This window comes from Zestomonas ipomoeae, from assembly GCF_057128665.1.
On the sequence record NZ_JBSKHQ010000008.1, the window covers coordinates 113,448 to 171,118 of the forward strand.

Annotated in this window: 44 protein-coding genes (2 of these 44 cut by a window edge); 17 read left to right on the plus strand and 27 right to left on the minus strand. The window is 65.9% G+C overall.

What is annotated here, in order from left to right:
- The 21 genes from ACWKV7_RS11350 to ACWKV7_RS11450 form a co-directional block, all read right to left on the minus strand.
- Positions 1 to 1,921, minus strand: the 5' portion of a protein-coding gene (locus ACWKV7_RS11350; protein ID WP_483857774.1) for an acetoacetate--CoA ligase. 35 nt of this gene lie to the left of the window's left edge; the window shows 1,921 of its 1,956 coding nt (coding positions 1-1,921); its start codon is at positions 1,919 to 1,921; the stop codon falls past the left edge of the window.
- A 94-nt stretch (positions 1,922 to 2,015) separates the two neighbouring features.
- Positions 2,016 to 2,786, minus strand: coding sequence for a 3-hydroxybutyrate dehydrogenase (locus ACWKV7_RS11355; RefSeq protein WP_483857775.1), 771 nt, complete (start codon positions 2,784 to 2,786; stop codon positions 2,016 to 2,018).
- Positions 2,787 to 2,833: 47 nt separating this feature from the next.
- A complete protein-coding gene (locus ACWKV7_RS11360) occupies positions 2,834 to 4,225 on the minus strand; it encodes a GntP family permease (RefSeq protein WP_483857776.1) in 1,392 nt (463 codons plus the stop codon).
- 293 nt (positions 4,226 to 4,518) lie between these two features.
- The gene (locus tag ACWKV7_RS11365; protein WP_483857777.1) at positions 4,519 to 5,928 is read right to left on the minus strand and encodes a sigma-54 interaction domain-containing protein; all 1,410 of its coding nucleotides are present in this window, start codon (positions 5,926 to 5,928) and stop codon (positions 4,519 to 4,521) included.
- 96 nt (positions 5,929 to 6,024) lie between these two features.
- The gene (locus tag ACWKV7_RS11370; protein ID WP_483857778.1) at positions 6,025 to 6,927 is read right to left on the minus strand and encodes a hydroxymethylglutaryl-CoA lyase; all 903 of its coding nucleotides are present in this window, start codon (positions 6,925 to 6,927) and stop codon (positions 6,025 to 6,027) included.
- Positions 6,928 to 7,087: 160 nt separating this feature from the next.
- Positions 7,088 to 9,019 (minus strand): acetyl/propionyl/methylcrotonyl-CoA carboxylase subunit alpha, encoded by a 1,932-nt coding sequence (locus tag ACWKV7_RS11375; protein ID WP_483857779.1) that lies wholly within the window; start codon positions 9,017 to 9,019, stop codon positions 7,088 to 7,090.
- A gap of 199 nt (positions 9,020 to 9,218) precedes the next feature.
- The gene (locus ACWKV7_RS11380; protein ID WP_483857780.1) at positions 9,219 to 10,016 is read right to left on the minus strand and encodes a gamma-carboxygeranoyl-CoA hydratase; all 798 of its coding nucleotides are present in this window, start codon (positions 10,014 to 10,016) and stop codon (positions 9,219 to 9,221) included.
- 71 nt (positions 10,017 to 10,087) lie between these two features.
- A complete protein-coding gene (locus tag ACWKV7_RS11385; protein ID WP_483857781.1) occupies positions 10,088 to 11,695 on the minus strand; it encodes a carboxyl transferase domain-containing protein in 1,608 nt (535 codons plus the stop codon).
- Between the two features lie 109 nt (positions 11,696 to 11,804).
- On the minus strand, positions 11,805 to 12,968 hold the full coding sequence (locus tag ACWKV7_RS11390) for an isovaleryl-CoA dehydrogenase (protein ID WP_483857782.1): 1,164 nt from the start codon (positions 12,966 to 12,968) through the stop codon (positions 11,805 to 11,807).
- A 28-nt stretch (positions 12,969 to 12,996) separates the two neighbouring features.
- A complete protein-coding gene (locus ACWKV7_RS11395) occupies positions 12,997 to 13,401 on the minus strand; it encodes a MerR family transcriptional regulator (protein ID WP_483857783.1) in 405 nt (134 codons plus the stop codon).
- 253 nt (positions 13,402 to 13,654) lie between these two features.
- On the minus strand, positions 13,655 to 14,182 hold the full coding sequence (locus ACWKV7_RS11400; protein WP_483857784.1) for a cytidylyltransferase family protein: 528 nt from the start codon (positions 14,180 to 14,182) through the stop codon (positions 13,655 to 13,657).
- Positions 14,175 to 14,807: a CDP-alcohol phosphatidyltransferase family protein gene (locus tag ACWKV7_RS11405; protein WP_483857785.1), complete on the minus strand. Its 633-nt coding sequence runs from the start codon at positions 14,805 to 14,807 to the stop codon at positions 14,175 to 14,177. Before ACWKV7_RS11405 ends, ACWKV7_RS11400 begins: the two co-directional genes overlap by 8 nt.
- Before the next feature lie 10 nt (positions 14,808 to 14,817).
- The gene (locus tag ACWKV7_RS11410; protein ID WP_483857786.1) at positions 14,818 to 16,413 is read right to left on the minus strand and encodes a fatty acid CoA ligase family protein; all 1,596 of its coding nucleotides are present in this window, start codon (positions 16,411 to 16,413) and stop codon (positions 14,818 to 14,820) included.
- Positions 16,410 to 17,546, minus strand: coding sequence for a hypothetical protein (locus tag ACWKV7_RS11415; protein ID WP_483857787.1), 1,137 nt, complete (start codon positions 17,544 to 17,546; stop codon positions 16,410 to 16,412). Before ACWKV7_RS11415 ends, ACWKV7_RS11410 begins: the two co-directional genes overlap by 4 nt.
- Positions 17,539 to 20,292 (minus strand): phosphoenolpyruvate synthase, encoded by a 2,754-nt coding sequence (locus tag ACWKV7_RS11420; protein ID WP_483857788.1) that lies wholly within the window; start codon positions 20,290 to 20,292, stop codon positions 17,539 to 17,541. The genes ACWKV7_RS11415 and ACWKV7_RS11420 overlap by 8 nt, the downstream gene beginning before the upstream one ends.
- Positions 20,289 to 23,021 carry a phosphotransferase gene (locus tag ACWKV7_RS11425; protein ID WP_483857789.1) on the minus strand — a complete coding sequence of 911 codons (2,733 nt, stop codon included), beginning with the start codon at positions 23,019 to 23,021 and terminating at the stop codon, positions 20,289 to 20,291. The genes ACWKV7_RS11420 and ACWKV7_RS11425 overlap by 4 nt, the downstream gene beginning before the upstream one ends.
- Positions 23,022 to 23,031: 10 nt before the next feature.
- A complete protein-coding gene (locus ACWKV7_RS11430; protein ID WP_483857790.1) occupies positions 23,032 to 23,991 on the minus strand; it encodes a UbiA prenyltransferase family protein in 960 nt (319 codons plus the stop codon).
- A 12-nt stretch (positions 23,992 to 24,003) separates the two neighbouring features.
- Positions 24,004 to 25,002, minus strand: a complete 999-nt coding sequence (locus ACWKV7_RS11435; protein ID WP_483857791.1) for a fatty acid desaturase — start codon at positions 25,000 to 25,002, stop codon at positions 24,004 to 24,006.
- Complete coding sequence (locus tag ACWKV7_RS11440) at positions 24,995 to 27,388, minus strand: efflux RND transporter permease subunit (protein WP_483857792.1); 2,394 nt, start codon at positions 27,386 to 27,388, stop codon at positions 24,995 to 24,997. Before ACWKV7_RS11440 ends, ACWKV7_RS11435 begins: the two co-directional genes overlap by 8 nt.
- Positions 27,389 to 27,400: 12 nt before the next feature.
- On the minus strand, positions 27,401 to 28,666 hold the full coding sequence (locus ACWKV7_RS11445; protein WP_483857793.1) for a hypothetical protein: 1,266 nt from the start codon (positions 28,664 to 28,666) through the stop codon (positions 27,401 to 27,403).
- 2 nt (positions 28,667 to 28,668) lie between these two features.
- Positions 28,669 to 29,442, minus strand: coding sequence for an outer membrane lipoprotein-sorting protein (locus ACWKV7_RS11450; protein ID WP_483857794.1), 774 nt, complete (start codon positions 29,440 to 29,442; stop codon positions 28,669 to 28,671).
- Positions 29,443 to 29,970: 528 nt separating this feature from the next.
- On the opposite strand from ACWKV7_RS11450, the gene ACWKV7_RS11455 reads away from it, so the two are divergent.
- From ACWKV7_RS11455 to gntR, 4 genes are all read left to right on the plus strand, one after another.
- Positions 29,971 to 31,098 carry a gluconokinase, GntK/IdnK-type gene (locus ACWKV7_RS11455; RefSeq protein ID WP_483857795.1) on the plus strand — a complete coding sequence of 376 codons (1,128 nt, stop codon included), beginning with the start codon at positions 29,971 to 29,973 and terminating at the stop codon, positions 31,096 to 31,098.
- A 47-nt stretch (positions 31,099 to 31,145) separates the two neighbouring features.
- Positions 31,146 to 32,423 carry a TRAP transporter large permease gene (locus ACWKV7_RS11460; RefSeq protein WP_483857796.1) on the plus strand — a complete coding sequence of 426 codons (1,278 nt, stop codon included), beginning with the start codon at positions 31,146 to 31,148 and terminating at the stop codon, positions 32,421 to 32,423.
- 34 nt (positions 32,424 to 32,457) lie between these two features.
- Positions 32,458 to 33,471 (plus strand): TRAP transporter substrate-binding protein, encoded by a 1,014-nt coding sequence (locus ACWKV7_RS11465; protein WP_483857797.1) that lies wholly within the window; start codon positions 32,458 to 32,460, stop codon positions 33,469 to 33,471.
- 97 nt (positions 33,472 to 33,568) lie between these two features.
- Positions 33,569 to 34,588, plus strand: a complete 1,020-nt coding sequence (gene gntR, locus ACWKV7_RS11470) for an HTH-type transcriptional regulator GntR (protein ID WP_483857798.1) — start codon at positions 33,569 to 33,571, stop codon at positions 34,586 to 34,588.
- Positions 34,589 to 34,594: 6 nt separating this feature from the next.
- Here gntR and ACWKV7_RS11475 read toward each other — a convergent pair whose 3' ends face one another.
- Positions 34,595 to 35,527: a LysR family transcriptional regulator gene (locus ACWKV7_RS11475; RefSeq protein WP_483857799.1), complete on the minus strand. Its 933-nt coding sequence runs from the start codon at positions 35,525 to 35,527 to the stop codon at positions 34,595 to 34,597.
- 147 nt (positions 35,528 to 35,674) lie between these two features.
- Between ACWKV7_RS11475 and ACWKV7_RS11480 the strand changes: the two genes are divergently transcribed.
- Entirely contained in the window at positions 35,675 to 36,883 is a 1,209-nt protein-coding gene (locus ACWKV7_RS11480; protein ID WP_483857800.1) for an acyl-CoA dehydrogenase, read from the plus strand.
- A gap of 60 nt (positions 36,884 to 36,943) precedes the next feature.
- On the opposite strand, the gene ACWKV7_RS11485 is transcribed toward ACWKV7_RS11480, so the two are convergent.
- Positions 36,944 to 37,129, minus strand: coding sequence for a hypothetical protein (locus ACWKV7_RS11485; protein ID WP_483857801.1), 186 nt, complete (start codon positions 37,127 to 37,129; stop codon positions 36,944 to 36,946).
- Positions 37,113 to 38,135 carry a TerC/Alx family metal homeostasis membrane protein gene (locus ACWKV7_RS11490; protein ID WP_483857802.1) on the minus strand — a complete coding sequence of 341 codons (1,023 nt, stop codon included), beginning with the start codon at positions 38,133 to 38,135 and terminating at the stop codon, positions 37,113 to 37,115. Before ACWKV7_RS11490 ends, ACWKV7_RS11485 begins: the two co-directional genes overlap by 17 nt.
- A 198-nt stretch (positions 38,136 to 38,333) precedes the next feature.
- On the opposite strand from ACWKV7_RS11490, the gene ACWKV7_RS11495 reads away from it, so the two are divergent.
- Positions 38,334 to 39,695 (plus strand): UDP-glucose dehydrogenase family protein, encoded by a 1,362-nt coding sequence (locus ACWKV7_RS11495; RefSeq protein ID WP_483857803.1) that lies wholly within the window; start codon positions 38,334 to 38,336, stop codon positions 39,693 to 39,695.
- Between the two features lie 41 nt (positions 39,696 to 39,736).
- Positions 39,737 to 40,576, plus strand: a complete 840-nt coding sequence (gene galU / locus ACWKV7_RS11500) for a UTP--glucose-1-phosphate uridylyltransferase GalU (RefSeq protein WP_483857804.1) — start codon at positions 39,737 to 39,739, stop codon at positions 40,574 to 40,576.
- Between the two features lie 141 nt (positions 40,577 to 40,717).
- Here galU and ACWKV7_RS11505 read toward each other — a convergent pair whose 3' ends face one another.
- Both ACWKV7_RS11505 and ACWKV7_RS11510 read right to left on the minus strand, forming a co-directional pair.
- Entirely contained in the window at positions 40,718 to 41,140 is a 423-nt protein-coding gene (locus ACWKV7_RS11505) for a VOC family protein (protein ID WP_483857805.1), read from the minus strand.
- Positions 41,141 to 41,165: 25 nt separating this feature from the next.
- On the minus strand, positions 41,166 to 43,028 hold the full coding sequence (locus ACWKV7_RS11510) for a cation:proton antiporter (protein ID WP_483857806.1): 1,863 nt from the start codon (positions 43,026 to 43,028) through the stop codon (positions 41,166 to 41,168).
- A gap of 149 nt (positions 43,029 to 43,177) precedes the next feature.
- On the opposite strand from ACWKV7_RS11510, the gene gorA reads away from it, so the two are divergent.
- Both gorA and ACWKV7_RS11520 read left to right on the plus strand, forming a co-directional pair.
- Positions 43,178 to 44,536: a glutathione-disulfide reductase gene (gorA, locus tag ACWKV7_RS11515; protein WP_483857807.1), complete on the plus strand. Its 1,359-nt coding sequence runs from the start codon at positions 43,178 to 43,180 to the stop codon at positions 44,534 to 44,536.
- Positions 44,536 to 45,165 carry a trimeric intracellular cation channel family protein gene (locus tag ACWKV7_RS11520; protein WP_483857808.1) on the plus strand — a complete coding sequence of 210 codons (630 nt, stop codon included), beginning with the start codon at positions 44,536 to 44,538 and terminating at the stop codon, positions 45,163 to 45,165. Before gorA ends, ACWKV7_RS11520 begins: the two co-directional genes overlap by 1 nt.
- Before the next feature lie 87 nt (positions 45,166 to 45,252).
- Here ACWKV7_RS11520 and ACWKV7_RS11525 read toward each other — a convergent pair whose 3' ends face one another.
- Entirely contained in the window at positions 45,253 to 45,720 is a 468-nt protein-coding gene (locus tag ACWKV7_RS11525) for a copper chaperone PCu(A)C (protein WP_483857809.1), read from the minus strand.
- 274 nt (positions 45,721 to 45,994) lie between these two features.
- On the opposite strand from ACWKV7_RS11525, the gene ACWKV7_RS11530 reads away from it, so the two are divergent.
- The 8 genes in view from ACWKV7_RS11530 to ACWKV7_RS11565 are tightly spaced (at most 20 nt apart) and all read left to right on the plus strand, a layout consistent with a single transcriptional unit that may run on beyond the window.
- Positions 45,995 to 46,471, plus strand: a complete 477-nt coding sequence (locus ACWKV7_RS11530) for a chemotaxis protein CheW (protein WP_483857810.1) — start codon at positions 45,995 to 45,997, stop codon at positions 46,469 to 46,471.
- On the plus strand, positions 46,458 to 47,969 hold the full coding sequence (locus ACWKV7_RS11535) for a CheR family methyltransferase (protein WP_483857811.1): 1,512 nt from the start codon (positions 46,458 to 46,460) through the stop codon (positions 47,967 to 47,969). The genes ACWKV7_RS11530 and ACWKV7_RS11535 overlap by 14 nt, the downstream gene beginning before the upstream one ends.
- On the plus strand, positions 47,966 to 48,562 hold the full coding sequence (locus ACWKV7_RS11540) for a chemotaxis protein CheW (protein WP_483857812.1): 597 nt from the start codon (positions 47,966 to 47,968) through the stop codon (positions 48,560 to 48,562). The genes ACWKV7_RS11535 and ACWKV7_RS11540 overlap by 4 nt, the downstream gene beginning before the upstream one ends.
- Positions 48,563 to 48,574: 12 nt before the next feature.
- Positions 48,575 to 50,215 (plus strand): methyl-accepting chemotaxis protein, encoded by a 1,641-nt coding sequence (locus ACWKV7_RS11545; protein ID WP_483857813.1) that lies wholly within the window; start codon positions 48,575 to 48,577, stop codon positions 50,213 to 50,215.
- Between the two features lie 20 nt (positions 50,216 to 50,235).
- Complete coding sequence (locus ACWKV7_RS11550) at positions 50,236 to 52,014, plus strand: methyl-accepting chemotaxis protein (protein WP_483857814.1); 1,779 nt, start codon at positions 50,236 to 50,238, stop codon at positions 52,012 to 52,014.
- A 7-nt stretch (positions 52,015 to 52,021) separates the two neighbouring features.
- Positions 52,022 to 54,220, plus strand: coding sequence for a hybrid sensor histidine kinase/response regulator (locus ACWKV7_RS11555; protein ID WP_483857815.1), 2,199 nt, complete (start codon positions 52,022 to 52,024; stop codon positions 54,218 to 54,220).
- A gap of 15 nt (positions 54,221 to 54,235) precedes the next feature.
- Entirely contained in the window at positions 54,236 to 55,333 is a 1,098-nt protein-coding gene (locus ACWKV7_RS11560) for a chemotaxis protein CheB (RefSeq protein ID WP_483857816.1), read from the plus strand.
- Positions 55,309 to 57,671 carry the 5' portion of an EAL domain-containing protein gene (locus tag ACWKV7_RS11565; RefSeq protein WP_483857817.1) on the plus strand. It continues 1,222 nt past the right edge of the window, so the window shows 2,363 of its 3,585 coding nt (coding positions 1-2,363); its start codon is at positions 55,309 to 55,311; its stop codon lies beyond the right edge, outside the window. The genes ACWKV7_RS11560 and ACWKV7_RS11565 overlap by 25 nt, the downstream gene beginning before the upstream one ends.

The following is a 57,671-nucleotide window of genomic DNA, read 5'->3' on the forward strand; positions in this document are numbered from 1 at the left end:
CCAGCGCCTGGGGGTTGGCCAGGGCATCGGTGTTCTTCACCGGCTTGCCGTGCACCACGTTGCGTACCGCCAGCTCGACGATCTTGCCGCTGATGGTGCGGGGAATGTCGGCGACGGCGACGATCTTCGCTGGGACGTGGCGCGGCGTGGTGTTGGCGCGAATGACCTGGCGGATCTGTTGTTGCAGGTCGTCGGTGAGTGCGATGCCTTCGCGCAGGCGCACGAACAGCACCACGCGCACATCGCCTTGCCAGTCCTGGCCAATGGCGATGGATTCCAGCACCTGCTCGACCTTTTCCACCTGACGGTAGATTTCCGCGGTACCGATGCGCACGCCACCGGGGTTGAGCACGGCGTCGGAGCGTCCGTGGATGACCAGGCCGCCGTGCTCGGTTTCCTCGGCGTAGTCGCCATGGGCCCAGATGCCGGGGAAGGTCTCGAAGTAGGCGGCCTTGAACTTGGCACCGTCGGCGTCGTTCCAGAAGCACACCGGCATGGAGGGGAAATGGCGGGCGCAGACCAGCTCGCCCTTCTCGCCGCGCACTGGTTGGCCGGCATCGTTCCACACCTGCACGTCCATGCCCAGGCCCTTGCATTGCAGCTCGCCGCGCCACACCGGCAGCACCGGATTGCCAAGGGCGAAGCAGGAGACGATGTCGGTGCCGCCGGAGATCGAGGACAGGCACAGGTCGCGCTTGATGTCGCGGTAGACGTACTCGAAGCTCTCGTGGGCCAGCGGCGATCCGGTGGAGAGGATGGCCTTCAGGCGTTCCAGCTTGTGGCTGCTGCCGGGCTTGGCGCCGGCCTTTTCCAGTGCGGCGATGTACTTGGCGCTGGTGCCGAAGATGGAGATGCCTTCGGCGTCGATCATGTCGATCAGCCGCTCCGGGCCGGGGTGGAACGGCGAACCGTCGAACAGCACCAGCGTGGCGCCCAGGGCCAGGCCGGAGACCAGCCAGTTCCACATCATCCAACCGCAGGTGGTGTAGTAGAACAGGGCGTCGTCGGCGTACAGGTCGGTGTGCAGACCGAGTTCCTTCACGTGTTGCAGCAGGGTGCCGCCGACGCCGTGCACGATGCACTTGGGCACGCCGGTGGTGCCGCTGGAATAGAGGATGTACAGCGGCTGCTCGAAAGGCACCGGGGTGAAACGCGGTTCGCCTCCGGGCTGATAGTAGTCGTCCCAGAGCGCGACCTTGGCGTCGGTCTTGAAATCGGCAGCCTGGGCTTGCGGACGGGAGTAGGGCACGACAACCAGCTGTTGCAGCGACGGCAGGCGTTCGAGGATTTCGTTGAGCTTGGTTGAGGTATCGAGGTTTTTTCCGGCGTAGCGGTAGCCGGCGGTGGCGATCAGCACCTTGGGTTCGATCTGGCCGAAGCGGTCGATCACCCCCTGGGTGCCGAAGTCCGGCGAGCAGGACGACCAGGTGGCGCCGAGGCTGGCGGTGGCGAGCATGCCGACCACGGTCTGCCAGGTGTTGGGCATGAACGCGGCAACCCGGTCGCCAATGCCGACGCCAGCGGCCTGCAGGCTCTTCTGCAGGCCGGCGACATGGGCGGCCAGTTGCGCATAGCTCAGTTGCTCGCGGCTGCCGTCTTCGCCGATGGCGATCAGCGCGGGGTGGCCATCGCGGCGGCGCAGCAGGTGTTCGGCGAAGTTCAGTGTGGCGCCGGGGAACCAGTGGGCGCTGGGCATCGCCGGGCCTTCCTGCAGGACGTCCTGCGGTGGCTGGCTGAAGCGCACGTCGAAGAAGTCGACGATGGCTTGCCAGAAGTCGGCGCGGTGCTCCACGCTCCAGCCGTGCAGGGCGGGGTAGTCGTCCAGTTGCAGGCTGTGGCGGTCGTTGATGAAACGGCGGAACGCATCCATGCGGGTAGCGGCGATGCGGTCGGCGGAGGGGCTCCAGAGCGGTTGGGTCATCGGTGAATCCATCAGGTTGAAGGGAGAGCGCCGTCGGCTGCCCGGCGTTCGTGACAGTTCAAAGCTAGCCCATGTTGACCATGGGCTGTGTTGATCATTGCGCGGTCCAGCCACCGTCGATGTTCCAGGCTGCGCCGCGTACTTGTGCGGCTGCCTCGGAGCAGAGGAACAGGGTCAGCTCGCCGAGCTGCTCGGGGGTGACGAACTCCAGCGATGGCTGCTTCTCGGCGAGCAGTTCGCGGCGGGCGCGATCCAGGTCGCCCTCGGCCTGGGCGCGGGCGTCGATCTGCTGCTGCACCAGCGGCGTCAGCACCCAGCCGGGGCAGAGCGCGTTGCAGGTAATGCGGGTGCCGGCGGTTTCCAGCGCGACCACCTTGGTCAGGCCGACCACGCCGTGCTTGGCCGCCACGTAGGCGGCTTTCTGTGCGGAGGCCACCAGGCCGTGCACCGAGGCGACGTTGACGATGCGTCCCCAGCCGCGCGCGCGCATGCCCGGCAGCGCCAGGCGGGTGGCGTGGAACACCGAGGACAGGTTGATGGCAATGATCGCGTCCCAGCGCTCCGCCGGGAATTCTTCGATGGGCGCCACGTGCTGGATACCGGCGTTGTTGACCAGGATGTCGACGCCGCCGAATTCCCGCTCGGCGAAATCGACCATCGCTGCGATCTCGTCCGGCTTTGATACGTCGGCCGGATGGTGACGCACCTGCGCGCCGGTGGCGATAACCGTCTCCCGGGCCGCCTCGACGTCGCCGAAGCCGTTGAGCACCAGGTTGGCGCCGGCCTGGGCCAGCTTGAGCGCGATCCCCAGTCCGATGCCGCTGGTGGAACCGGTGACCAGGGCGGTCTTGCCTTTGATATCCATGTTTCTCTCGCTCCCGGCGGGCTGCTGCGCCCGCCCTACGGAATGGGTCAGACGATGCCAGTGGCGTAGAACACGCCGATGACGACGAACACCGCCAATGTCTTGATCAGGGTGATACCGAAAATATCCTTGTAGGCCTCGCGATGGGTCAGCCCGGTGACTGCCAGCAGGGTGATCACCGCGCCGTTGTGCGGCAGGGTGTCCATGCCGCCCGAGGCCATCGATGCCACCCGGTGCAGGACTTCCAGCGGAATGTTCGCGGCGTTGGCGGCGGCGATGAAGGTATCGGACATCGCGGCCAGGGCGATGCTCATGCCGCCCGAGGCCGAGCCGGTGATGCCGGCCAGCAGGGTGACGGTGACCGCCTCGTTGACCAGTGGGTTGGGAATGCTCTTGAGCGCATCGGCCAGCACCAGGAAGCCCGGCAGCGAGGCGATTACCGCGCCGAAGCCGTATTCCGACGCGGTATTCATCGATGCCAGCAGCGAGCCGCCGACGGCGCTGCGGGTGCCCTCGGCGAGCTTGCCGCGGATGACCCGAAAGCCACACACCAGTACCAGCAGGATGCCCAGCAGCAGCGCCGCCTGCACCGCCCAGATGGCGGTCAGCTTGGTCACGTCGGTCTGCAGCGGCGCGGCCATGCCGGCCAGTTGCAGGCTGTGGGTGGCGCCGTACAGTTCGGGAATCCAGCGGGTGAACAGCAGGTTGGAAACGCCCACCAGTACCAGTGGCGAGAGCGCCAGCCAGGGGTTCGGCAGCTTGATGTCGGCCGGGGTTTCCGGCTCGTTGCGCAGCTCGGTGCCGTAGCCCTCGCCGGTGCGCCTGGCCTTCTTCAACTGGCGGCCGAGGTAGAACATGCCGGCGCTGAACACGAACAGCGTGCCGATCAGCCCCAGCCAGGGCGCGGCCCAGGCGTTGGTATGGAAAAAGGTGGTGGGAATGATGTTCTGGATCTGCGGCGTGCCGGGCATCGCGTCCATGGTGAAAGAGAACGCGCCGAGGGCGATGGTGGCCGGGATCAGGCGCTTGGGAATGTCGCTCTGGCGGAACATCTCGGCGGCGAACGGGTAGACCGCGAACACCACGACGAACAGCGACACACCGCCGTAGGTGAGCAGGGCGCAGACCAGCACGATCACCAGCATCGCCTGGCGAGTGCCGAGCAGGCGAATGGCGGCGGCGACGATGGAGCGCGAGAAGCCGGACAGCTCGATCAGCTTGCCGAACACGGCACCGAGCAGGAACACCGGAAAGTACAGCTTGATGAAGCCGACCATTTTCTCCATGAACACCCCGGTGAAGGTGGGTGCGACAGCGGAAGGTTCGGTGAACAGCACGGCGCCGAGGGCGGCGATGGGGGCGAAGAGGATGACGCTATAGCCGCGGTAGGCGGCCAGCATCAGCAAGGCCAGTGCGGCGAGGGCGACGAGCACGCTCATGGAAGATCTCCTTGGCCTGCGGCGATGCGCGTGTCAGGCGCTGCCGGGGCGCCCTGCGGTGTTCGCTGCATCGTTGCAGGTTCTATTGTTTTTGTTTTCGGCTGCGGAAAGGCCGCCGGAGGCCTATAGCGAGTTCTGTGCCAGTTGCTTAACTAATTGATATTAAAGGGTTTATTGGTTTTGACCGATGCCGGATGCGCAGTGCCTGTCTCTCTTTTGAGACGGTATCTCCCATAGCGCCCCGGGGAGTGCGGACTGGGTGGCGATTCTCCATCTGGAGAAAAGTCTCCATTTCAAGACTCAAGGCCCAGGGCGGCCATCTTCTTGTACAGCGTGGAGCGCCCGAGTCCCAGGCTGCGCGCGGCCTCGCCGACATTGCCGCCCTGCGCGGCCAGGGCGTTGCGGATGAGCTGGCGCTCGAAGTCTTCCCGGGCCTGGTAGAAGTTACCCGTCGGCAGGGCGACGGTGGACTCCGCCACTCGGCTTGCCGGCGCCCGCAGGGTGCCGATGGCTGCGCGCAGCACTTGCTGGTGCAGTACCGGGTCGTCGCTGGCCAGGGTGGCGCGTTCCAGCACGCTGCGCAGCTCCCGTACGTTGCCGGGCCAGGCATGCCGGGCGAGCAGGGCGAGGGCGTCCGGGTGCAGTTCGTACTGGCCCGGCAGCTCGCTCAGCATCGCTTCGCAGAGGGCCGGCAGATCCTCCAGGCGCTCGCGCAGCGCCGGCACCTGGATCGGCAGCACGTTGAGGCGGTAATACAGGTCGGCACGGAACGCGCCGCGCTGCACGGCGGCCTCCAGGTCGGTGGAGGTGGCGGCGATCAGGCGCACGTCGCTGCGCAGCATCTCGTTGGAGCCCACCGGCTCGAATTCCTTCTCCTGCAGCACACGTAGCAGCTTGCTTTGCAGTTGCAGCGGCATGTCGCCGATTTCGTCGAGGAACAGCGTGCCGCCCTTGGCGATCTGCAGCTTGCCGGGGCGTCCCTTGCGGTCGGCGCCGGTGAAGGCGCCCGGTGCGGTGCCGAAGAACTCCGCCTCCAGCAGGGTCTCCGGAATCGCCGCGGCGTTCACGCTGACGAAGGGCTTGTGCGCGCGCGGCGAGGCACTGTGGATGGCATGGGCCAGCAGCTCCTTGCCGGTGCCGGTTTCGCCCAGCAGCAGCACCGGGGATTCGGTGGTCGCGCAGCGGCGGGCGCGACGTTTGACTTCCAGGCTGGCGGCGCAGGTGCCGATGAAATGGGCGAAGCTGTACTTGGCCTGGCGCGCCTGCAGCAGCGAACGGGTCGAGGCCAGTTCTTCCTGGATGTTCTGGTAGCGCGTCAGCAGTGGCGACAGGCTGCGCAGTTCATCGAACAGCGCGAAACCGATGGCACCGATGGTCGCCCCGGCATCGTCGTGGATCGGCAGGCGCATGACCACCAGCGGGTCGTTCGGCGTGTCGAGCATGTCCAGCAGGATCGGCTGGCCGGTGCGCACCACCTCGCGCAGCAGGCTGCCGGGAATCACGCTCTCGCAGGGACGGCCGATGGCTTCTTCTGCGCTGGCCAGGCCGAAGCGGCGGGCGTAGCGCTCGTTCATCCAGACGATACGGGCGTCGCGGTCGACGATGATGGTGCCTTCGCTGGACTGCTCGACGATCTCGAACAGCGAGCGGATCGCCAGCTGGCGCACGTGCTGGTAATCGCGGAGGTTGGCGGCGTCTTTCATCGGGGTCTCGATGGTCGGGAGGGGCAAGCTTAGTCCGGCTATGTCGAACGGGCAGGCTTGGTGGGTTGCACCCGCTCTACGGCTCGTGTCGGGGCACTACAGGGTGGCCAGCCGTGCTCGGGCGACGCGCGAGCCGTTGGTTTTGCCCAATACCTCGCAGATGCGTGCGCCGGCCTGGATCAGCTTGTCCAGGTCGATGCCGGTTTCGATGCCCAGGCCGTTGAGCAGGTAGAGCACGTCCTCGGTGGCCACGTTGCCGGTGGCGCCCTTGGCGTAGGGGCAGCCGCCGAGGCCGGCGACCGAGCTGTCGAACACGGCGATGCCTTCCAGGAGGCTGGCATAGATGTTTGCCAGGGCCTGGCCGTAGGTGTCGTGGAAATGGCCGGCGAGCTTGTCTCGCGGGATGTCCTTGCCGACTTCCTCGAACAGGCGGCGGGTGGCGCCGGCAGTGCCGGTGCCGATGGTGTCGCCAAGGGAAACTTCGTAGCAGCCCATGGCGAACAGCTCACGGGCGACGCCGGCTACCTGCTCCGGCGGAACCTCGCCCTCGTAGGGGCAGCCGAGCACGCAGGAGACATAGCCGCGCACGCGGATGCCGTGCTGCTTGGCGGCATTCATCACTGGTACGAAGCGCTCCAGGCTCTCGGCGATGGAGCAATTGATGTTCTTCTGCGAGAAGGACTCCGAGGCGGCGGCGAACACCGCGACTTCCTGCACACGGCTTTCCAGCGCGGCCTCGAGCCCCTTGAGATTGGGCGTCAGCGCAGCGTAGGTGACGCCGGGCTTCTGCTGGATGTCGGCGAACACCTCGGCGCTGCCGGCCATCTGCGGCACCCACTTGGGCGAGACGAAGCTGCCGACTTCGATGTAGGAGAGCCCGGCGGCGGAGAGGTCGTCCACCAGGCGCACCTTGTCCGCCACGCTGATGGGTTGCTTCTCGTTCTGCAGACCGTCACGGGGGCCGACTTCGACCAGTCGGACGTGTTGGGGGAGGGTCATGGCGTCTCTCTCGTGTCTGGGTTGCCGGTTTGCCAGGGTAATCGATGTTGCCGGTCAGTCTGTTTCGTTGGGTATCGTTCCTCAACCCAACCTACGGTGTTCCGGTCGGGGAGGCCTGTAGGGGCGAATGAATTCGCCCCTACAGGAGCGCGGCGCTCGCTTACGCTTCGTCCAGTTCCACCAGGGCGGCGCCTTCGCTGACCATTTCGCCTTCGCTGCAGTACAGCGCCTTCACCGTGCCGGCCTGGGGCGCGCGAATGCTGTGTTCCATCTTCATCGCCTCCAGCACCACCAGGGCGGCGCCGGCTTCGACGGCCTGGCCGGCTTCCACCAGCACCCGCACGATGCTGCCGTTCATGGGCGCGGTGAGACCGCCGTGGTGATGATGGCTGGCCTCGACTTCGGCAATCGGATCGAAGCGGGTGATGGCATGCAGCTCGCCAGCCCATTCCAGGTAGAGGGTATCGCCCTGGCGAATCGCATGCTGGCCGGCACGCAGTTCGCCGCTGGTGCTTACCAGGGTATCGCCCTTAAGCACAGCGACGCGCTGCGGCCGTACCTTGCGTTCATTGCCATTGCAGACAAGGTGCAGCTCGATTTCCGCCGGCAGGCCCAGGCGCAGGCCGCTATTGGCCGACCACGGGGAGTGGGCATCGTCGCCGCGCACCTGGCAGGGCTCGCTCTGCAGCCAGGCGTCTGCGGCCAGCTGCCAGAACTCGTCGGACAGCTCGGCCGGTGGCGCCAACAGCTGTGCCTCGTGACGCGGGATGAAGCCGGTGTCCAGCTCGGCGGCGGCGAAGGCCGGATGGGCCAGCACGCGGCGCAGGAAGGCGAGGTTGGTCTTCACCCCGCCGACCAGCGTCTCGTCGAGCATGGCCAGCAGGCGCTGGCGCGCTTCTTCGCGGTTGTCGCCCCAGGCGATCAGCTTGCCGAGCATGGGGTCATAGAACGGCGACACCGTATCGCCCTGGCGCACGCCGCTGTCGGTGCGGCGGCCGGCACCAGCGGCGGCCTCGCGGTACAGGTTCAGCGTGCCGGTGGCGGGCAGGAAGTCGTTGTCCGGGTCCTCCGCGTAGAGGCGCACTTCGATGGCGTGGCCAATCAGCGGCACCTGCTCCTGGGTGATCGGCAGCGGCTCGCCACGGGCGACACGGATCTGCCAGGCCACCAGGTCGAGGCCGGTGATGGCTTCGGTAACCGGGTGCTCCACCTGCAGGCGGGTATTCATCTCCATGAAGAAGAAGTCGCCGCGCTCGTCCAGTAGGAATTCCACGGTGCCGGCACCGACGTAGCCGATGGCTTGCGCGGCCTTGACCGCCGCCTCGCCCATGGCCTTGCGCCGCGCCGGCGTCAGGCCCGGTGCCGGGGCTTCTTCCACCACCTTCTGGTGACGGCGCTGGATCGAGCAGTCGCGTTCGTTGAGGTACAGGCAGTTACCGTGCTGGTCGGCGAAGACCTGGATTTCCACGTGACGCGGCTTGAGCACGTATTTTTCCACCAGCATGCGCGAGTCGCCGAACGACGACTGGGCTTCCCGCTGGGCCGAGGCCAGGGCTTCGGCGAGCTGGCTTTCCCGCTCGACTACTTTCATGCCTTTGCCGCCACCGCCGGCGGCGGCCTTGAGCAGCACCGGGTAACCGATGCGGTTGGCGGCTTCGCGGAAGGTCTCCAGGTCCTGGGCTTCGCCGTGGTAGCCGGGGACCAGCGGCACGCCGGCGGCCTCCATCAGCGCCTTGGCGGCGGATTTGCTGCCCATGGCGTCGATGGCAGAGGCGGGCGGGCCGAGGAAGGTCAGCCCGGCGGCCTCGATGGCGCGGGCGAAACCGGCGTTCTCCGAGAGAAAGCCATAGCCGGGATGGATGGCTTGGGCACCACTGGCTTTGGCGGCGGCGATCAGCTTGTCCACCAGCAGGTAGCTTTCCGCCGGCTTGGCGCCGCCGAGGTCGATGGCGAGGTCCGCTTCCTGGGTGTGGCGGGCCTCGCGGTCGATGGCGCTGTGCACGGCCACGGTCCTGATGCCCATGGCCTTGGCGGTGCGCATGACCCGGCAGGCGATTTCGCCGCGGTTGGCGACCAGCAGGGTGGTGATCATGGTTGAAGCTCCTGCACGGAATGCTGTCGTGGATTGGGGTTGGCCAGCGGCAGCCGGCGGGTGGCGCCCGGTGTTGTGGATGCCTCGCAGGCCAGGCCTGCGGCCCGGATGTTGGGCTGCGCTGCGCTCAGCGCCAACCTACGGGTGAGGTTCTGTAGGTTGGGTTGAGCTTGCGAAGCCCAACGAGCGGTGGTGCGGCTCATAGTTCTTCCTGCCAGGCCGGTTTGCGCTTTTCCAGGAAGGCGCGCAGGCCTTCCTGGCCTTCGGCGCTCACGCGGATGCGCGCGATGGCGTTTTCGGTGTAGCGGCGCAGGGCGGGGCTGAGGGCGCCGCTGCCGACTTCCTTCATCAGGTCCTTGCTGGCCTGCATGGCCTGCGGGCTGTTCTGCAACAGGTTATCGATCCAGCCGTTCAGTGCCTGTTCCAGTTCGGCGCCGGAGTAGCACTCGGCGAACAGGCCAAGCTCGCGGGCGCGTTCGCCGCTGAAGCGCTCGGCAGTCAGCGCGTAACGGCGTGCCGCGCGTTCGCCGAGGGCCTGGACCACGAAGGGGCTGATCACCGCCGGGGCCAGGCCGATGCGTACCTCGGAGAGCGACAACTGGGCGTCCGCAGCGCCGATCGCCATGTCGCAGCAGGCGATCAAACCCACCGCTCCGCCGAAGGCTGCCCCCTGCACCACGGCGAGGGTCGGAATCTTCAGGTAATGCAGGTTGTACATCAGCTCCGCCAGTTCACGGGCGTCGTTGAGGTTGGCGTTGTAGTCCAGCGCAGCCGACTGCTGCATCCAGGCCAGGTCGGCGCCGGCGGAGAAATGCTTGCCGCGCCCGCGCAGCAGCAAAAAGCGCAGCGAGCGATCCGCCTGGATGTCGTCGAGGGCGAGGATCAGCTCGCGAATCATCTCGGCGTTGAAGGCGTTGTTCTTTTCCGGACGGTTCAGCCAGAGAGTGGCGAAGCCGCGCGGGTCCTTTTCCAGGTGGAGAGTGGTGAAGTCGTTCATCTGAACTCCAGCGTAGGGCGGGTGGAACCCGCAGGTCATTGGCGGGTTGCACCCGCCCTACGGTTACAGCTCTACATACGAAATACGCCGAAGCGGGTCTTTTCGATCGGTGCGTTGAGACTGGCGGAAATGGCCAGGCCGAGCACGTCGCGGGTCTGGGCCGGGTCGATCACACCGTCGTCCCACAGCCGGGCGCTGGAGTAGAAGGCATGGGCCTGGCGCTCGTACTGCTCGACGATGGGTTGCTTGAGCCTGGCCTCGTCCTCGTCGGAGAACGCCTGGCCGCCGCGCTCGGCCTGTTCGCGCTTGACCTGTACCAGCACGCCGGCGGCCTGCTGGGCGCCCATCACGCCGATGCGCGCGTTCGGCCACATCCACAGGAAGCGCGGGTCGTAGGCGCGGCCGCACATGCCGTAGTTACCGGCGCCGAAGCTGCCGCCGATGATCACGGTGAACTTCGGCACCTTGGCGCAGGCTACCGCAGTGACCAGCTTGGCGCCGTGCTTGGCGATGCCGCCTTCCTCGTACTTTTTACCGACCATGAAGCCGGTGATGTTCTGCAGGAACAACAGCGGGATGCCACGCTGGCAGGCCAGTTCGATGAAGTGCGCGCCCTTCTGAGCGGCTTCGGCGAAGAGGATGCCGTTGTTCGCCAGGATCGCCACCGGATAGCCGTGGAGGTGGGCGAAGCCGCAGACCAGGGTGGTGCCGAAGAGGGCCTTGAATTCATCGAAGCTGGAGTCGTCGACGATGCGCGCGATCACCTCGCGCACGTCGAACGGCTGCTTGCTGTCGGTCGGGATCAGCCCGTACAGCTCCTCGGCGGCGTAGCGCGGCGGCAGCGGCTGTTGTGTCTGCAATTCGCCGAGCTTGCGCCAGTTGAGGTTGGCCACGCAGCGACGGGCCAGGGCCAGGGCGTGTTCGTCGTTCTCGGCATAGTGGTCGGCCACGCCGCTGGTCTTGCAGTGCACGTCGGCGCCGCCCAGTTCTTCGGCGGTCACCACCTCGCCGGTCGCCGCCTTCACCAGCGGCGGGCCGGCGAGGAAGATGGTCGCCTGGTTGCGCACCATGATGGTTTCGTCGGCCATGGCCGGCACGTAGGCGCCACCGGCGGTGCAGGAGCCCATCACCACGGCGATCTGTGGGATGCCCATGGCGCTCATGTTGGCCTGGTTGAAGAAGATGCGGCCGAAGTGCTCGCGGTCGGGGAATACCTCGTCCTGGCGCGGCAGGTTGGCGCCACCGGAGTCCACCAGATAGAGGCACGGCAGGCGGTTGTCCTGGGCGATGGCCTGGGCGCGCAGGTGTTTCTTCACGGTGAGCGGGTAGTAGCTGCCGCCTTTCACCGTGGCGTCGTTGGCGATGATCATGCATTCGACGCCTTCGACCCGGCCGATGCCGGCGACCACGCCGGCGGCCGGCACGTCCTCGCCGTAGACCTCATGGGCGGCCAACTGGCCCACCTCGAGGAACGGCGAGCCCGGATCGAGCAGACGGTTGATGCGCTCGCGCGGCAGCAACTTGCCGCGCGAGGTGTGACGCAGCTGCGCCTTCTCGCCGCCGCCTTCGTGCACGCGGCCGAGCAGGGCGCGCAGTTCCTCGACCTGGCCGAGCATGGCATCGCGGTTGGCGGCGAACTCCGGCGAGCGGGGGTTGATCTGGGTGTGCAGGATGGCCATTCGGCTCGCTCCATTCGTAGCCCGGATGCAATCCGGGACATTGCGTCGTACCCGCCATTCCCGGATTGCGCCGAGGCTTATCCGGGCTACGGCTCTTGGCGGCTAATTGCTATTTGGTCTCGTTGAACAACTCGCGGCCGATCAGCATGCGGCGGATTTCGCTGGTGCCGGCGCCGATCTCGTAGAGCTTGGCGTCGCGCAGCAGGCGGCCGGTGGGGAATTCGTTGATGTAGCCGTTGCCACCGAGGATCTGGATCGCCTCCAGGGCCATCTGGGTGGCGCGCTCGGCGGTGTAGAGGATCACCCCGGCGGCATCCTTGCGCGTGGTCTCGCCACGGTCGCAGGCCTGAGCCACGGCATAGAGGTAGGCGCGGCTGGCGTTGAGCTGGGTGTACATGTCCGCCACCTTGCCCTGGATCAGCTGGAACTCGCCGATGCTCTGGCCGAACTGCTTGCGGTCGTGGATGTAGGGCACGATCACGTCCATGCACGCCTGCATGATGCCCACCGGGCCACCGGAGAGCACCACGCGTTCATAGTCCAGGCCGCTCATCAGCACGCGCACGCCGCCGTTTTCCAGGCCCAGCACGTTTTCTTCCGGCACTTCGACGTCATCGAAGAACAGCTCGCAGGTGTTGGAGCCGCGCATGCCCAGCTTGTCGAACTTGTTGCCGCGGGAGAAGCCCTTCCAGTCGCGCTCGACGATGAACGCGGTGATGCCATGGGGGCCCTTGTCCAGGTCGGTCTTGGCGTAGATCACGTAGGTGTTGGCGTCCGGGCCGTTTGTGATCCAGGTCTTGCTGCCGTTGAGCACGTAGCGGTCGCCTTTCTTGTCGGCGCGCAGCTTCATCGACACCACGTCGGAGCCGGCATTCGGCTCGCTCATCGCCAGGGCGCCGATGTGTTCGCCGGAGACCAGTTTGGGCAGGTATTTGGCTTTCTGCTCGGCGTTACCGTTGCGCTTGATCTGGTTGACGCACAGGTTGGAATGGGCGCCGTAGGAGAGGGCGACCGAGGCCGATCCACGGCTGATCTCCTCCATGGCGATCACATGGGCCAGGTAGCCGAGGCCGGAGCCGCCGTATTGCTCGTCGACGGTGATGCCGAGCAGGCCCATTTCGCCGAACTTCTTCCACATGTCCATGGGGAACTGGTTGCTGCTGTCGATCTCGGCGGCGCGCGGGGCCAGTTCGCTGGCGACGAAGTGCTGCACCTGTTCGCGCAGCATGTCGATGGTCTCGCCGAGGGCGAAGTTGAGGCTCGGGTAGCTCATGGTTCCACCTGTAACATGTATTTGAGGTTTAGAAGGCAATGCCTTGTTTTTTATTGGTTTCTTCAAGCGCTGAAAGGCAGCGCTCTTCGGCTGTATCCAATTCCAGCTGCATTTGTTGGATATCCAGGAGCTGCTGTTCCAGCTGGGCACGGCGTTCCGCGATCTTGCCCATGAAGGTTTCCAGCTGCTTGCGATTGCCGCTTTCCGGGTCGTACAGCTCGATCAGTTCCTTGCACTCGGCCAGCGAGAAGCCGATGCGTTTGCCGCGCAGGATCAGCTTGAGGGTGACCTTGTCCTTCGGCGAGTAGATTCGCTCTTGCCCGCGGCGCTCGGGACGCAGCATGCCTTGCTCCTCATAGAAGCGAATGGCACGGGTGGTGATGTCCAGCTCGCGGGCGAGATCGGAAATGGAGTAGGTGGGACTGCTGCTCATGGAAGCGCTCGGCTTTGACCTTTACGTTAACGTAAGGCAGCTTTACGTTAACGTCAAGCGAGGGGTGTGGGGGACTTGAAGTGGATTGTTATGTTTCTGAAATAAATGTAATCAAAACAATTAGATAAGATCAGTTTATAAAGTGATGGGTGAGGCTGGGTGGCGCGAGAAAGCCGCTGTGTAGGGGCGAATTTATTCGCCTGGCGGGGCTCGGCAAGGCGAATAAATTCGCCCCTACAGGTACTGGTCTGCTTTACACCGCCGATTGCTTGAGCTGCGCCCAATACAGCAGGCGCTTCACCAACAGCGCGGTGAGCGGGAAGGTCAGCACGTAGAGCAGGCAGACCATCGCGGGTGTGCCCAGGTAGAGCCAGTAGGCCAGGGCCACGCCGAGGGCGGAGTCGAGCTGGTCGCCGAGGATGAACCAGCGCGACGGCGCCACGCCGGGGGCGATGCCCAGGCGGCGCTTGAGGAAGGAGTTGGGCAGTTCCGCCAGGACGTAGCCGATTCCGGCCGCCAACCCGGCCAGCCACAACGGCTCGCCGAATACCGCTCGCTCCCCTAGCCAGTACTCGGACGGCCACAGGCAGAGCGCGCCAAAGGCGGTGAGCAGCGGTACCAGCAGCACGCCGCGCCAGGTCTTGTTGGCGCCGAACAGGTCGGCGTGGATCGGGACGCGCAGCGCCGGCAGATCGTCGCGGGTTACCGCCAGCATGTGCAGCACGCCGCCGATGACCACCGGCACTTGCAGGTAAAGGGCGATCAGCAGGGCATCAAACATGGCCGGGCGCACCTCCGATCAGCAGTTGCAATAGGACCAGCAGGACGCAGCCGCCCAGCGTCAGGCCGAGGATGTGCGACAGCTTCTTGAACTTGAAGAACGGCCGGCGCAGCAGCATGGCCCGGCAGAACGCCGCCAGGGCCGCCGCCAGCAGCACATGCAGTAGACCCTGCGGCAGCCAGGGGGCAAGCAACTGGAAGGCACCGAGCAGGAAGACGCTCCAGAACACCGGCATGCCCAGGTAGGCCAGGCCGTCGCTTTCCTGCAGGTTGCCCACCTCGTTGAACACTGCCAGGCGGGTGCAGCCGCAGCCGATCAGCGCCAGCAGGAACAGCGACCAGAGGCCGTCGAAGCCCTGCAGGTAAAGGATGATCGCCGGAGCCAGCAGGTAGATCTGCAGGTCCATGAATCCGTCCAGATAGCGGCCGAAGGCGCGCTCCAGGCCGAGCTTGCGCGCCAGCATGCCGTCCAGGGCGTCGCCGAGCATGGCCAGGAACAGCCAGGCGGTGGCCAGCGCGAACAGCCCGTGCAGGGCGCTGACGACGGCCAGCCAGGAGGTCGCCACGCCGGACAGCGTCAGCAGGTCGACCCGGTTCAATTGCACGATGTAGCGGCTCTGGTGCATCGGCGGTTCCTCAGTCGAGTTCTTGCAGGGTCAGGCGGCGGCGGGCCAGGGCTTCGCGTAGCACCGGTCGGTCGATCTTGCTGTTGTGGCGGCCGTCCACCGGCATGCGCTCGATGTGCGCCAGGCGCACGCCGGTCAGCCCGAGGCGTTCCAGCAAGGCGCGGGCGTCGCAAGGTGTCTGGCCTTCCACCACCAGTACCGGGCGGCCGTCGTCGCCACTGATCAGCGCGCTACGGCGCACGCCGGGCAGGGCATCCAGCTGTTTTTCCAGCGGAAAGCTGTAGAGCACGCGGTCTTCCTGGCGCAGGGCGTCCTTGAGCCGTCCGCACAGCCAGAGCCGGCCGTGCTCGTCGAGATGGCCGACGTCGCCGGTGCGGTGCCAGACCAGGCCGTCGTCGCGGACGATCTTGGTCTCGGCGGTGGCCTGCGGGTTATCGACGTAGCCCCGCAGCACATGGGCGCCGGCCACCAGGATTTCGCCGGTCTGGCCGTTGACCACGCGGGCTCGCTGCACAGCGGCGGCGTCGGTCAGCGGTTGCCGCGGGTCGACGATGCAGACCTCGGTGGTCGCCGCCGGACGACCGACCAGATGGCCGGGCTGGCGGTGCCAGTCGCGCAGCAGCTCGTCCATGTCCACGTCGGCAATGGGTTCTGCCTCGGTGGAGCCATAGACCACCCGCGCATGGGCGTTGGGGAACACCTCGAGGCAGCCGCGCACCAGCGCCTCGGTGAGGGTCGAGCCGCCGACCACCAGCGAGCGCACGCGGGGGAAGCGCAAGCCCTTGCCCTGTGCATGTTCCACCAGCCGTTGCAGGTAGGCCGGGGCGCCAGCGATACGGGTGATGCCGTCATGCTGGACTTGCGCGAGCACCGGGCCCGGCTCGACCTGGCCCGGCTGGGACAGGTCGGTGGCCGGCAGCACCGTGCTGATGCCGCAGCACAGGTTATGCAGCACCAGTACCGGAAAGCACGGCAGGTCGATGTCGTCGTCCTGGTCCGGCCAGTCCTGGCGGATCGCCAGGTGTTGGGCGATCAGGCTGGCGTGGCTGCGGTCGGCGCCCTTGGGCAGGCCGGTGCTGCCGGAGGTGAAGCTGATCAGGCCGTGGGCATGGGCCGCCACCGGCTCGCAGCGATAGCGCTGTGCCGTGGCCTGGGCACCATCGCCGAGAGCCCGCACGCCAAGGCAGCCGCCGTCCAGGCCCAGCCGCTTGAGCCGCCAGAGCTGCGGCAGCAGCCACCAGCGACGGATCAGCCGCACCTCACCGAGCAGTGCGCAGGCGCCGCTGTGGCGGATCGATGCCAGCAGCCGCCCACGGCTCATGCCGCGGTCCAGCAGGACCGGCACCAGCCCCAGGCCGAGCAGCGCGAGTATCGCGGCGTAGAGGTCGGCGCTCGGCTGGGCCACCAGCAGCACGCGGTCGCCCATGGCCAGCCCGGCCTTGAGCAATCCCTCTTGCAGTTGAGCGGCGCGGCCGAGCAGATCGGCATAGGTGTGACTGTCGGCGCTGCGGTAGCCATCGGCAGCGCGCGGCACCCGCAGGGCCAGGCGCTGCGGATGGCGCCGGGCAGCCGCGACGATGGGCGTGCAGAAGTTCGAGCCGTTCATAGTGCGCTCTGGTACAGGCCGTATTGGTGGGTCTTGCCGCCGCCGTGGCGCTGGGCGAATCGGCGCGAGTTGTTGTCCTCGCGCACCAGGGTCGCGGCGATCAGTTCGTAGTGCTCTTCGGCGCGCAGCGACAGTTCGCAGCCCATGGCGGTGAACAGGCCGAGCTCGCGGAAGTCTGGGTGCACGCCGCCGGTCTTGGCCAGCGCCCGGCGCGGTTGCTGCAACTGCGGGTAGTGCTCGGCGTAGTTGATCTTCCCGGTCGGCACGCGTTGCGGGTTGCTTTGCTCCAGCAGCGGGCCGTAGTCCGGGTAGACCAGAAAGAAGCCGGCGATGCGGCCGTCGTGGCTGCGCGCCAAGACCGAGCTTTGTGGGCACAGGCGCTCGGCGAAGGGCGCGCCGCACTGGCTGCGGAACGCTTCCAGCGAGAGCTTGTTGTAGGCGAAGTTGCTGCCGAAGACCTGGTCGACGAAGCCGTACAGCTCATCCAGGTTGTCCATCCAGAAGTCGCCACTCAGCGCTTCCAGGCTGACCTTGCGTTCCAGCGCCGGCTTGGTGCGCAGGTAGTCTTCGCGCACGCTGGCGGCCACTTGGCGGGTGTCGTTGAACGTCGACAGGTAGCGATAGCGCAGGTTGAAGCCCAGCTCTTCCAGCAGTTGCGGATAGTAGGCCGGGTTCCAGGGCTCGCCGGGGAAGGCGCTGGCATCGAAGGCGTTCAGCCGCACCCGATAGGCGCCGAAGGTGGTGAAGTTGATCGGCCCGTAGAGGCGTTGGGCGCCTTGCTTGCGCGCCCATTCGGACAGCGCCTGGAACAACTGCTGGTTGGGTCGCAGGCGGTTGGCGCTTTCCCAGAAGCCGAAGAAGGCGACCTTCTCGCCCTCCACCGGCTGCTCGCTGACGAAACCCGCCAGCCGCGCCTGTTCGGGAATCACTCCCAGCCAGGCACGCCCCTTGTCGAACCAGGGATTGGCGCGGGAGAACTGGCGGTGCAGGGCGGCGCTGTCCTCGCCCAGCCAGTGCGGGTGGCTGCCGTGCAGCAGCCAGGGCAGCTCGACGAAGGCCTCCGGCAGCGGCTGTTCCGGCAGCCATTCGCCCATCCAGGTGTGTTGCTCGGGTAGCAGCTTCAACTCAGGCATATTCGACCTCCGCTTCCTGGCTGGTGGCGATTGCGGGCTCGGCGGCTTGCCGGTCCAGGCATTCAATGGTGCCGGCGGCGCCGTCCATGCGAACGCGCTCGCCGTCCCGCAGCAGGCTGGTGATGCCGGGGATGCCGACGATGGCCGGAATGCCCAGCTCGCGGGCGACCACGGCCGAGTGGGAGAGGGTCGAACCGCGCTCCACCAGGATGCCGCCGGCAGTGGGGAACAGCGGCGCCCAGCCCGGATCGGTGCGCACGGTGCAGAGAATCTGGCCGTTGAGCGACAGCTCGTCCTCCGGCGAGAAGATCAGCCGCACCTTCTCTTCGACGATGCCCGGATAGCAGCCGATGCCGCGCAGGTCGCCCTCGCTCTGCACCACTTGCTCGTGGGGATAGGCGTAGGCGTTGTGACGGCTGACCATGCCCCAGGTCCAGAAGTGGTGCGGCAGATCCTGGCTCTGGTAGCCGGCGTACTCGGCCTGGCGCGCGGCGACCAGGGTCTTCAGCTCGGTCTGCACGGCGCGGCCGTCGTTCAGCGCGTAGAGCTCGTCGAGGCTGAGATAGAAGATGTCGCGCGGCTGGGCCAGGGTGCCGTCCATGGCCAGTTGCTCGCCGATTTCGAGGAACAGCTCGCGGTACAGGCCGAACATGCGGGTGCGGGCCAGACGCATGTTCTCGCGGTTGCGAATGGCGTCGCGCAGTTGGCCGAGCTGCTTCTTGAAGGTACGCAGCTTGCGCGCGCCGAGCTTACTGGCGATGGCGCCGAAGGCTTCGCGCTCGGCGTCCTGGCGGAAGCGCGCCTCATTGGCGGCGAGGGTTTCCAGGGACAGCTTGGAGTTGCCCAGGTAGTTCTTGAGGATCGCGAAGAGAAAGCTCGGGTCCTGGCGCAGGGTGATGGATTCCAGCTTCAGCTCGCCCATGGTGCGGTCGCCGTAGCGCTCGATGTAGTCCAGGCACTGGGCATGGAACGCCTCGTCCCACACCTGCACGCGGCCCAGCAGGCTGGCGTTGTCGGCGGTTTCGATCAGCTCGCGCAGCTCCGGGCGGGTGCGCACGTAGGCGCACATGCGCAGCAGGAACTTGGTCGGCTCGGTGCTCTCGATGCCTTCCTCGCCGGAGAGCAGGTTGTTCTGCAGCACTTCGGGGTGTTCGAAGCCGGCGGCCACCAGGGTGCGGTGCACGCGGCCGTTCATCATCATCACGTAGAAGTCGTTGATGATCGGCGTGGTCCAGCGGTTCAACAGCTCGCGGTCGAGGCGGCGGATCTGCTCGATCAGCTCGCCGCAGCTCAGGGTGTGCAGCTCGGTGCGCGGCACGCTGCGGTAGCTCGTCTCGAACATCTGGCGGAACTCGCCGACCAGGCCGTCCATGCGACGGAAGCCGCGCAGCAGGTGGTACAGCGCACGCAGCACTTGGGGCAGCTTGCGCAGCTTGTCGGCGGTGGAGAGGTCTTGATCCTGCACCAGGTCGACCGGGTCGGTCAGGCCCATCATGCGTTCCAGGTCGGCCTTGTTGGTCTTGAACGAGGGCAGTAGGAGCAGGCCGCGGTACCAGTTGTTGATGTTGTAGTAGACCCGCCCGTGGATCAGTCCGAGCATGTTGTCGAGCATGTCGCGGTGATCCTGGATGCCCTGCTCGGAGACGCCGAGCACGCGCATGGTCTGCTCATAGACGGTGGCGTAGGCGCGGTTGGCGAAGGAGAAGGTCAGCGGCGTGGTCACTCCGCAGTAGGACTCCTGGATGTTCGAGTTGTCGAACACCACGCGCTTGCCCACCGGCTCGGCCGGTGCCGGCAGGCGGGTGATCGGCCGGGTCTGCAGCAGGTAGAAGCGGCCCTCGCGCAGGGTCCATTCGATGTCCTGGGGAAAGCGCATCAGGGTGGCGACGCGGCGGCCGAGGTCGCGCAGGGCGAGCACCTGGGCGTCGTCCAGGGCGCTGGCATGGCGCAGGTGCTCGTCCACCTCGCGCTCGCAGGTACCACGCCCGGCCTGGCGGTCGAAGCGCACGGCAATGTCCTTGTCCGCCAGCTTGGCCTGGATCTGCTCGTCGAACAGGCCGACGCTGTACTCGTCGGTGTTGCAGATACCGGCGACCACGCCCTCGCCGATGCCCCAGGCGGCGGAGATCAGCGCATGCCTGCGGCTACCGGTGACCGGGTGGGCGGTGAACATGACGCCGGACACGTCGCCCTCGACCATTTCCTGCACGATCACCGCGGCGCGGATCTCATCCAGGGCGATGCCCTTGGCCAGCCGGTACTGCAGGGCGCGGGCGTTGAACGCCGAGGCGGCTACCTGCAGCAGGCTTTCGCAGATGGCGTCGAAGCCGCGCTGGAACAGGTAGCTGTCCATCTGCCCGGCGAACGAGGCCCCCTGGGCGTCCTCGCCGAGCACCGAGGAACGCACGGCGAACTGGACCTCTTCCTGGCCGGCCAGCGCTTCTTCGAGCTGCTCGCGCAGTACGGCGGGCAGGCGGGCGGCCAGCACCTTCTGCTGGATCTCGGCGGCAATCGGCTCGACCACCGCGGTGTCTCCGTTGCCGCCGATGCGCGCCAGGCACTCGGCGACGCACGCATTCAAGCCGTTCTCCGCCAGCAACAGGTTGAACGCCTCGGTGGTCAGTACCCACCAACGCGGTACCGGCAGTTGTTCGCGGGTCAGGCGGGCGAGGTTGGCTGCCTTGCCGCCGAGCTGGTCGGGCGGCAGGAACAGCGCCTGCTCTTGGGTGAAGAAAAATTGCGTCATGACAGGCGAACCCCTTCGATTTCCAGCAGATGGCGGAAGCTGCGGTAGACCCGCTCCATGAATGGGTAGTGACGGCAGCTATGGGCCATCAGGTAGAGCGGCATGCGGTTGACCAAGAGGTCGCGCAGCGCCAGTTTGTAGCCGTAGCGCCACTCGTCCGGATCGATCTGGCGGTCGCTGTGGCGTTGCAGTTCGAGGCGGTGCAGCTCCAGATAGTGCTCGACCATGGCCGGATCGACCGGGGCGATCAGGGTGAAGCCGAGCAGCTCGGCGAGGTCGTGCTGCGGCAGGTGCAGCGTCGCCAGCTCCCAGTCGTAGGCGCACAGGCGCAGGCCGTCCGCTTCGCGGCGCAGGGCGATGTTGCGCGGGTTGAAATCGTTGTGGATCAGGGTGCGCGGCTGCTTCTCGATGTCCGCCCACCAGTCGCCGATGCCGTCGACGATGCTGCGGAACACGCCGAGGTCGTCCTCGCTGAACCATTCGGGGAATTTCTCCCGCGCATTGGCACCGAGCAGTTCCCACAGGCGGCGCTTCTCCAGCATGCCTTCGGCGGTGGGGTAGTCGACCATCCAGCGCTGCCGCTTCAGCTCGTCCTCGCGGCCGTACCAGATGCTGTGCACCTCGGCGATGCCGCGAATGGCCGCCTCGAGGTGGTCCTGGGTCCACTGGCCGGTGTCGTCGGCGCTGTCCATCAGTTCCAGGCCTTCGAGCAGTTCCTCGACGATCACGAACGCCTCGCGCTCCGGTGCTTCCAGCACGCCGTAGACCTTGGGTGCGTAGCGGGTGAAGCGCTCGTCCTGCTGGCTCATCACCGCCAGTTCGCGGACATGGCAGCCTTTGAAGCCGATGCTGTCGCCGAACTGATGGAACACCTGGCCCAGGCGTGCGTCGCACATGGCGGCCATGCCGCCGAGCATCTGGATCACCTCGACGTCCAGCGGCTTGATCTTGACCATCACCGAGACGTCGCCGCCGGCGGTCTTGAGCACGAAGGGCAGGTGGCCGAGCAGCTTGTTGACCTTGTTGGCAGTCAGTTCGGTGAGAATGCTCGAGCCTTTGTTGTCCTTGCGCGCCGGTTCCACCGCGTAGGGCAGCAGGTCGGAAAGCCCGCTCTGGCGGCAGGAGGCGGCGAAGAACGGTGCATCCAGGTCGGCCAGCTTGAGGTGGTTGACCGGGCGGTTGCGGCCCAGGCGTTCGTGGGCGCGGGCGAACTGGTCGGCGGCGATGGCGGCGAGGGTGGAGATATCCAGCGCCAGGCAATAGCCGGCGATGATTTCGGCCAGCTTGTGGGCCTTGCCGGGGCCGGCGCAGCCGAGCAGCTCCAGGCACTCGCGCTGCTGCGGCAGGTTGGTGCCGCCGCCCACGGTGCCGATCACCAGCGATGGCATGCTCATGGTGCAGTAGGCGTCGCCTTCCTCGGTCAGCTCGATATGCAACTGGGCCAGGGCCGATTCGTGCACGCAGGCGATGTCCTGGCCGAGGGCGGTGAACATCGCCGCCACCACGTTGGCTACGTTGATGTTGATGCCGACCATGCCGGCCGCCAGCGAGCCGCTGACGAAGTTCTGGTAGGCCGTGACCAACTGCTTGGCGCTGACCTTGAGCACCTGCTGGCAGATGTCGTCGCGCAATACCGCCTCGGCCAGCACGCGCACGCCGCGGCCCTTGAGAAAGGTCTGGTAGGTGACCTTCTTGTCGTTGGACAGGTTGGCCTCGACCATGAAGTTCAACACCTTCAGGTCATCGAAGCGGCGCAGTTGCTTGAAGATCCACTGGCAGGCCTGCCAGGTGCAGGTGGTGGTCATGTTCTGCCCGGCGGCATCGCCGGTTTCGTAGACGAAATGCACATGCACGTTGCGGCCCATCACCTGGGCCTGGACCTCCACCAATTGGGCGAAGTTGGAGTGCTTGCGTACCTCGGCCGCCAGTTCATGCTGGTGGTCCTGCACCCACTCGGCGAAGAACAGCGCCTTGTTCATCGAGTCGAAGCCGAACAGCGGTACGCGCATCATGCGCTGGCCGAGCACCCGCGCGGTGACCCCGCCGCAGCGCGACAAGGCGGTGGCGCCGCGGGTCACCGAGGCCACCAGGGCGCCCTCGGAGGTGGCCATGGGCGCGTAGTAGAGGCCGCCGGCATGCTCACCCTTGATGTGCAGCGGGCCGGCCAGGCCGACCGGGATCTCCACGCTGCCGATGAAGGCCTCGATGTTGCTGACCAGCTTGCTCGGCTCCAGGCGGGTCTGCTCGACTTCGCGCAGGGTGGCGCCGGTCTGCTCGCGGGCGAACTGCAGGCGCTGCTGGCGGGCATCCTCGGAGTATTGGCCGCGGGCCGGCACCTTGGGCAGCGAGAGGTCGTCGTAGCTTTGCTCGATGCCGCGCTGCGGTTGCATGCGCAGGCGGTAGCTGAGTTCCCACAGGCGCTGCGCGGTGGTCTCGCAATCGCCGCTGGCGAGCAAAAGTTGCGGGCCGCTGGCTGACTCGCGGATCTGCTTCAGGCGCATGCACGGCAGCAGGAACTGCTGACCGAACACCTGCAGGTGCAGGTCGTTGATCTGGGTACCCAGCGGCGGCAGCGGTACGTGGGCCGGCAAGCCGACGCACAGGTGCTCCTTGGATACCTCCAGGGGGATCAGCTGGCTCAGTGGCGAGTCGGCCAGCAGGCTGAGGCGTGCTTCGTGCTCGGCGGCGAAGGACACGCGCGGCGAAGGGGCCTGGGTAATGTGGCGCATGGGCGAATCCTCAGATCAGGGAGAGGGAAAGTCCGTTTCCAGCCAGCGCCACGCCGATCAGCACGGCATAGCCGGCGAGCATGGTCAGCGCCACCGCTGCCTCGTTCTTGCCGCGCAAGGCAGCCGAGGGCGCACGCAGGAAGGCGCCGAGCTGGCGCAGGGCGAGCAGGTAGAAGGCCAGCAGCACCAGCACGCTCCACAGCGGCAGGCGCCCGGCCAGCAGGTAGATCAGGCCCAACTGGTTGGCGACCATGGCGCTGACCAGGGCGATGACCAGCACGGCCGAGCCGCGGGTGCCGAAGATGCGCGAGTAGGACTCGACGCTGTCGCGCTCCTCTTCCGGCCCCTTGGTCTTGCGGGTGATCTCGAAGCAGAAGCCGCTGACGAAGGCCAGCGCCATCATGGCGTACAGCTCGCGGCTCGGCTCCAGGCCGGGCACGGCCAGGTTGGCCAGCCACCAGACGATCAGCGGCATCACCAGCATGTGGGAAACCGCGTACCAGGTGAGGTGGCGGTTCAGCCACTCGGGGATGAAGAACTCCTTGGCCATCAGGCTGGTCCAGGCCAGCAACGCCAGCCAGGCGTAGGTCACCTGGCCGAGGCCGCCGTCCAGCCACAGCGATGCGCCCAGCTGCACCAGCACCGCCAGCAGCCCGGCGACCTTCAGGTGACCCAGGGTGATCAGGCCGCTTTGCAGCACGCGCTGCGGGTGGTTGCGGCAGTCGAGTTCGTAGTCCTTGTGCTCGTCCAGCACTCGCAGCAGCAGGAAGAACGACCAGCTCAGCAGGCAGCCGGCCAGGTCGTTCAGGCCCAGGGCGATACCGCCGTCCTGCCCGGCCCGCGCCACGGCGGCGATGGTCAGGTAGAGGATGAAGAACAGCAGGGCATTGGCGAACGGAAAACGCTCCTTCATCCAGGCCAGGAAGCGGCCGGCGAAGGGAGAATCCAGGGTCAGAGCGGTAGCGTGCATGGCGGTCCCTCGTCAGGAAGCGGGTGTAATGGAGGAGTCGGTCGCCTCGGCCCGGCGGGGCCAGAGGCTGCGATGGGCGTGGCCGTCGATCAGCCAGCCCTTGAGCAATTCGAAGTACGAGCGGCGCTCGACCACACCGTTGGCCAGCAGCAGCGGACCCATCAGGCGCACGGCGCGGCCCATGTGGTAGAAGGGCAGGCGCGGGTAGATGTGGTGGATCACGTGGCAGTCGCCGGAGTCCCAGAAGAACAGCAGGCGGCTGATGGGACCGGTGCGGTACCAGGTGGACCAGTGCCAGGGGTTGTCCGGGTTCGCCTCGGCGTGTTCCAACACGATGCGCAGGGTATTGACGATGGGCCCCATCACCAGCACCGGCAGCAGGTAACCGAGCAGGGCATGGGCGGGGAAGAGCCAGGCTAGCGGCAGCAGGGCCAGCAGCCAGCTACGCAGCAGCCATTTTTCCAGCCGCGCGCGACGTTCGATCCGGGCACCCTGGCCGCTGACGTCGTGGTAGCCCTTGAGCGGTTCGCCGCCCTTGAGCTTGCCGGCCTGTGCCAGCTTGACGCCGAGCATGGTCGCGAACAGCCAGCGCTTGGCGCGGCTGTCCAATTGCTGCTTGTAGGCCTCGCTGTCGCGCTCGGTGCCGATCCAGCGGTGGTGCGCCAGGTGAGCCTGCTCGTAGCCGGTGGGCAGCGACAGGCGCGGCAGGGTCAGCGCCAGGCTGGCCAGCCAGGAACCGCGCTCGCCCCATACCCGGCGATGCACGAACAGGTCGTGGCTGACCAGGCCGAGCAACTGCAGCAGGAAACCCTGCAACACGAAGAGCCCGCACCAGAGTGCGCCGAACTCCAGGCTGGCGAGCAACTGCAGGTTGCCGACGAACAGGCCCAGCGAGCCGAGCACTGCCAGGGCATCCAGCGCCGGTCGCGCCTTGTGCAGATTGGCGATCTCGTCGCGGCCGAGGGCGTTGCCGATACGCTGGCGTACCTGGGCGAGGTCTTGTTCACGCATGCCGGGCCACTCCCTGCGCAACTGGCTGCGCTTCAGGCGTGGGAGCCGGCAGGCGGCGCTTGTCGATCAGCAGGAACAGGATCGGCAGCAGCACCAGGTCCATCAGCAGGGCGAAGACGATGCTCAGACAGGTGACGATGGCGGTGTTGACGGTGATCTGGATGTTTGAGTTGGCCAGCCAGGCGAAGCCCAGGCCGAGCACCAGGCTGGTGGTGATCAGCGCGTAGCCGACATGGCGCAGGGCATGGCGCACGGCGTCCTCGGGGTCGAGGCCGAGGCTGCGCCGGGCCCATTCGTACTTGCCGATGAAATGGATGGTGTCGTCGATCACCACGCTGAAGGCGATACCCAGTACCAGGGTCAGGCCCAGGTCGATGTTGCCGTTGAGCCAGCCCCAGGCGCCGAAGGCCATGCCGATGGGAATGAGGTTGCCGACAAAGCAAGCCAGGCCGTGGCGCCAGGCGCCGAACAGCAGGATCACCAGCAGCGAGGCGCCGACCAGCGAGCCGAGCATGCCGGCGAACATGCCGCCGATGGAGCGCTCGCCGATATGGGCGAACATCAGCGACAGCGAGGCACCGGGCGCCTGCATGCCTGCCGGCAGGTGCTCGCGCTGCCAGGCCTGGGCGGCCTGGTCGAGGGCGATGATCGCTTGGCCGCTGGAGGTGCCCACCGCCACCCGCAGGCGCGATTCCGAGCGGTCGAAGCGCAGCAGGTAGTTGAGGTCCATGCCGAACGGCAGCGACAGCTCGTACTGCAGCAGGTACTGGGCGATCTCCTCGCGGCTGTCGGGAATTCGGTAGTAGGCCGGGTCGTCGCCGTGCATCACCTGGTTGACCCGCTTGATCACGTCGGCCAGCGAGTTGACCTGGGTGACGTTGGGTTGGGTCTTCAGCCACTGGGCGAAGGCGTCGACCTGCTTCAGGTAAGCCGGCTCGACGATGGCGTCCTTGTTGCCGGCCGGCAGCGAATAGTTGACCTCGCCGATGCCGGTGAGGTTGCCGTTGACGAACTCCATGTCCTGGCGGAACGGCGTGTCCGGCGTGTAGTACTTCACGATGTCGTCGTTGATCTGGTTGCGCGGCACCAGCGCCAGCAGCGCGCCGGCCAGCACCAGCAGGGCGGCGAACAGCGGATAGCGGCGGGCGATGAGGAAATCGGCGAAGCGCTGCATCTGCGGCGAGTCGCTTCTCATCAGCTTGGGCATGCGCCTCGGCGGCTTGCCCGGCAGCGTGGCCAGCAGCGGCGCGCTGATCAGCACGGTGAGCAGCAGCGCCAGGACTACGCCGGCAGCGACGATATAGCCCATCACCCGGAATGGCGGCGAGTCGTTGAAGTGCAGGGTGAGGAAGCCGACGGCGGTGAGCAGGGTGGTCAGGCCCATGGCGCTCAGGTTGCGCTGCAGGCTGTGGACCATGGCCGCGCGCCGGTCCATGCCGTTATGCATGGCCTGGATCCAGCCCACCACCAGGTGGATGCCGTCGGCGAACGCCAACGCCATGATCATCACCGGCGCCACCACCACCGAGTCATTGATGGTCGGCTTGAAAAAGCCGATCAGCCCGGCGCCGCCGACCACGGCCAGCAGGCAACTGCCGTACACCACCAGCATCGCCTTGACGCTGCGGAACAACCAGGCCATCACCAGCAGCATGGTCAGGCTGAACCAGGGCCAGACGCGGGTGAAGTCGGCCTGGGATTCCTCGGGGAAGGCCTGGTTGGCGATGGTCTGGCCGGCCAGGTGCACGGCGATGTCCGGGTGCGCCTCCTGCAGTTCGCTCGCCATCTTGCGAATGGCCAGGACCACCTCCGGCACTTCCTTGATCTGGTCGACGCCGGGCATGTTCAGGGTCAGGCGGATGCCGGCGACACTGCCCAGCGGGTTGACCAGCGCATTGACCAGAAACGGTTCGTTCAGCGCGACCTGGCGGATGTCAGCCAGGGCGGCGGCATCCAGGGCCTCCGGTTGCTCCACCAGGTCGGCGGTATCGATGCTGTCACCGGAGACGCGCACATGCTGGAAGTTGGTCAGCGACTCCACCCGTTGTACGTGGGGCAGCAACCAGCTCTGCTCGGTCAGCTCGCGCAGCACGGAGAGGAAAGCGGCATCGAACACATTGCCGCTGGCCGGCGCCAGGGCGATGACCACCGCATCGGTCTTGGCGTAATCCTCGTTCAGCTTCTCGAACGCCTGCAGCTGCGGATTCTCCGGGCTGAAGAACACCCGGTGGTCCAGCGAATAGTGGTAGCCGCCCATGCCGGCGGCGCTGCCCAGTACCAGTAGCAGGCCCAGCAGCATGGCGAGCCAGGGGTGGTTGACGATGCGGGTGGCCAGGCGGGCGACCTGGCGTTCGCTCCAGCTTTGGGCGGGTTGATGCGTATTCATCTCGTTCCCTCGTCAGAAAAACCAGCTCAGCTCGGCGCGCAGGAAGTCGTCCTGCAGCAACGGGCGCAATTTGTGGTGGCTATCGGGTTCGCGCAGGAACTCCTCGGCGCTCTGTGGGCGTCCGCCACCGGCGAAGGCGCGCAGCTCCAGTTCCAGCAGCAGTTCGTCGCTCAGGCGGTGCTGGGCCTCGATGCTGAACAGCCGCTCGTGGGTGTCGCGGTCGAGAATCAGGCTGGTCAGCAGGGTGCTGCCGGCGGTGTCGTTGAAGGCGAAGCGCCAGCCCAGCAGCAGGTCGTGTTCGAACGGCGTGGTGGCGCGCTCGCCGCGGCTGTCGTGCAGGTATTCCACCAACCAGCCGATATCCACCGGGCTGCCGAAGGCGCCGACCTGGGTGTATTCCAGGCCGGCGTCGGCTGCGCTGTAGTTCTGCGTACCGCCGTTGCGCTGGATGGCTTCGAGCTTCCACAGCAGGTCGCCCTGGGTGACCTGCAGGTCCAGGCCGAGCTGGTTGATCAGCGGGTAGTAGGGCTCCAGAACCGGCTGGTAGCCGGGGGCGAAGCCGCTGAGCTGGCCATTGTCGAATACCAGCTTGGCGGGATCGATTACCGGGCGCAGTTCTGGCTCGCGGGCGGTGCCGGAGAAGCCGCTGAGGCCGAGGCGCAGTGAGGGCAGGTTGAGCTGCCAGCGTGCAGCCAGGTCGAGGCGACGGTTCTCGCGGGACGACTCGTAGCGGGCCAGGTCGTCGTCCACCGCCAGCGGCAGGCGCAGGCGTCCGTCCTCGCCGGGGTAGCTGCGCTCACGGGCGCCGAGCAGCAGGAACAGGTCGAGCATCTGCGCGCCGTCTTCCAGCGCCAGGTTGATCATCGGCTGGCCGAGCTTCTGTTCGCCGTCGAGGCTTTCCACCTGGTCGGTCTGGTTGACGATGTCCACCAGGTGCACGCCTTCGGTCACGCCCCAGAACACCTGGCGAATGCCGCTGCGTAGTTCGAAGCCATCGCCCAGGTGGTTCCAACTGGCCTCGCGCAGGTCGGCGTGGCTGCGCTCGTCGTCGCGGGCGTCGTAGCGCAGGAACGGGGTCAGCACGAAGCTGTCGCGACCATTGTCCAGCCCGTGCCAGAACTCGCTGCGCAGGCTGACGGAGAGGTCGTCCCGAGACTGGCCCTGGGCGCCGGGTTCGGCGTAACCCCATAGCTCCAGGCCCAGTTCATGGCGCTGCTCCACGGCTGCCAGCGGTAGGCTGGGCAGCAGGGCGAGCAGGGGTAGCAGCGTTCGCAGCATGTTCAGCGCACCCGCAGCAGGGCGTTCTGGCTGAAGTCGCGTTCGGCGAGGCCGGTGCCGAAGCGGTGCTCGCTCCACAGCAGGCGGGTCTGCTTGCCGGTCTGCCGGTTGACCATGAGCATCTGCGCCGGGCGCCAGTGCTTGCCGTCGTGCAGTTCGAAGTCGCTGGCGGCGTAGGTCTTCAACAGCTCATTGCGGCGGTCGAAGTACTCGATGCGGCGGACCAGGTAGTACTCCTTGTCGATCCACACGCGCTGGCGCGAGTAGCCGGAGTAGCGATCCTTGGGTGTGCGTTCGATGACGAAGCAGTCGAGCCCGTCGAGCGTTTCTTCGGTCAGTGACTGATAGCGAAACTTTTGCCAGAACGGAGTGACTATATCTTCGAAAGCGAACTCGGACGCCATGAACGGCCCCGATTTGTTGCGCGCTCCGATCTGTTTGATGCGCTTCACAGTCGGCAGATAAAGCCACTGTTCGTCTTCACCGTCGGCGTGGTTGTAGGAGAGCAATCCGGAACCGGCCAGGTCGCGTGGGGTTTCGAAGCTCATCAGGGTCTGGTCGAAGGTCGGCCCGGCCTCCCGGCTACGTACCTGCAGGATGCGGCTGGCGGTTTCTCCGCTGGGGCTGACGAGGATCATCTCAAGCCGCATCTGGGCGTCTAGATAGCCTCTTTGGCTGGCATCCGCGCGTTCCGCCACCTGTTCGGCAGTTTGTCCCTTGGCGTTCAGGGAGAACAGGAAAAGGGCGGAAAGCAGCAACGAAAGATACAGGCGCATAGAGGCTCCACCCGGCTAGGCCGGAGTTGCAGGTGAGTGGATTCGGGTGGCAGGCGAGGGGGTCGGCAGTCGACGGCGGTAATAGTCTTGGCTTATGCCATGGTATTCCGCTGCTCTATTGGTTACCAAAAGTATCAGCTTATATGACGATCCAGTTACCCCATCCAAAGGTGGGTGACCGTTCGTTTCCGATTGGGACTATTCGTTATCGAACATGTTTCTAGTCGAAAATGTTCGTTTATTTGCATATGAACATCTGTATGCAGGCTTAGTCCCGCGTGCCTTGGCGTTGCTTTGGGTGTGTGACGCGGTCGTGGTTTTGCAGGCCAACTGGTCTCGCCATTTCTTCCCAATCTCCAGCAAAAAAATTTTCCGCTGGATGCGCTCTGGCCTGCACATCCGGACGCCCGACAGCGTTCGGCCTCGACGGACGAGAGCGCGACAGCAGGGTTGTCGAACAGTTTTGGTAGCGCTACCATCCGGCCAAACAAGAGAACGGTGCCCATCCAGGGCACCCGTGGAGCCCGCATGCAGAACATGAATACTGCCTCCTGCGCAGCCGCCCGCCGCACCCTGGTGGTGATGGGTGTGAGCGGTTGCGGCAAGACGGAGATCAGCCAGGCCGTGGCCGCCGAACTCGGCTGGCGGCCCATCGAGGCCGACCGTTTTCACCCTGCCGAGAATGTCGAGCGCATGCGCGCCGGCATCGCGCTGAGCGACGAGGACCGCATCCATTGGCTGGATGCCCTGATCCGCGAAATGCTCGACGCCCAGGCGGCCGGCGAAGGCTTCGTGCTCGCCTGTTCGGCGCTCAAGCGCAGCTATCGCGAGCGTCTGCGGGCTGCGCTACCGGGCCTGCAGTTCGCCCACCTGGAGATCGACCAGGCCATCGCCATGCAGCGGGTCGGTGCCAGGCCCGGCCACTTCATGCCGGTTTCGCTGGTGAACAGCCAGTTCGCCACCCTCGAATCGCCCGTCGATGAGCCCCATGTCCTGGTCGTCAACGCCGCGCAACGTCGCGACGCGGTGGTGGCGCAGGTGTGCGAGTGGGTCAGGCGCGGGCCGGAGCAGGGCCTCGAAGCGCAGGAGGATTTTTCTGCGCAGCCGAATGATAGCGCTAACCAGGTGCGGCTCACCGCCGAGCCGATCTATGCCGGGCGGGTCGCGCGACTGTTCGACCGGCTCACCGACGGCATGATGGCGCTGCTGATGGCGTTGATGGTGGTGGCGGTATTCAGCAACGTGGTGCTGCGTTACGTCTTCGGTACTGGCTGGGCGGGTGTCGAGGAGCTGTCGCGGCTGGCCTTCGTCTGGTTGGTGTTCGTCGGCGTGGCATCGAGCATGCGCCGCGGCGAGCTGATGCGCTTCTCGATGATCCGTGACCGCTTTCCCCGTGCCGCGCGTCGCCTGGTCGACTCCATCAGCTGGCTGCTGGTCGCCGGAGCCAGTGCACTGGCCGGCCTGGGCGCCTGGCGGCAGGTGCAGTTCGGCTGGGGCAACAGCAGCACCGTGGTCGGCTACCCGGTGGTGTTGGCGATGGTGCCGATCCTCGCCTGCATGGCCGTGCTGGTGCTGCTGGCGCTGTTACAGCTGCTCAATGTCTGGCGCCGCCAACGCGCATTGAGCGCCCCGCTGAGCAATGTGACCGCCGACTGATGCGGGCCCAATAACAAGATCGGGCACTGCCCGCCGAGGACCCGCCGATGAGCGTCGTCGTGTTTCTTTCTTCCTTGCTGGGCTTCATGGCCTTCGGCATGCCCATCGCCTTCGCGCTGATCCTCACTGGCGTGGTGCTGATGTGGTACCTGGACTTCTGGGATGTGCAGCTGCTTGCCCAGAACCTGCTGGCCGGCGCCGACAGCTTTCCGCTGCTGGCCGTGCCGTTCTTCATCCTGGCCGGAGAGTTGATGAATGCCGGTGGCATCTCGCGGCGCATCATCGCGATGGCCCAGGCCTACTTCGGCCACCTGCGCGGCGGCCTGGGCTATGTGGCCATCGCCGCGGCGGTGCTGCTGGCAAGCATGTCCGGCTCGGCCCTGGCCGACACCGCGGCGCTGGCCACCTTGCTGCTGCCGATGATGCGCCAGCGCGGTTATCCGCTGCATTCGTCGTCGGGGCTGGTGGCGGCCGGCGGCATCATCGCGCCGATCATTCCGCCGTCGATGCCCTTCGTGATCTATGGCGTGGTGACCAACACCTCGATCAGCCAGTTGTTCATGGCCGGCCTGGTGCCGGGGCTGATCATGGGCGCCGGGCTGATCGTCGCCTGGACCCTGCTATCCCGCGGCTTCACTGAACCGACGCCGGCCAAGGCCAGCGCCGCCGAGCGCCGCCGAGCGCTGGTGGACGGCATCGCTGCGCTGATGCTGCCGGTGATCATCGTTGGCGGACTGCGCTTCGGCCTGTTCACACCCACCGAAGCGGCAGTGGTGGCGGCGGTCTACGCACTGGCGGTCTCCACCTTGCTCTACCGCGAGCTGGACTGGCCGACCCTGATGGAAACCCTGACCCGCGCCAGCCGCACCACCGCGTCGGTGATGTTCCTCTGCGCCGCGGCCACCGTCTCGGCCTACATGGTGACCCTGGCCGCGCTGCCGGACGAGATCGGCGCGATGCTCGGCCCACTGGCCCGGCACCCGCAGTTGCTGGTATTGGCCATCATGCTGCTGATGATCGCCGTCGGCATGGTGCTCGACCTGACACCGACCATCCTGATCCTGGCGCCGGTACTGGCGCCCATCGCCGCCAAGGCCGGGGTAGACCCGGTGTACTTCGGCGTGATGTTCGTACTGATCGGTTCCATCGGTCTGATCACGCCTCCGGTGGGTACCGTGCTCAATGTGGTCGGCGGCATCGGCAGGTTGCGCATGGAGGTACTGGTGCGCGGCGTGATGCCGTTCTTCCTGATCTATCTCGCCATCGTGGTGTTGCTGATCGTTTTTCCGCAGATCGTCACGGTGCCACTGGCCTGGCTGCGCTGATTTCTTCTTCCACAACAACAAAAGGTACTGCCCCATGAGACGTCCCCTGATTGCCGCCATTGCCGCAGCCCTGCTGCTCGGTCCCCTGGCCAGCTTCGCCGCGCGGGCCGATGACATTCGTCCGCGACTGATCCGCTTCGGCTACGGCCTCAACGAAAACAGCAACCAGGGCCGGGCGGCCAAGGTGTTCGCCGAGGAAGTGGCCAAGGCCTCCGGCGGCAAGCTGAAGATGCGCCCATTCGGCGCTGCCAGCCTGGGATCGGATGACCAGATGCAGAACGCGCTGATCGGTGGCGCCCAGGAAATGATGGTCGGCTCCACCGCGACCCTGGTCGGCATCACCAAGGAAATGGCGGTGTGGGACACACCGTTCCTGTTCGACAGCGCCCAGCAGGCCGACGCCGTGCTCGACGGCCCGGTCGGCCGCAAGGTAATGGACAAGCTGGAAGAGAAGGGGCTCGTGGGCCTGGTCTACTGGGAGAACGGCTTCCGCAACATGACCAACAACGTGCGACCGATCAACAGGCTGGAAGACTTTTCCGGCATTAAGTTGCGCGTCATGCCCAACCCGGTATTCCTGGAAACCTTCAAGCTGATGGGCGCCAACGCCGTGCCGCTGCCGTTCTCCGAGCTGTTCACCGCCCTGGAAACCAAGGCGGTGGACGGACAGGAGAACCCGTTCAATACCATTCTCTCCTCGAAGTTCTACGAGGTGCAGAAGTACCTGACCGTGACCAACCACGTGTACAGCCCGTGGATCGTCACCGCCTCCAAGCGCTGGTGGGACGGTCTGTCGCAGACCGAGCAGGATATTCTGCTGGAGGCGGCGAAGAAGGCCCGCGACTTCGAGCGCCAGGACACCCGCGCGGAAGCCGCCAAGGCGCTGGCGCAGTTGAAGGAGCAAGGCATGCAGGTCAACGAAATCGGTGCCGATGAAGTGGCGCGCATGCGCCAGCAGGCCCAGCCGGCGATCCGGCAGGTGGTCGATACCGTCGGGCCGGAACTGTTCGAGCAGGTACAGGCCGAGGCGGAAAAGGCTGCGCGATAACCGGGCCGGGGTGTGAGGCGCTGCTTCCGGCGGCGGCCCGCGCTGATAGAATCGCTGGCCTTTTGCTAATCGCTGGCTCTTTGCCAATGGAACCGCCATGACTCAACGCCGCCGCCGCTCCGCCGATCGCGTCACCCTGGCCGATGTGGCCCAGGCCGCCGGTTGCTCGCTGATGTCCGCCTCACGGGCCCTGTCGCAACCGGAGCGGGTGTCCGATGCGCTGCGCGAGCAGGTGATGAAGGCCGCCAAGGCCCTCGGCTATGTACCGCACCCGGCGGCGCGGGCGTTGGCCAGTTCGAAGTCGAACCTGGTGGCGGTGGTGATTCCGTCGCTGTCCAACTCGGTGTTCGTCGATACCGTGGAAGCCATCCAGCGGGTACTGATGCCGGCGGGATTCGAGATGATGATCGGCGTCAGCCACTACCGGCCGGAAGAAGACGAACGCCTGCTGCGCTCTTATCTGGCCCACCAACCCGCCGGGCTGCTGCTGACCGGCTTCGAGCGCAGCGATGCGGCGCGGGAAATCCTGGGCGGTTGCCGGGGGCCCATCGTCACCATGATGGAGTTGAGCGACGCGGAAGATGATTACTGCGTGGGCTTTTCCCAGCAGGATGCCGGTGCGGCGATGACCGAGGCGCTGATCGAGCGCGGCTATCGCCGCATCGCCTTCGCCGCCGCGCAGCTCGACCCGCGCACCTTGCAGCGCGCGGAGGGCTACCGTCGGGCCCTGCGCGCCCATGGCCGCTACGACCCGCAGCTGGAGCTGCTCACCCCGGAGCTGTCGTCCATCGGTCTCGGCGCCAACCTGCTGGATCGGTTGCTTGCGCAGCATGCGGACATCGACGCGGTGTTCTTCAACAACGATGATCTGGCCCTGGGCGCGCTGTTCCGCGCGCGCCAGCTCGATCTGGCGGTGCCCGGACGCCTGGCCATCGCCGGCTTCAACGACCTGCCGGCCGCGGCTTGGGTGCACCCGGCCCTCACCACCGTGCGCACCACCCGTGGTCGCATCGGCCAATTGGCGGCGCAGATGCTGCTGACGCTGATGCACGGCGAGCAGCCGGAGCAGCGCTGCATCGACGTCGGCTTCGAACTGGTGCTGCGGGACAGCGCCTGAGACCGGCTATTCGGCCGCCTTGTCGAGCTTTCTTTCCTGGGCCGAGACGTGCTGGGCGATTTCGATCAGCTGCTCGCGCATCCAGCGGTTGGCCGGGTCCTGGTCGGTGCTTTCGTGCCAATAGATGTGGGTCTCCAGCGGCTGCATGTCGTTCACCGGCAGGTCGACGTAGTGCAAGTCGTGGCGGCGGGCGAAACGCTCCGGCACGGTCATCGCCATGTCGGTCTGCTGCAACACCAGAGTGGCCATCAGGTAGTGCTGCGAGCGCAGGGCAATCTTGCGCTGGATGCCCATCTTGCCCAGCGCCAGGTCGACCAGCCCGAGGCCGCTACGGCGGCTGGAGATGTGGATGTGGGTCAGCGCCATGTATTCGTCGAAGCTGAGCTTGTCCTTCGCCAGCGGATGGCCCTTGCGCATGGCGCAGACGTAGCGGTCCTCCAGCAGCTTGACGTGGCGCACCTGCGGGTCGGTATTGAGCGGCGCGTCGACGGCGAAATCCAGGCGGCCGGCTGCCAGTTCCTTGGTGGTATCGCGTCGACGTGCCAGCAGGCTCTCGATCTGCACCGCCGGGGCCAGCCGACGCAGGCGCTGGAACAGGGGCGGCAGCAGCACCGCCTCGGTGAGGTCGGTCATGCTGATACGGTAGGTCTTGTTCGCCTGCTGCGGGTTGAAGGTCCGGCTTTCCTGCACCGACACCCGCAGCAACTGCAGGGCGTTGCGCACCGGGCCGATGATGTTCTGCGCCATCGGCGTCGGCACCATGCCCTGGGCGGTGCGCACGAACAGCGGGTCGTTGAAGGTCTCGCGCAAGCGGGCGAGGGCGTTGGAGACGGCGGGCTGGGTGATGCCGACGATCTGTCCGGCGCGGGTCAGGTTGGCCTCGGTATAGATGGCGTCGAAGACGATAAACAGATTCAGGTCGACCTTGTTCAGATTCATGTTCGAGCGCTCTCCTGGCCTGGCCGTATCAGTGGGGCATATATGACTTATGAATGTTTATAGATGCTGAAAATAGGTTAGATAAATCTTAATCCCTGTTCTAGCATCCTTACCAGTCCTTAATTTCCTCGCCAGAAGGTAGCTCCCATGGATTTCGCCTATTCCCCCAAGGTTCAAGAACTGCGTGAACGCGTTACCGCGTTCATGGAGGCCTACGTCTATCCCGCCGAAGAGGTGTTCGACCGCCAGGTGGCCGAAGGCGACCGCTGGCAGCCCACGGCGATCATGGAGGAACTGAAGGCCAAGGCCAAAGCCGAGGGGCTGTGGAACCTGTTCCTGCCCGAGTCGGAACTGGGCGCCGGGTTGACCAACCTGGAATACGCGCCGCTGGCGGAAATCATGGGCAGCTCGTTGATCGGCGCGGAACCGTTCAACTGCTCCGCGCCGGACACCGGCAACATGGAAGTGCTGGTGCGCTACGGCTCCGAGGAGCAGAAGCGCACCTGGCTGGAGCCGCTGCTGCGCGGCGAGATCCGCTCCGCCTTCGGCATGACCGAGCCGGGCGTGGCTTCGTCCGACGCCACCAACATGGAAGCCCGCGCCGTGCGCGAGGGCGACGAGTGGGTGATCAACGGTCGCAAGTGGTGGACCTCCGGCGCCTGCGATCCGCGTTGCAAAATCATGATCTTCATGGGCCTGACCAACCCCGACGCGCCTCGCCATCAGCAGCACTCGATGATCCTGGTGCCGCTGGATGCTCCGGGGGTGAAAATCCTGCGCCCGCTGCCGGTGTTCGGCTATGACGACGCTCCCCACGGCCACGCCGAAGTGCTGCTGGAGAACGTGCGCGTGCCGTACGAAAACGTGATTCTCGGCGAGGGTCGCGGTTTCGAGATCGCCCAGGGTCGTCTCGGCCCAGGTCGCATTCACCACTGCATGCGCTCCGTCGGCATGGCCGAGCGCGCGCTGAAACTGATGTGCCAGCGCGCCACCAGCCGCACCGCCTTCGGCAAGCCGCTGGCCCGCCTGGGCGCCAACCTGGACCACATCGCCGAGTCGCGCATGGAAATCAACATGGCGCGCCTGCTGACGCTGAACGCGGCTTACATGATGGATACCGTCGGCAACAAGATCGCCGCCAGCGAGATCGCCCAGATCAAGGTCGTGGCGCCCAACGTCGCCCTGCGGGTGATCGACCGGGCCATCCAGATCCACGGTGGCGCCGGGGTATCCGGCGACTTCCCGCTGGCCTACTGGTACGCCATGCAGCGCACCCTGCGTCTGGCCGACGGTCCGGACGAAGTCCATCGCGCGGCCATCGGCAAGTTCGAGATCGGCAAATACATGCAGCGCTGAGCTGCCGCGGCAAATGCAAAGGCCCGCCATTTGGCGGGCCTTTGCGTTCGGGGCGTTCGTTCAGCGCGGCTGGCGGTCGTCCTCGGACTGCTGGGCCTGCTGGCTCAGCCAGAGCAGGCGCTGGTGTAGCTGCGCGGCGAAGGTGCGCGCCGCCAGCTCCTCATGGAAGGTCATACCGCGCCGGCCCAGGCGGACCTGCCAGAGCGGCCGTCCGTGTTGCTCCAGGGCTTCAATGCGCACTTCCATCCGTATGCTCCTCTTCCAGGTCGGGCGGGGCCTCGGCATTGCGGGTCTTGATCAGGGAAAGCACTACGCCGCCACCCAATAGGCCACAGGTTACGCCAAGAGACAGCCAAGCGGGAACCTGGCCGATCCAGTCGTGCAGCAAAATCTTGCCACCGATGAAGATCAGCACCAGCGCCAGGGCGTACTTCAGATAGATGAAGCGGTGCAGCAGGGCGGCGAGGGCGAAATACAAGGCACGCAGGCCGAGGATGGCGAAGATGTTCGAGGTATAGACGATGAAGGGGTCGAGGGTGATGGCGAACACCGCAGGCACGCTATCCACGGCAAACAGCAGGTCGCACAGCTCGATCAGCACCAGGGCGAGCAGCAGCGGGGTGGCGTGCAGCACCGGCCTGCCGCCGGCGGCGAGCGGCAGGCGCACCAGGAAGCGTCCTTCATAGAGCTCATCGGTCAGCCGCAGGTGGCGACGCAGAAAGCGCAGCAGGGCATGTTGCGACAGGTCCGGATGGTGCTCGGCGCGGTTGCGCAGCATCTTGATGCCAGTCAGCAGCAGGAAGGCGCCGAACAGGTAGAGCACCCACTCGAAGCGCTGCACCAGCGCGGCGCCCAGGCCGATCATCAGCGCCCGCAGCACCACTACCCCGAGAATGCCCCAGAACAGCACGCGATGCTGGTGGCGGCGAGGGATGCCGAGGTAGGTGAACACCATGGCCATGACGAACACGTTGTCCATCGACAACGACTGTTCCACCAGCAAGCCCGTGTAGAACTCCAGCGCCTTGGCCGGGCCCGCCTGCCACCAGACCCAGCCGCCGAATGCGAGGCCGGCACTGAAATAGCCGCTATAGAGCAGCAGGCTTTCGCGCATCTCGATCTCGTGCCGGTCCCGATGCAGCACGCCGAGATCGAGAATCAGCAGGCCGAGCACGATGCCGAGGAATGCCAGCCAGAACCAACTGGCGGTACCGAGGAAGGGGGTGTTGAAGAAGGTTTCCAGAGTATCCACGGCCCACCTGAGCAGTCGACGGTCGCCGACATCGCGATGACAGGCCATCGCCAGCGGGGCCCGGCGCCGCATGTGGCAAAGGCTAGTGCGTGGCGGGCGTTTGCGCCAACCGGCCCGTCACCAAGTATTCATGCCGCGGTCAGGCGGCTGCCATGCCACTTCCTTACAATCGCCCCCAGGACAAAGGGAGGCGGCACTATGCGACTGTGCGTGATCGGAGCGGGGTATGTGGGGCTGGTGGCGGCAGCCTGTTTTGCCGAAATGGGCAACCGGGTGGTCTGTGTCGAGCGCGATGCGCTGCGGGTCGGCCGGCTTTCCCGCGGGGAGCTGCCGATCTACGAACCGGGGCTGCAGCCGCTGTTGAAAGCACAATTGGCCAGCGGCCAGTTGAGCTTCACCGATAGCCTGGAGCAGGGCATCCAGCGGGCGGACATCGTCTTCATTGCCGTGGGCACGCCTGCCGGCGAGGACGGTTCGGCCGACCTGACCCATGTGCTGGCGGTGGCCGACCAGCTAGGCGACAGCCTGCACCAGGCCTGCCTGGTGGTGAACAAGTCGACCGTGCCGGTGGGCACCGCCGAGCGGGTCGCGCAGCGCATCGATGCGCGCCTGGCAGCCCGCGGCAAACGCTGGAAAATCAGAGTGGCGAGCAACCCGGAGTTCCTCAAGGAAGGCTCGGCGGTGGACGACTTCATGCGCCCGGACCGCGTCATCATCGGCTGCGACGAACCGCAGAGCACCGAGCAACTGCGCCGTCTCTACGCGCCGTTCTTGCGCAACCACGAACGAGTGCTGAGCATGGGGGTGCGTGCCGCCGAGTTCAGCAAGTACGCCGCCAACGCCTTTCTCGCCACCAAAATCTCCTTCATGAACGAAATGGCCGGCCTGTGCGGGCGCCTGGGCGTGGATATCGAGGATGTACGCCGCGGCATCGGCAGCGACAGTCGCATCGGCACCCATTTCATCTATGCCGGCTGCGGCTACGGTGGCTCCTGCTTTCCGAAAGACGTGCGCGCGCTGATCCGCAGTGCCGAACTGGAAGGCATCGAACCGGGCATCCTGCGCGCGGTGGAAGCGCGCAATGCGCTGCAGAAGACCCAGCTGTTCCAGAACCTGCGCGAGTATTTCGGCGGGCACCTGCAAGGCCGGGTAGTGGCGCTCTGGGGGTTGGCCTTCAAACCCGGGACCGACGATCTGCGCGAGGCACCGAGCCTGGTGCTGCTGGATGCGCTGCTGGCCGCCGGCGCGCGGGTGCGGGCCCATGATCCGGTGGCCAACGCCGGAGTCGCGCTGCGCTATCAAAATGCAATCGAGCATGGACAGTTACACCTTTGCGAGTCACCCTATGCCGCCGTGGAAAATGCCGATGCGCTGGTACTGCTGACCGAATGGAAGCAGTTCCGCCAGCCGGACTTTCTGCGCGTCCGTGCGGCGATGCGAACCGCGGTTTTGTTCGACGGTCGTAACCTATACGAACCGGCTCAACTAGCGGAACTGGGGTTCATCTACCAGGGCATCGGACGTCCACGGGTCGGAATGAGCAAGGCAACTGCCGCCTGATCGCGGCAGTTGCATTTTTTTGGCACTCGCGAAGGATTCCCATGATCAAGAAATGCCTGTTTCCTGCCGCCGGTTACGGCACCCGCTTTCTGCCAGCCACCAAGGCCATGCCCAAGGAAATGCTGCCGGTGGTGAACAAGCCGTTGATCCAGTACGGCGTCGAAGAGGCCTTGCAGGCGGGGCTCTCGCAGATCGCCATCGTTACCGGGCGCGGCAAGCGTGCCCTGGAAGACCATTTCGATATCAGCTACGAGCTGGAGCACCAGATCCGCAACACCGACAAGGAAAAATACCTCGTCGGCATTCGCCGGCTGATCGACGAATGCAGCTTCTCCTACACCCGCCAGGTGGAAATGAAGGGCCTGGGCCACGCCATTCTCAGCGGCCGCCCGCTGATTGGCGACGAGCCGTTCGCCGTGGTGCTGGCCGACGACCTGTGCATCAACCTCGAAGGCGACGGCGTGCTGACCCAGATGGTCAAGCTGTATAACCAGTTCCGCTGCTCGATCATCGCCATCCAGGAAGTCCCGCCGAGCGAAACCCACAAGTACGGGGTGATCGCCGGCGAGATGATCCGCGACGACATCTTCCGGGTGAACACCATGGTGGAGAAGCCCAAGCCGGAAGACGCGCCGTCCAATCTGGCGATCATCGGCCGCTATATTCTCACCCCGGACATTTTCGAGCTGATCGAGCAGACCGAGCCGGGCAAGGGTGGCGAAATCCAGATCACCGACGCGCTGATGAAGCAGGCCCAGGACGGCTGCGTGCTGGCCTACAAGTTCAAGGGCCAGCGCTTCGACTGCGGCGGTGCCGAGGGTTACATCGAGGCCACCAACTTCTGCTTCGAGAACTTCTACAAGCCGGGCAAGGCGTTCTGACAGGCGGGACGGTCCGCATCGTTGGGCTTCGTTCCTCAACCCAACCTACAGACGCGCTCGGTGCCCCAGTTCGTAGGTTGGTGTTGAGCGAAGCGAAGCCCAACAACCCATCGTCAATCCTGCCACCACGGCCAGCGACCCTCACGGAATCGGCATCTGCTCCGAACCCGGCCCCAGGGGCTGACCGTAGCTGAATTCGACATAGTTGCCCGCCGGGTCGCGCAGGCCGCAGTAGTAGCCCACCGGGTAGGGCTCGTCGCGCGGGGGCCAGACCAGGCAACCGGCGGCATCGGCCTGGCGGGCGATGGCGTCGACCTGTTCGCGGCTCTCCAGGGCGAAGCCGAAGTGGCTGTAGTCGTCCGCCGCCAGGTGGCGATCGTTGCCGCCGGGCATCATGACGAAGATGAACGCGTGCTCCTTGCCGGGTTCGGCCATCCAGACGATGCGCGAGCCCTTGCCCGCGCGTTCGTGAATGACCTTCATGCCACAGTAATGGCGGTAGAAGTCGATGCAGGCGTCGAGGTCCGGGACGTGCAGGGCGATGTGGGTGAGGATCGGGCGCATGGCGGGCTCCTGTCGCGGCGTCGTTTCAGCTTAGGCCGGGTTTCGCCGCCGATTGCTCCGTCTTTTTCGCCTCGGCGGGCTGTGCCTCCGGTTGCTCTTCGCCGGCATCCGGCTGATAGCGCAGCAGCACATCGCCGGCCCGCGCCTCCAGCTCGCTCTTGAGCCCGCGAAATACCAGGCTGCCATCGGTACGAATCAGCAGGATGTCGAAGCCGCCGCGCTGGGCGCTTTGCGCCTTGTATTGCTCATGGGTGAACTTCTCGCTGAAGCGCGTCTTCTGCAAACGCCAGCCGCGGTAATACTGGGATTGCAGGGCTTCGTAGATCTGCTCCGAGCCGAACACCGGATTGCCGCCCAGCTGGCGCAGCAGGCGCCCCTGGCTTTGCGGTTCGCCGCTGGGCAGTTGGAAAACGTGGCTGCGCCCGAACTCATGGCCGAAATGGCTGCATACCAGGGCGTTGTAGGCGTCGTTGTCGGTGGCCGCCAACACGTAGCCGATATCTGACAGGTCCAGCGCCTCCTCGCCGCGCTCCGACAGCACCTGGCCGAAGAAGTAGCGCAGTCCGCTCAGGCGAACCCCCCGCAGGCGGTGCCAGGAGGCATCGGCGATCACTACGGGTATCTCCTGGGTTTTCAAGGCCTTGGCCAGTTCCATGGTCCACGGGCTGGCGCCGATGATCAGCAGGCCGTTCTGTCGGGTGCTGGAAAGGCCCAGGCGGCGGGCCAGCGGCGGCAGGCTGAAGCCGTGCAGCAGCACGGTGGTGAAGATCAGCAGGAAGATCAGCGGCTCCAGCATCGCCGCCTGGGCATGGCCGAGTTCGACCAGCTCCGTGCCGAAGACCCCGCCGACCGCGGCGGCGACGATGCCGCGCGGGGAGATCCAGCCGACGAAGGCGCGCTCGGCGCGGCTCATGTCGCTGCCCAGGGTCGCCAGGTAGATCGCCAGCGGGCGGCCGAGGAATACCACGAAGGCGATCAGCGCCGCGCTCTGCCAGGACAGCGTGGCCACGTCGCCCGGCTGGATGGACGCGGTCAGCAGCAGAAACACGCCGGACACCAGCAGCACGCCGATGCTTTCCTTGAAGCGTCGGATCTCATCGATGCTCGGCAGCGGCAGGTTGCCGACGGCGATGCCGAACAGCGTCGCCGCCAGCAGCCCGGCTTCGTCCAGGGCAAGGTCGGCCAGGCCGTAGACCACCAGGGCCAGGGTCAGGGCAATCGGCGTTTTCAGGTACTCGGGCACCAGGCCGCGGCTGAAGCTCAGGTAGATCAGGCCGGCCGCGGCGGCGGCCAGCAGCACGGCGACCACCAGGCCGAACGCCAGGTTGCCGACGATCACCGTCCACGGCAGGCCCTGGCCGGTAAACAGGAAGTACTGGAACACCAGCACCGCTAGCAGCGCGCCGATGGGGTCGTTGATGATGCCTTCCCATTTCAGGAAGGATGCGGTGCGCCGTTTCAGCCGCGCCTGGCGCAGCAAAGGAATGATCACCGTCGGCCCGCTGACCACGATGATGGCGGCGAATACCAGGGCCACCGGCCATTCCAGCCCGCCGATGAAACGCGCCGCCAGGCTGTAGATCAGGAAGGCCAGCGGCACCGCCGGAAACACCAGCCGGCGCACGCCGCTGGATGCCTCGCGGAACTCATGCAGGCGCAGAGACAGGCCGCCCTCGAACAGGATCAGCGCTACCGCGACCTTGATCAGCGGAGTGAGCAGTTCGCCGAACTGCGCCTCCGGGTCGAGCAGCCCCAGGCCGGGACCGATCAGCAGTCCGGTCAGCGCCAGCAGAACGATGGCCGGAAGGCGGAAGCGCCAGGCCAGCCACTGGGCGGAAAGACCGAGAACGGGTATCAGGACGAGCACGGCGAGTAGCGAATGGGGCACGGATTCTCCTTCGGAAGGCCAGGCGAGGTTCGGAGCGGCGCCACGTCAGTTATAGCGGATCGGGCGCGGCGTGGTCGCGGTCATCAGGACGCCGTCCGGAAAAACGCGTTTCTTGCGGTATGCTGGCGGCCTGCTCAGGAGATCATCCCATGACTTACGACTTCGACCTATTCGTGATCGGTGCCGGTTCCGGCGGGGTCCGGGCCGCGCGCTTTTCCGCCGGCTTCGGCGCCAGGGTGGCGGTGGCGGAAAGCCGCTACCTGGGGGGCACCTGCGTCAACGTCGGCTGCGTGCCGAAGAAGCTGCTGGTCTACGGCGCCCACTATGCCGAAGAACTGCACGACGCCCGGGGTTACGGCTGGAGCCTGGAAGGCGAGCGCTTCGACTGGCCGACGCTGATCGCCAACAAGGACCGCGAGATCCAGCGCCTCAACGACATCTACCGGCACCTTTTGATCGACAGCGGCGTGAAGCTGCTGGAAGGCCATGCGCGTCTTTGCGATGCCCACACGGTAGAAGTCGATGGCCAGCGCTTCAGTGCCGAGCACATCCTCATCGCCACCGGCGGCTGGCCGCAGATTCCCGATATTCCCGGCCGCGAGCATGCCATCAGTTCCAACGAAGCGTTCTACCTCAAGGCGCTGCCCAAGCGCATGCTGGTGGTCGGCGGCGGCTATATTGCCGTCGAGTTCGCCTCGATCTTCCACGGCATGGGTGTCGAGTTGTCGCTGTTGTATCGGCGCGACCTGTTCCTGCGCGGCTTCGACCGCTCCGTGCGCGAGCACCTGCGCGACGAATTGCTGAAGAAAGGCATGGACCTGCAATTCAACAGCGATATCGGTCGCATCGACAAGCAAGCCGACGGCACCCTGAGGGCCACCCTCAAGGACGGCCGGGTGCTGGAAACCGACTGCGTGTTCTATGCCACCGGGCGGCGGCCGATGCTGGACAACCTGGGCCTGGAGAATGTCGATCTCAAGCTGGGCAAGGACGGCTCCATCGAAGTGGACGAACTGTATCGCAGCAGTGTGCCGTCGATCCTGGCCATCGGCGATGTCACCGGTCGGGTGCAGCTGACGCCAGTGGCGCTGGCCGAAGGCATGGCGGTGGCCCGTCGGCTGTTCAAGCCCGAACAGTACCGGCCGGTGGACTACCGGCAGATTCCCACCGCCATGTTCAGCCTGCCGAACGTCGCCACCGTGGGCATGACCGAGGAGGACGCGCGAGCGGCCGGCCACACGCTGGCGATCTACGAAAGCCGCTTCCGGCCGATGAAGCTGAGCCTGACGGAGAACCTCGAACGCTCGCTGATGAAGCTGGTGGTGGACGCCGATACCGACCGCGTGCTCGGCTGCCACATGGTCGGCCCGGATGCCGGGGAGATCATCCAGGGCCTGGCCGTGGCGCTCAAGGCCGGTGCCACCAAGCAGGTCTTCGACGAGACCCTGGGTATTCACCCGACCGCCGCCGAAGAGTTCGTCACCATGCGCACGTCGATGGCCACTTGATGAAACTCGAACAGCTGTTCTACCTGTGCGACCTGTTCGGCGTCGCCGTGTTCGCCATCACCGGCGCGCTGATGGCGGGGCGCAAGTCGATGGACCTGTTCGGCGTGCTGGTCATCGCGGTGGTCACGGCGCTGGGCGGCGGCACGCTGCGCGACCTGATCCTCGACAACCACCCGGTCAGCTGGATTCGCGACGACACCTACATCCTGGTGGCCTCGCTAGCGGCGGTGGGCACCGTGGCGTGGGTGCGCATGACCCGGCCGATCCACGAAAGCGGTCTGTTGCTGGCCGATGCCTTCGGCCTGGCGGTGTTCACCGTGATCGGCACCGAGGTGGCGCTGCGCAACGAGGTGCCGGTCAGCACGGCGGTGATCATGGGGGTGATGACCGGCGTTGCCGGGGGCGTCATGCGCGACGTGATCTGCAACGAGATCCCGCTGATCTTCAAGAAGGAAATCTACGCCACCGCCTGCATTGCCGGGTCGCTGGTCTTCATCGGCCTGCGCGAGCTGGGCACGCCTTACTGGCTGGATACCGGGTTGTCGATGCTGGTGGTGCTGATGATGCGGCTGGCTGCGATTCGCTGGCACCTGGCGCTGCCGCAGTTCCACCTGCTCGACCGGGAGTGAGGCTGCCGTAAAAGGAGGGGCCGGTACGGCGTACCGGCTCCTGGGTATCACATGAGACGTTGACGACCCCGGCAGTGCCGTGCCGACTCAGTGGTGGGCATGTTCGTCGGCCGGCGGCGCGTTTTCCTCGACGGCCACCTCGACCTCCAGCGTGCCGGACTTCTCGAACTCCAGAGTCAGCGGGAAGCGCTCGCCGGCCACCAACGGCTTTTTCAGACCGAACAGCATGACGTGATGGCCGCCGGGGGCGAAGGTGACCTTGCCGCCGGCCGGAATGCTCAGCGAGTCGATCTTCTGCATCTGCATCAATTCGCCCTTGTGCACGTGGGTGTGCAACTCAGCCTTTTCCGCCAGCGGCGTCTGCGCGCCGAGCAGGCGGTCGTCCTGGGGGCCGGTGTTGTTCACGGTGAAATAGGCCGCGCCGGCCGGCGCGTTGGGCGGCAACGCACGGGACCACGGATGGGCTATGTGCAGTTCGGCAAGCTGGTAGTCGTGGGCGAAGGAGGTGCTGCAAAACAGCGTCAAGGCTGCTGCGGCCAGTAGGTGAACCCGCATCTTCTTGCGTTCCTTGTAAGGTTGACGACAGGGCGCACCTTAGCATGCGCTCGCTTCGCCTGGCATGCGGCTCATGGGCGCAGATTGCGTGACGCACGGCCACGAACAGCCCCCCACGGACAGAGTCCAAACTCCAGGGCCGCTCGGCCGACACCGGTGCTGCCGAGTTTATTCGCTTCTAGCGCTCACCCTGGCCTGTTTGGCACTGGACGCCGGACGCCGCTGAACTACGGTAAACAATTGAGGTGGAGCGCGTGGCAATAGGGACACATCTATGGATAGATACATCGTGCTGCCTTTCCGGTTGGCCGGGCAGCACTTCGCAGTAGCGCTCGAGCATGCCGTTCGAGTACTGCCGGCTTTGCTGAGTACGCCCTTGCCTGGAGCGCCGGCGACCGTGCGCGGTCTGGTGAACGTACAGGGCAAGATCCTTCCGGTGGTCGATCTGGGGCGTCGCTTCGGATGGCCGGTGCCTGCGGCATCCCTCTGGCAACCCTATCTCTGGCTGAAAACCAGCACGCGTGAACTGGTCGTGCCGGTGGACAGCGTCGAGCCGGTGCGCACCTGCGCGGCGGAAGACTTTTCCGCCGCCCGCGACCCGCGCCTACCCTCCGAGCTATTACATGGCGTGTTGCGCACCGCCGACGGCATGCTGCTGATCCAGGATGTCGAGCAGGTGCTGTCCGATGCCGACGAAAGCAGCCTGGACGCCGCGCTGCAGCGACAGGGAGAAGCCGATGAGCAAGGCTGAAGCGCTGTGTTCGTCACGGGTGCGTGAGGTGCTGATCCGCAAGATCCACCAGCATCTGGGCATGGACTTTTCCGGTGCTCGCAGCGCCGATCTGCTGCGGCGGTTGAAGGCGCTGGCCCGTGACCGCCAGGTGGATGACCTGGGCAGCTGGCTAGAGACCCTGGCGTTCGCCGACTGGAACGCACCCTTGGTTCAGGAGTTGTTGCCGGGTTTCAGCGTCGGCGAGACCTACTTTCGCCGCGACGCAGACGCCTTCGACTGGCTGGCGGCCAATCACCTGGTCCCGCTGCTGGCGCGGCGGCGCCGCGCCGGCGACTTGCGGCTGCGACTGTGGAGCGCCGGCTGTTGCACCGGCGAAGAGGCCTACGGGCTGTTGTTCCTGGTCGACGAGTTGATTGGCGCGGACCGCCAGCAGTGGTGCGTGGAACTGGTGGCCAGCGACATCAATGAGCACTTCCTCGCCCGGGCCGAGCAAGGCCTGTATGGCGGCAACTCCTTTCGCGGCAGCCACGAGCCCTTCCGTAGACGGTATTTCCAGGCAGAGGGACGCCACTGGCGGATACGGCCCCAATGGCGTGGACGTATTCGCTTCGTGCCCTACAACCTGGCCGACGCTCGGTTGCCGCCTTTGTTGCAGGATGCCGACGTGATCCTCTGCCGCAACGTGCTCATGTATCTCTCCCAGCGTCGGGCCGAGGTCGCGTTGGCACGCCTGCTCGGCAGCCTGGGCCCGGACGGGGTTCTGCTGCTCAGCGCAGTGGAGGCGGGCCTGGCCACCCAGTCCGGGTTCAGCGGCTATTGGGCCGGCTGCAACTATGCGGTGCCGGCCGGTGGTCGCCGTCGGGAACTGCCCAGGGACATTCCGGCGCCGTCCATCGCCGGCGAGACAGAGCGCTCGCCAGCCACCTTCGACCAGCGTGTCGCCGAGCGCTATACCCGGTGGACCACTGGCCTGGTAGAGGAGCCGAAGCCGGCACCGGATCGACGCGAGAACCTATGGGCGCAGGCCATGCAGGCGCGCGATGCCGGCCAGCCCGAGCGGGCCCGCGCGACATTGCAGGACTACCTGGCCTGCCCGGGGCTGAATCGTGTGCAGCAACACCGAGCCTGCCTGGCGATGGCGCGTAGCTGGGCTGACCAGCAGCGTCTCGAAGATGCCGAGCAGTGGCTGCAGCGGGCACTGTCGGCTGATCCGGTGGCGATGCCGGCCTACTGGCTGCAGGCGCTGCTGGCCCAGCAGCGTAACGACGGCAAGGCGGCGCTGGCTGCGGTGCAGCGGGCGCTGTATCTGGAACCGGAATTCATCCTTGGACATTTCCTGCGTGCTCGTTTGCTGCTCGGTCTCGGCCAGCGGCGTCCGGGCGCCAAGGCGCTGCAGATCTGCCGCCAGCTGCTGGAGGCGCAGCCGGGCGATGCCCCGGTGCCGCTAGGTGACGGCATGAGCTGCTCACAGCTGCTGCGTCTGTGCGAGCACTGCCAGATCGAGGAGGGCGCATGACCGACAGTGAGCGCTGGGCGCTTATCCATCAGCGGCTACAGGCATTCGAGCAGCGCCTGGCCATCGGCTTCGCCGTGGACGAGCAGGAGCGGGACGAGCGCCTTGCCCAGCGCACCCGGCAATGGGCGGCCCCGGTCGAGCAGGAGCAACCGGATGGCTGGCTGGAGCTTTTGGTGTTTTCCCTGGGCGAGGAGGTGTATGCGATCGAGAGCCACTACGTTACGCAGGTGCTGCCGCTGGCCCGCTTCACGCCCTTGCCCGGCACGCCGCCGTACGTGCTGGGCATCGTCAACGTGCGCGGACACATCGTCTCGGTGCTGGATCTGCGGGTGCTCTTCGAGCTGCCGATCGGCGGGCTATCGGACAAAAACTTCCTGGCGATCTTGCAGAGCCCGGAGATGGAGTTCGGCGTGCTGGTCGACCGGGTCCTGGGCGTCAAGCGTATCCGCCAGGAGGCGATTCAGGGCGAGCTGGCCAGCCTGTCGGGCATTCGCGACGCCTACCTGCTCGGCGTCACTGCCGACCAGTGGACGGTATTGGATGGCGGTCGACTGCTGGGCGACTCCAGTTTGCGGGTTAAGGACGAAGACTAAAGGCGGGGACACATGATCGGAAATACACTGGGTATGGGCATCGGCAGCAAGCTGATCCTGGCGTTCACGGCGCTGATCGCCGGATTCGGCGTTCTGCTGTTCAACAGCCAGGAACGCTTCTTCGCGCTGCAGCATGCCGAGGAACTGTTGTTCAAGCAAAGCTACTCGCGGGTTTCCAACGTCAAGGAGTTGCTGGTCAATCTCAGTGCCCAGCGCGTGGAACTGGTACTGGCACTGAACCAGGACGCCGGCGCCGGGCTGGATGCGCGGGAGGAAGAAATCCAGCGCCGCGCACGGCAAGCCGGCCTGTTGCTCGATGAACTGCGTGGCGACATGGCCGACGATTCGGCGGCGAGCAGGGTGCTCGAACAACTGGAGGCCGAGCGGGCGGCCTATGCCCAGACCCGCGACGGGCAGGTGCTGCCTATGATCCGCCAAGACCGCCGGGACGAAGCGCGTGAGCTGATCCTGGGCATCCAGACCGCGCGCGTGGAGCGCATTCATGCCCTGGGCCTGCAACTGGCGAAGATGAACGACGAACAGATCGCGCTCGGGCTGTCTCGCGCGGAGAAACAGCTTGAGTCCCAGCGCGAACGGCTCTTCCTGTTGTCCTTGGCGCTGATCGTCGTCAGCGCCGGCCTGGCCTGGCTGCTGAGCCAGCACATTGCCTCGCCGCTGGCGCGGCTGACCAGCTGCGCCGAGCAGATCGGCCGCGGCGAGATTCCCGCCGAGGTCGGCACCAGCGCGCGGCGGGACGAGGTCGGCCGGCTGAACCAGGCGTTCGCCAACATGAGCCAGTACCTGCGGGACCTGGTCCTGGAAATGAACGAGGGCATTTCCGTGCTGGCGTCTTCCAGCGAGGAAATCCTTGCCGCCACCAGCCAGGTCGCCACCAGTACGCAGGAGACCGCGACCGCCATCAGCGAGATCTCCACCACCGTCGAGGAGGTCAAGCAGACCGCGGTGCTGGCGGGCAGCAAGTCCAAGGCCGTGGCCGTCAGCACCGAGCGCACCCGCCAGGTGGCCTTGAGCGGTCGCCAGGCGGTGGAGGAGGCGCTCAAGGGCATGGGCCAGATTCGCGAGCAGATGCAGGCGGTGGCGGAAAGCATCATGCGGCTGGGCGAGCAGAGCCAGGCCATCGGCGAGATCGTCGCGTCGGTCGGCGATCTCGCCGAGCAGTCCAACCTGCTGGGGGTGAATGCCTCCATCGAAGCGGTCAAGGCCGGGGAAGCAGGCAAGGGGTTCTCGGTGGTGGCCCAGGAGGTCAAGGCCCTGGCCGATCAGTCCAAGCAGGCCACTGCCCAGGTGCGGGCGATCCTCGGGGAAATCCAGAAAGCCATGACCAAGGCGGTACTGCTGGCCGAGCAGGGCAGCAAGACGGTGGACGTAGGCTACGAGCGGGCCCAGAGCAGCGGCGAGGCGATCCGTACCCTGAGCAGCAACATCGAGGAATCCAGCGAAGTGGCCGAGCAGATCGCCGCCACCAGCGAGCAACAGAGGATCGGCATGGACCAGATTTCCGCCGCGATGGAAAGCATCCGGCAGGCCAGCCAGGACAACGTCGGCGGCAGCCGCCAGGTCGACGAGGCGGCACGCAACCTCCATCAATTGGGCCTGAGGCTCAAGGGCTTGGTCGGGCGCTTCAAACTGTAGTGCGGAGGAGACCCTGGGAAATGAAGAGACTGGCGAACCTGAGCATCGGCAGCAAGCTGCTGCTGGTGTTTACCTTGATGATCGTCGGATACGGAGCCATGTTGCTCTATACCTTGCAGAGTTTCGTGCATCTGCAGGAAGTCGAAGCGCAGATCTTCAACCACCGCCATGAGCGGGTCATGGATGCCAAGGACATCGTAATCAGCACCCTGGGCCAGCGTTATGCGCTGCAGTCGGCGATCCGGGCGACGATAGAGGGCGACCAGGAGCGTCAGGCCAGGCAGTTGGCCGAGGTTCATCGCAGCAGCGAGCTCAATGATCAGTTGCTGGAGAAACTGCAGACGACCATGGAGATGTTCTCCGACCCGGAAATGCAATCCCTGATCGATAACATGGTGGGCGTGCGCACGGCTTATGTGGAAACCCGCGATGCCGACGTGGTGCCGATGCTGCGCGAGGGGCGTGTCGCCGAGGCGCAGAAACTGTTCAATACCGTGCAAAGCGATCGCATCGAGAAGATCGCCCAGTTGAGTGGGCAGTTGACGACACTCACGGCGCTAAGGCTCCAACAGGGACAAGAGCGCTCGCGCCAGGCATTGGTGGCACAGCGCAACCAGTTTCTGTTGCTGGGCCTGTTGATGGCCTTGTTCAGCGCGCTGCTGTCGTGGGTGCTGAGTCGCCACATCGCCCATCCGTTGTCGCGCCTGACGGGCTGGGCCGAGCGCATCAGCGGCGGCGATATAGGCAGTATTCCCTACGATATGGATGCTGACGACCGTCAGGACGAGGTGGGTCGACTCGGGCAGGCGTTCACTCGCATGGGGCGCTATCTCCAGGACCTCGCCGCCAAGGCGGAAAGCCTGGCCAAGGGACACCTGGATGCAGGAGTCGGTCAGGTTTCCGAGCGGGATGTAGTGGGCAAGGCGTTCACCTCCATGGTGTTCAACTTGCGCGAGCTGATCGTGGAGATCAACGAGGGCATCCTCGTGCTGGCCAGCTCCAGCGAGGAAATTCTTGCGGCCACATCGCAAGTGGCGTCCAGTACCCAGGAAACCGCCGTCGCTATCAGCGAGATCGTCACCACGGTCGAGGAAGTGAAACAAACCGCGCTGATTGCCGGGATGAAGTCCAAGGAGGCCGCCGAAAGCACCGAGCGCACCCGCCAGGTAGGCCTGAGCGGGCGCCAGGCGGCGGAAGAAACGCTCAAGTCCATGATGCAGATTCGCGAGCAGATGCAGGCGGTGGCCGAAAGCGTCATGCACCTGGGCGAGCAGAGCCAGACCATCGGCGAAATCGTGGCCTCGGTGGGCAGCCTGGCCGAGCAGTCCAATCTGCTCGGCGTCAATGCGTCGATCGAAGCGGTGAAGGCCGGCGATGTCGGCAAGGGCTTCTCGGTGGTGGCCCAGGAAGTCAAGGCGCTGGCCGAGCAGTCGAAGCAGGCGACCGAGCAGGTGCGCAGCATTCTCGGAGAGGTTCAGAGGGCCCTGACCAAAGCGGTCTTGCTCGCCGAGCAGAGCAGCAAGGCGGTGGATGCCGGCTACGAACGTGCGGTAGCCGGTGGCGAGGCGATTCGCAGCCTGACTGGCAGCATCGAGGAGTCTCGCGAGATGGCCGTGCAGATCGCCGCCACCAGCCAGCAGCAGGTGGCGGGCATGGACCAGATCGTGGAGGCCATGCAGAGCATTCGCCAGGCGAGCCAGGACAACGCGGGCGGCAGCCGGCAGGTGGACCAGGCCGCACGGAGCCTGCACGAACTCGGATTGAAGCTCAAAGGGCTGTCTGCCCAGTTCAAGGCGTGAAGCAGCCATGAGTATGGATCGCGACTCCCTGCAAAAGCGCTTGCTCGAGAGCTTTCATATAGAGGCAGGCGAGCGCTTGGCGGTATTGGCCGATGGGTTGGCCGAGTGGCGCGAGTCCAGCGCCAGCCAGGAGTCGATCGAAGCCATCTACCGGGAAGTGCACAGCCTCAAGGGCGCGGCCAGGGCGGTGGCGCTGTCTGCCATCGAGCAGCTTTGCCACGCCTGGGAAAGCCTGCTCGGCGAGGTGCGCCACGGTCGCTTGGGGCTGGCGCCGGTGCATGTGGAGCTGAGCCGACGTGTCTTGCATGCGGTGCAGCGTTTGCATCAGGGACAGGAACTGGATGCCAACGAGCGCAACCATCTGGTCGAAGACCTCGAGTCGGCGGCGTTGGGCGAAGTGCCAATACTGGCCAAAGAGTCGCAGCCAGCCCCGGTGGTGCCTGCCGACTCGGACGTAGTACGGGTATCCAGCCAGCGCCTGGAGGCGTTGCTCTGCTACAGCGAGGCGTTGCTGCAGCACAAGCTCGAAGCACGCTCCCATGTGCAGGAACTGCGGGACCATGTGTCGACCTTCGAACCGCAGCGCAGCAAGCGTCTGTTCGCAGACGGCGGGATGAAGCGGCTGCGCGAAGAGCTGGGCGATCTGCCAGCGAGCAGCTACCAGGCCATCAAGGGCCTGCTCGACTACCTCGACTGGAGCCAGGCCCATCTCGACCGCCTGCATTTCCAGGCGGTACACCTGCACAGGGCGGCTCTGCACATGGCCCAGGGCTTGGCACAGTTGTCGGACGACCTGGTCGATGAGCTGCAATCGGTCTTGCTGCTGGCGGGCAATACCCTGGTGGAAGGGCTGCCGGCCATGGTGCAGGACCTTGCCTCCCAGGGGGGCAAGCGCGTCAACCTGGAAATCAGGGGCACCGGCTTGCAGATCGACAAGCGCATTCTCGACCAACTGCGTACGGTGCTGACCCACCTGCTGCGCAACGCCATCGATCATGGCCTGGAAACCCCGGCCCTGAGGGAGGCCGCAGGCAAGCCGCCGGTTGGGCTGTTGCAGATCGAAATGTTCCAGGAGGCCGCCGACCGCTTCGAACTGCGCGTGCGCGACGACGGCAACGGCATTGCCCTGGTGAAGCTCAAGGCCAAGGCCGTGGCCGCCGGCCTGCTCTCCGAGGATCAGGCCAAAGAGATGCCGGATGCCGAGGCCGCCCAGCTGATCTTTGCATCCGGCTTATCCTCCAGTGCTCTGATCACCGATCTTTCCGGCCGCGGCCTGGGCATGGCCATCGTGCTGGAGATCGTCGAACGCCTTGGCGGTCGGGTCGAAGTCGAAACCACCGCGGGGCAGGGCACCACCTTCCATCTGCATCTGCCGCTGCGTCTGTCCACCTTTCGCGCGGTGATCGTGCGCAACGCGGAGCGCATATTCGCCGTGCCGGCCCTGGCGGTGGAGCGCTGCCTGCGCCTGCCGCCGGCGGCGGTGAAGCTGCTGGAAAACCGCCCGTCGCTGGTGCACGAGGGAGAGGTGCTGCCGGTCTGGTCCCTGGCCGACGTGCTCGGGCTGGCCCACGTGGAGCCGGTGGGGACGGAGCTGACCCTGCTGTTGCTGCGGGTACGCGGCGAGCGCTTCGTGCTGCAGGTGGAGGAACTGCTCGGGGATCAGGAGATCACAACCAAGACTCTGGGGCGGCAGCTGCTGCGCGTGCGCAACCTCCTGGGAGCGACCGTGCTCGGCGATGGACAACTGGTGCCCATTCTGCATCCCGCAGACATCTATGGCAGTGCCTTGGCCAGTACGTCCAGCAGCCTGGGCCGGTCCACCCGGCGCGAACGCCACCCGGCCGCGCAGCGCGTGCTGATCGCCGAGGACTCATTCACCTCGCGGGGCCTGCTCAAGTCGATTCTCGAAACGGCCGGCTACCAGGTGGCGACGGCAAACGATGGCCTGGAGGCTTGGAGTACGTTGAAACAGGGCGAATTCGATCTGCTGGTTTCCGATGTCGAAATGCCGCGCATGGATGGCTTCGCCCTGACCGGGCGGGTTCGTGCCGACCCCGAGCTGGCGTCGCTGCCGGTGGTCCTGGTGACGGCCCTGGCCTCGCCCGAGGACCGGGCCCGCGGTCTGGACGTGGGGGCCAACGCCTATCTCGTCAAAAGCGGCTTCGAGCAGGACAACCTGCTCGAAGCCATTCGTCGTCTGATCTGACTGTGGGAGCCGGCCATGCGCGTACTGATCGTCGATGACTCGCCCGTACTGCGCGTGCTGTTGCGTGCCGTGCTGGAGAACGCCGGCTACCAGGTATGCGAGGCCGGCAGCGGCGAGGAAGCCCTACGGGCAATGGCCAGCCAGCGGCCGGACATCGTCACCATGGATGTGCACATGCCCGGCATAGACGGCTACGAAACCACCGAGCGCATCCTCGAGCGGTACGCGGTACCGGTGGTGGTGCTCACCGCCAGCCTGGACCCCACCGATACGGTGACGGCCATGCGTGCCCTCGAAGCCGGGGCGCTGGCGGTGCTGGACAAGCCCCGCGGCCTCGACGCGGAGGACTTCCTCGAGCGCATCGACGAGATCCTGCGCACCTTGCGCACGCTGTCGCAGGTCAAGATCGTGCGGCGCAGCCGTGCCTCCAGCAACCGGGTGCGTGCCAGCGAGATTGACGAGGCGGTGGTCGCCGATGAGCTGGCGGCCAAGCCGCGACTGGTCGCCATCGTCGCGTCGGCTGGCGGCCCGGTGGCGCTCAAGGCCATGCTGGAGAACCTGGTGCCTGTGCAACCCTGGCCCATGGTGCTGGTCCAGCACATTGCCATCGGCTTCCTGCCGGGCTTTTGCGATTGGTTGTCGCATCTCTGCAAGCTGCCGGTGCGCATTGCCGAAGAGGGCCAGATGCTGAGACCGGGCATCTTCTACCTAGCGCCGGACGGCTACCAGATGGGTGTTTCCCCGGGGCTACGGGTGCAGCTCGAAGCGCCGCGGCCGGGGGACATGTTCTGCCCCTCGGGCAATCACCTATTGCGCAGCGTGGCCAGGAGCCTGGGGCGCAGAGGCATAGGCATTCAATTGTCGGGCATGGGCCGCGACGGGGCCGAGGGCATGGCCGAGATGCACCGCAACGGCGCCCTGACCATCGCCCAGGAGCCTGCCAGCGCGGTAATCGATTCGATGCCCCAGGCCGTCATCGCGCTCCAGGCCGCGCAACAAATACTGGCGCCGGAAGGTATCGCCGCCTTGCTTAACACCCTCGCGACGCAGATTGCCGCGACGGAAGCTGTAGTAGGAGGGACGCAGTCATGTATGCCACCGCCGAAATCCTGATCGTCGAGGACAGCCCGACCCAGGCCACGGAGCTGCAATACCTGTTGGAATCGTCTGGCTGCCAGGTAAGGGTCGCCAGCAACGGTGCCGAAGCGCTGGTCATGATCGAAGAGCAGCGGCCGACCATCGTCATCAGCGACATCGTCATGCCGGAAATGGATGGCTACGAACTCTGCAAGCGCCTCAAGGCGTCGGCGGAGACCCAAACCATACCGGTGATCCTGGTCACCACCCTGGCCGATGCGCGGGATGTGGTGCTGGGCCTGGCTTCCGGCGCGGACAACTTCATCGTCAAGCCCTACGACGAGAAGTACCTGATGTCGCGTATCCGCTATTTCCTGGTGAACCTGGAGCTGCGTTCCCACGAACGGGTGCAGATGGGCGTGGAGGTGGTGCTCGAAGGCGAGCGGCATTTCATCACCGCCGGCCGCCAGCAGATTCTCGACCTGCTGATCTCCACCTACGAGCAGGGCGTACGGCTGAACCAGGAGCTGCAGACCAAGCATGACGAGCTGGCGCGCAGCAACTCGCTGCTCAACAGCCTGTTCCACTTCACCAGCGGGCTGACCGACGCCAAGAGCGAACGGCATGTGATCGATGCCGCGCTGCGGCGCATCCTCGAGTTCCCCGATGCGGTCGGTGCCTGGTTGCTGATGGCCGACACCCGGCACGACAGCGAGCCGGTCAGGGTAGTCGGCGCGCGTGGTCGCGGCCCGATCTACTCCATCGAGCACATGCAAGCCTGCGTCGGCGACTGCCCCTGCCGCCACGCCTGGCTCAGCGACCGGCTGGACACACCAAGCAATATCGCGCCCTGTCCCGCCCTGGCCGAGCAGCCTGGGCAGGGTAACCACGCCAGCATTCCGCTGCTGCTGGCCGGCGAGATCATCGGCATGCTCAACGTGGTGCGTCGCCATGGCGAGCCCTGGCCCAACGAGCCGCTGCATGCACTGGCCTCCATCGGCCGCCAACTGGCCATGGCGTTGGGCAGGGCGCGTCTGTTCGAGAGCATGGAGTTGCTGGTGGAGGAGCGCACCCGGGCCCTGGCGCAGAGCGAAGGGCTGCTGCGCAAGGTGCTCGACAGCCTGCCGGTGGGCGTGCTGGTGGCCGACGCCAGCGGCCGGCTGATCATGAGCAACCCGGAGAGCGCCCTGATCTGGGAGGGGCGGCATCCAAGCGAGCTGATCGGCTACGACCGATACCAGGGGGCCTGGGTGGAAACCGGCGATGCCCTGCAAGCCGAGGACTGGCCGCTGGCACGTGCGGTGCAGCGCGGCAAGGCCTCGCGCAACCATGTTATCGACATCGAGACGTTCAAGGGCAACAGCAAGACCGTGCTCAGCTCGGCGGTGCCGTTCCGCGACGACAAGGGCGTGTTGCAGGGCGCCATCTCGGTGATCCAGGACGTCAGCGAACAACGCCGCCGCGATCTGGAAATTCGCATCCGCACACGGGCCGTGGAAGCCAGCGTGAACGCCATCGTCATTACCGACAGCCAGCTGCCAGACCAGCCGATTGTCTACGTCAATCCGGCGTTCGAGCGCATCACCGGCTATCGCAGCGAGGAAGTCATGGGGCGCAACTGCCGCTTCCTGCAGGGCGATCATGATGATCAGCCGGAGCTGGACAATATCCGTCGGGCACTGCGCAACCTGGAGGAGGGCGCCGCCATCCTGCACAACTACCGCAAGGACGGATCGGCGTTCTGGAACGACCTGCGGGTTTCGCCGGTCGTCAACGACCGCGGCAAGGTCAGCCATTTCGTCGGCATCCTGCACGACATCACCGAGGCCAAGCGCTACCAGGAAGAGCTGGAGCACCAGGCCAACCACGACAGCCTGACCGGACTGCCCAATCGCAACCTGCTCAACGACCGCATCAGCCAGGCCATCGCCTTCGCTACGCGCAACCAGAGCGAGTTCACCCTGGCCTTTCTCGATCTCGATCACTTCAAGGTGGTCAACGACAGCCTCGGCCACAACGCTGGCGACCAACTGCTGACGCAGGTGGCGGACAGGCTGCTGGAAACCGCCAGGGACGTGGATACGGTGGCCCGCCTGGGCGGCGACGAGTTCGTCATCCTGTTCGCCGACAACGCCAACTTGGCGGAGCAGATCGTGCGCCTGGAGCGCCTGAAAGAGCGCATTGCCAAGCCAATACTGCTCGAGGGCCAGGAAATGGTGATCACCAGCAGCATCGGCTTCTGCTGCTTCCCCCACGATGGTCGCGAGATCGGCACTCTGTTGCGCAATGCCGACACCGCCATGTACCAGGCCAAGCACCAGGGCAGGAATCGCATCTGCGCCTACACCCAGGCGATGAACGAGCAGATGCAGAA

What these genes read in the sequence shown, in the direction of transcription:
- ACWKV7_RS11355 (WP_483857775.1), bottom strand. Translation starts at nt 2,786, where the DNA reads ATGGATATCAAAGGCAAGACCGCCCTGGTCACCGGTTCCACCAGCGGC.
- ACWKV7_RS11360 (WP_483857776.1), bottom strand. Translation starts at nt 4,225, where the DNA reads ATGAGCGTGCTCGTCGCCCTCGCCGCACTGGCCTTGCTGATGCTGGCC.
- ACWKV7_RS11365 (WP_483857777.1), bottom strand. Translation starts at nt 5,928, where the DNA reads ATGAAAGACGCCGCCAACCTCCGCGATTACCAGCACGTGCGCCAGCTG.
- ACWKV7_RS11370 (WP_483857778.1), bottom strand. Translation starts at nt 6,927, where the DNA reads ATGACCCTCCCCCAACACGTCCGACTGGTCGAAGTCGGCCCCCGTGAC.
- ACWKV7_RS11375 (WP_483857779.1), bottom strand. Translation starts at nt 9,019, where the DNA reads ATGATCACCACCCTGCTGGTCGCCAACCGCGGCGAAATCGCCTGCCGG.
- ACWKV7_RS11380 (WP_483857780.1), bottom strand. Translation starts at nt 10,016, where the DNA reads ATGAACGACTTCACCACTCTCCACCTGGAAAAGGACCCGCGCGGCTTC.
- ACWKV7_RS11385 (WP_483857781.1), bottom strand. Translation starts at nt 11,695, where the DNA reads ATGGCCATCCTGCACACCCAGATCAACCCCCGCTCGCCGGAGTTCGCC.
- ACWKV7_RS11390 (WP_483857782.1), bottom strand. Translation starts at nt 12,968, where the DNA reads ATGAGCTACCCGAGCCTCAACTTCGCCCTCGGCGAGACCATCGACATG.
- ACWKV7_RS11395 (WP_483857783.1), bottom strand. Translation starts at nt 13,401, where the DNA reads ATGAGCAGCAGTCCCACCTACTCCATTTCCGATCTCGCCCGCGAGCTG.
- ACWKV7_RS11400 (WP_483857784.1), bottom strand. Translation starts at nt 14,182, where the DNA reads ATGTTTGATGCCCTGCTGATCGCCCTTTACCTGCAAGTGCCGGTGGTC.
- ACWKV7_RS11405 (WP_483857785.1), bottom strand. Translation starts at nt 14,807, where the DNA reads ATGCACCAGAGCCGCTACATCGTGCAATTGAACCGGGTCGACCTGCTG.
- ACWKV7_RS11410 (WP_483857786.1), bottom strand. Translation starts at nt 16,413, where the DNA reads ATGAACGGCTCGAACTTCTGCACGCCCATCGTCGCGGCTGCCCGGCGC.
- ACWKV7_RS11415 (WP_483857787.1), bottom strand. Translation starts at nt 17,546, where the DNA reads ATGCCTGAGTTGAAGCTGCTACCCGAGCAACACACCTGGATGGGCGAA.
- ACWKV7_RS11420 (WP_483857788.1), bottom strand. Translation starts at nt 20,292, where the DNA reads ATGACGCAATTTTTCTTCACCCAAGAGCAGGCGCTGTTCCTGCCGCCC.
- ACWKV7_RS11425 (WP_483857789.1), bottom strand. Translation starts at nt 23,021, where the DNA reads ATGCGCCACATTACCCAGGCCCCTTCGCCGCGCGTGTCCTTCGCCGCC.
- ACWKV7_RS11430 (WP_483857790.1), bottom strand. Translation starts at nt 23,991, where the DNA reads ATGCACGCTACCGCTCTGACCCTGGATTCTCCCTTCGCCGGCCGCTTC.
- ACWKV7_RS11435 (WP_483857791.1), bottom strand. Translation starts at nt 25,002, where the DNA reads ATGCGTGAACAAGACCTCGCCCAGGTACGCCAGCGTATCGGCAACGCC.
- ACWKV7_RS11440 (WP_483857792.1), bottom strand. Translation starts at nt 27,388, where the DNA reads ATGAATACGCATCAACCCGCCCAAAGCTGGAGCGAACGCCAGGTCGCC.
- ACWKV7_RS11445 (WP_483857793.1), bottom strand. Translation starts at nt 28,666, where the DNA reads ATGCTGCGAACGCTGCTACCCCTGCTCGCCCTGCTGCCCAGCCTACCG.
- ACWKV7_RS11450 (WP_483857794.1), bottom strand. Translation starts at nt 29,442, where the DNA reads ATGCGCCTGTATCTTTCGTTGCTGCTTTCCGCCCTTTTCCTGTTCTCC.
- ACWKV7_RS11455 (WP_483857795.1), top strand. Translation starts at nt 29,971, where the DNA reads ATGCAGAACATGAATACTGCCTCCTGCGCAGCCGCCCGCCGCACCCTG.
- ACWKV7_RS11460 (WP_483857796.1), top strand. Translation starts at nt 31,146, where the DNA reads ATGAGCGTCGTCGTGTTTCTTTCTTCCTTGCTGGGCTTCATGGCCTTC.
- ACWKV7_RS11465 (WP_483857797.1), top strand. Translation starts at nt 32,458, where the DNA reads ATGAGACGTCCCCTGATTGCCGCCATTGCCGCAGCCCTGCTGCTCGGT.
- gntR (WP_483857798.1), top strand. Translation starts at nt 33,569, where the DNA reads ATGACTCAACGCCGCCGCCGCTCCGCCGATCGCGTCACCCTGGCCGAT.
- ACWKV7_RS11475 (WP_483857799.1), bottom strand. Translation starts at nt 35,527, where the DNA reads ATGAATCTGAACAAGGTCGACCTGAATCTGTTTATCGTCTTCGACGCC.
- ACWKV7_RS11480 (WP_483857800.1), top strand. Translation starts at nt 35,675, where the DNA reads ATGGATTTCGCCTATTCCCCCAAGGTTCAAGAACTGCGTGAACGCGTT.
- ACWKV7_RS11485 (WP_483857801.1), bottom strand. Translation starts at nt 37,129, where the DNA reads ATGGAAGTGCGCATTGAAGCCCTGGAGCAACACGGACGGCCGCTCTGG.
- ACWKV7_RS11495 (WP_483857803.1), top strand. Translation starts at nt 38,334, where the DNA reads ATGCGACTGTGCGTGATCGGAGCGGGGTATGTGGGGCTGGTGGCGGCA.
- galU (WP_483857804.1), top strand. Translation starts at nt 39,737, where the DNA reads ATGATCAAGAAATGCCTGTTTCCTGCCGCCGGTTACGGCACCCGCTTT.
- ACWKV7_RS11505 (WP_483857805.1), bottom strand. Translation starts at nt 41,140, where the DNA reads ATGCGCCCGATCCTCACCCACATCGCCCTGCACGTCCCGGACCTCGAC.
- gorA (WP_483857807.1), top strand. Translation starts at nt 43,178, where the DNA reads ATGACTTACGACTTCGACCTATTCGTGATCGGTGCCGGTTCCGGCGGG.
- ACWKV7_RS11520 (WP_483857808.1), top strand. Translation starts at nt 44,536, where the DNA reads ATGAAACTCGAACAGCTGTTCTACCTGTGCGACCTGTTCGGCGTCGCC.
- ACWKV7_RS11525 (WP_483857809.1), bottom strand. Translation starts at nt 45,720, where the DNA reads ATGCGGGTTCACCTACTGGCCGCAGCAGCCTTGACGCTGTTTTGCAGC.
- ACWKV7_RS11530 (WP_483857810.1), top strand. Translation starts at nt 45,995, where the DNA reads ATGGATAGATACATCGTGCTGCCTTTCCGGTTGGCCGGGCAGCACTTC.
- ACWKV7_RS11535 (WP_483857811.1), top strand. Translation starts at nt 46,458, where the DNA reads ATGAGCAAGGCTGAAGCGCTGTGTTCGTCACGGGTGCGTGAGGTGCTG.
- ACWKV7_RS11540 (WP_483857812.1), top strand. Translation starts at nt 47,966, where the DNA reads ATGACCGACAGTGAGCGCTGGGCGCTTATCCATCAGCGGCTACAGGCA.
- ACWKV7_RS11545 (WP_483857813.1), top strand. Translation starts at nt 48,575, where the DNA reads ATGATCGGAAATACACTGGGTATGGGCATCGGCAGCAAGCTGATCCTG.
- ACWKV7_RS11550 (WP_483857814.1), top strand. Translation starts at nt 50,236, where the DNA reads ATGAAGAGACTGGCGAACCTGAGCATCGGCAGCAAGCTGCTGCTGGTG.
- ACWKV7_RS11555 (WP_483857815.1), top strand. Translation starts at nt 52,022, where the DNA reads ATGAGTATGGATCGCGACTCCCTGCAAAAGCGCTTGCTCGAGAGCTTT.
- ACWKV7_RS11560 (WP_483857816.1), top strand. Translation starts at nt 54,236, where the DNA reads ATGCGCGTACTGATCGTCGATGACTCGCCCGTACTGCGCGTGCTGTTG.